This is a genomic window from Streptomyces sp. NPDC059696 (genome assembly GCF_042733745.1).
Lineage (GTDB): Bacteria > Actinomycetota > Actinomycetes > Streptomycetales > Streptomycetaceae > Streptomyces.
The window spans coordinates 1-57485 of record NZ_JBHWFG010000012.1 but is presented as its reverse complement, the minus strand read 5'-3'; the positions used below and the strand labels follow the sequence as shown (position 1 = coordinate 57485).

Genomic DNA, 57485 nt, shown 5'->3' with positions numbered 1-57485 from the left:
GGAACCAGCGCCGCGCCGTGGCGGTCGACCGCGTCGTCGGCGGGCAGCGCGCACAGCAGCCGCGCGGCCGAGGGCTCGGGCCGTCCGGCCCCGGCCAGGCGCCGTTCGGCGGTGCGCGCGTCGGCGTCCTCGCCGTACAGGCCCATCGTGGCCAGCAGCGCCGCGTCGGTCAGTTCCGGTGCGGGACGGTGCAGTACGGCCTTGCCGTCGGCCCGTTCGAGGTCGGTGAGCAGCCGGGACAGCGACCGCCCGGTGGGGGCGAGGCCCTCGCCGAGTGCCGTCGGCACGGCCAGCACGACCGGTGAGTAGGCGATCGGGTCGGCCTCCGCCTCCAGCCGGGCGAAGAGGCGGTCCTCCTCCGCCGCCGCCACGTTGACCCGGTCGAGGTCGGCGCGGGTGGAGGGGATCCACACGTCCGGCTGGGGGCCGATGTCCCGCTGCGGGTTGTCGTCCTCGCGCGGCTGCTGCCAGGCGTCGGTCCGCTTGCCGAGCGCGGTGACGACGGCCGCGGCACCCGCGCTGTTGACGGTGACGCCGCTGCGCCGGCAGCCGTCGCCGGTGGTGTTGGCGTCCGAGGTGACGTAGGCGTCCGCCGCCGCCCGCACCACGGGTTCCAGGTCGGGGTCGGTGAGGACGCGCAGTTCCAGGGGCGGTGCGCAGGGGGCGGAGTCACCGGTCAGGGCGAGGATGCCGTAGCCGCCGGCACCGGTGGCGAGCAGGGCGAGCAGCACCGCCGGCGTCCACCGGCCGGACCCGGCGACGGCCTTGCGGGCCCGGGCGAGCAGGACGCGCAGCCGGCGGAGCCAGGAGTCGTCCGGGGGCGGAGGCGGGAGCACCGCGGGGCCCGCTGCCAGCAGCACGTCCGACTCCGGGTCCCAAGGGGGAGCCAGGGCCTGCGGCCGCTGCGGATCGTCGTCCTCCGCCTTGTACCTCGCGGCGGCCATCCGCTCCTTCACCGCCGCGTACAGCCGGGACAGCCACACGTCGCCGCCCTCGTCGAGGACGCGCGTGAGTTCGCGGGTGAAGGGCGTCGCCGCGTCGGCGTCCCCGCCCAGGATGCAGCGGTTGGGCTGCACGCTCATCAGCAGCAGGATCTTGTGCTTCTTGCGCTTGGGATCGTCGAGGCGGTGCCAGATGCCGGCGGCGTTGCCCGCGTAGCAGCAGTCGAGGATCACCACGACCCGCTCGGCGTGGCTCTCGGCGAGTTCGCCCAGCACTTCGCTGAAGCTCACCGAGCCGGGCAGCCCGTGGCCCGTGAGCACCCGCGCGGTACGCATCTGCAGGTGCAGTTCGCTGCCGGAGGTGGAGGTGACGGCGTGCCCGGCGAAGTAGAGCAGCAGCAGCCCCCTGGCCTCGCGGCAGGCGCGGCGCAGCGCCCCGGTGAAGTCGTCCGGGGTCGGTGAGGCGAGCGTGCTCACCTCACCCGCGCCGAACACGCCGCCCCGGTGCAGCGCGTCCTGCAGTGAGGTCCGGTTGTGCCGCACGGCCGGGAGCTGCCCGTTCACGCCCTGGGGGTCCGGTGCCGTGTGGTCGTACTCGGACACACCGGCCAGCAGCGCCCGGTTCGCCTTGCCGCGCGGGTCGAAGCGGCTCACCGCCTACTCCCCGTCGGGGTCCAGCGGGCGGATCCGCGGCTCGGGGTCGCCGCCTTGCAGCCTGCGGCGGTTGTTCGTCCAGGTCTTCACCGCGCGGGCGGTGTACTCGGTGAGCGCCGCGACCGTGACGACGTCACCCAGGATCTCCAGCACCAGGTCGAGGCCGGGCCCGAGCCGTCCGGGGGGCCCGTCCGTGCCGGGCTTCGCGTCGATGCGCAGGTGCCGCCGGGAGACCAGGTCCTCCAGCGGTTCGTCGCGCTCCAGCCACGTCTTCAGCGCTCTGACGTCGTCCACGGTGGCGCCGGCGCCCAGCCGGACGCGCACGCCTAAGACAGCCACTTCGTCCCCCTCTGTCATGTCCGACATCATGACACCGGGTCAGGCTCCGGCGGCAGACCCGTGACGTGACCGGCGCGAGCGATTGCACGCCCCCTTCACGCCACGCGCACACGGCGCACGCGGCCGAGGGGTCCGTGCACGGTGGGTGTCCGGATGCCTCGTGGAGCCAGGCCTGTTCAGCCCTGGGTCTGCAACTGCCGCATCTGGCGCTGCACATGGTCCAGCGCCCCCTCGCGGCGCCCGGGCACCCGCTCGCGCAACGCGGCGAGCGCGGCGCCCAGTTCGCGGGCGGGGGCGGGGTCGCGGACCTGGCCCCACTGGTGGTGCCCCCGGTCGACGGCCGCCTCGACAGCGGGGGCGTCCGGCGCCTGCCCGGCGTTCAGCCGGGCGGTGGCGATGGCCAGCCAGGTGCGGCAGCTGCGGGCCGCGTCCCCGGCGAACATCGCCAGGTCGGCCCGTACCTCGGCCCAGTGCAGGGCCTCTTCGGACGCGGGCCCGTGCGCGGCGACGGCGGACTGCTCGTGCCGGGCGGCGAGCGCGTCGGCGTCGGCGTGCCGGCCGGACTGGACGGCGGCGGTGATGGCCGCGTGCGGATCCCCGCCCGTGGGACCGGGCGTGCTCAGCACCAGGTCGGTGCCCGCGCTCTCCGGCGCGATCCGGGTCAGGGCCTGCTGGTGCAACTGCTCGACCGGCGGCCGGAATCCGCTGCGCAGGATCGTCGCGACGGCCTTCATGTACGCCGGCTGCGCGACGCCGCGCCGGGACGGCGGGGGCGCGACGCGACCGTGCACGGCGTTGCCGCGCCCCGCGTCCAGCGGGGTGCCGCGCAGCAGTTGCCAGGTCTCGGTGTCGGCGTGCAGGTCGAGCAGGAGGGTGGTGGCACCGGCGGGTCTGAGGCGCAGCTCCTCCCGGAACCAGTGCCAGGGGAAGGCGGTGTAGCGGACGGTGGCGGGGGTGGTGCGGGCCAGTGCGAGGTGGGGCAGGCGCTGCCGGCGGTCGAGCTGGAGCTGCCCGGCGACGTACACGGTGAGGGGTCCGGGAGCCGCGGCGGCGGCGCGCAGCCGGGTCAGGACGGCCTGCGGTTCCAGCGGGTCGGCGAGTTCGACGACGTTCGCCGTGTCGGTGCCGGACAGCACGGCGGGCGCCACGGCGGCGAGGACAGGGAGCACGGAGGCGGCGTCCACCAGGCGCCCCCGGCCCACCGGCGACGCCGCCAGCAGCAGCACGGTTCCGGGCATGGCCCCACCCCCTGTGTCGATCACGTACGTCAGCACGGTAACCGCTGCGGCTGCAAAGGTGGGCCTCAGGACCGCAAACGTCCGCCTTCGGGGGCTTCGCGCTCCGTTCTCCTGCGGACGGCGAAGACGGTGGTGTCGTCGGCGAGGCTCCCGCCGCCGTGCCGCAGGGTGCCCTCCCGTACGAAGGCGGCCAGGCGGGCCGGTGCGGCGGTGGCCGGGTCCTCGGCGACGGCCCGGGCCACGTCGTCGGCGAGCGGGTAGAACGCCCCGGTGGCGTCCCGGGCCTCGGTCACCCCGTCGGTCACGAGCAGCAGTGTCTCGTCGGCGGCGACCCGCCACCGCCGCGGTCGCGGGGGCCCGGCCCCGAACTCGCCGAAGCCGAGCGGCAGTCCGGACCCGGCCGCCAGGGTGCGCACCCCGCCCGGCCCGACGGCGAGCGGCGGCTCGTGGCCGAACAGCAGCACGTCCACCGCCCCCTCCTCGTCGTCGGGGAAGGCGAGGAGCACGGCGGTGGCGAACCGGTCGCCGTCCGAGCGGCCCAGGGCGACGGTGTGCCCGCGGTGCCGGACCATCCGTGTCTCCAGCCGCTCGGCGACCGCCGCCAGCTCCGCCTCGTGGTACGCGGCCTCCCGGAACGTGCCGAGCAGCGCGGCCGCCGCCTCGACCGCGCCCAGGCCCTTGCCCTGCACGTCGCCGACCAGGACGCGGGTGCCGTGCGGGCCGGGCTGGATGTCGTAGAAGTCGCCGCCGACGCGGGCGTCGGCGTCGGCGGTGAGGTAGACACCGGCGTGATCGAGGCCGCCCCAGCCCGGCGGCAGCGGACGCAGCACGGTGCGGCGGACGGTCTCGGTGACGTCGCTGAGGTGCAGCGCGCGGTGCTCGTCGCGCACCCGGACCGCGCAGGCCAGGGTGGCGAGGATGCCGCCGAGGGCGACGAGGACGAAGTCGGCGCGTCCGGCCCGGTACTCGTGCGGCCAGGCACTGTCGGAGACGACGTACGTCACCAGGGAGAGGACCGCGAACAGGGCCGTGCCCCACACCCCGCAGATCGAGGCGGCGAGGGCCGGCACCAGCACGATCCAGGAGATCATGCGGAACTCGCCGATGGTGTGGTAGTCGGCCACCGCGAGGGCGACGAGCAGCAGCAGCGGCGGCACCCAGGCCACGCTGCGTCCCCGCACCCGCAGCAGCTCCTGCCGCCGCACGGCGTCGGGGCGCCCGGCCCGGGCGTGCCGGACGAGCGGGCCGGGCCGGACGCGTGGGCGGCTTCTCACGTGCGGGCCGTGCCCCCCGCGGTGGCGGCTCACGGCCCCAGCGAAACACGGTGCCGCACCGGCCGCATCCCGTTCGACGCGCCCGCCGACTTGCCAGGGGCCGCCCCCAGGTGTGCCCTGGATCCAGGGGCAGGGACAGAGAGGAGAGCTGTCATGGCTCATGCGGCACCCGCCTCACCCAGGATGACCGTGCCCGGCCGCAGGCCCGACGTGTTCGGCCCGCGGGTCCACCTCGCCGTGAAGGTCGGCCTGCCCCTGGTGCTCGGGCTCACCTACGGTTACTGGGCCGCGGCCATCCGGCGCGACGCCGGGCCCATCACCGGCTGGAACGTGCTGTTCGGATTCGTGACCGCGTTCGTGTTCGCGGTGGTGTTCGCCGCGGTGTGCGCGCTGGCCCCGCTGCTGCCCCGCGAGCTGCACGCCTTGTGCTGGTTCGTCTTCGCGGGCGGCGCGGCCGGTTTCCTGTACAGCCAGTCCGGTGCGTCCGTACTGAGCTCCAGCGGCTTGGGGCTGGTGGTGGGGGCGGGCGTCCTCGTGATGGTGTTCTACCGCTACTACACGCACGAGGACGCCCAGGGCCGGCGCATCGGCTGAGGGAAGCAGTGGGACACCCGTTCGGCGGAGCCCGGCGGCGGGCCCCCGGCAGCGGCTTGGCGCTGGTGGAGCGGGCCGCGGCACGGCGGCCGGGCGGCCGGACGGTGTCGCAGCGCTCGCGGGCCGGGCCCGGGGGCCGTTGCCTGGAAGGGTGTCCGAGCACGACCGGGCGCCCGGAGCCGCGAAGGCGCCCCTACGAGTGCGGAACGTCCTGTCGGCCGTTCTGCTGGTCCTCGCGTGTCTGCTCGTGCCGGTCGGGGCGCTGGCGTCCTGGGCCGCCCACCAGCTGACCGACACCGGCCGCTACGTGCGGACGATGGCTCCGCTCGCCGACGACCCGGACGTGCGGCGCGCGGTCGCGGACGCCGTCGGCGAGGGGGTGCTGCGGGAGGCCGGACACCGAACGGAGAACGGCCGGCTGCCCGCACAGGTCGAGCCGTTCGTGCACGACGCGGCCCGCTCCTTCACCCGCACCGAGACCTATCGCACGGCCTGGGACGCGGCGAACCGGGCCGTGCACGGGGCGGTGCTGCGCGCCCTGCGCGACGACGGCGCCCGCACGGCCCCGGTCACCGTCGACCCCGCCCCGGTCATCGCCCGCGTCAAGCGGCAACTCTCCGACGACCACGTGCCGTTCGCCCACCGCATCCCGGTCACGCACACGAGGATCCCGGTGCTCCCGGCCGACGACACCGACCGACTGCGCAAGGGGTACCACGTGCTCGACACCGCCGCCTTCTGGCTGCCGCTCGCCGCCGCCGTCCTCCCGGTCGCCGGGATCACCGTCGCCGCCTGCCGCCGCCGGGCGCTCACCGCCCTCGGCCTGGGCACGGCCCTGGGCGGCGCGCTGCTGGCCCTGGCCGTCGCGCTCGGCCGCCGCCTGACCCTGGCCGACCTGCCCGACACCCTGCACCGCCCGGCCGCGGGCGCCGTCTACGACGCCCTGACGGCCACGCTGCGCACGGTGTCCTGGCTGCTGTGCGCGCTGGGCCTGGCGGTGGCGGCCGGCGCCTGGGTCACGGGCCGGTACGGTCCCCGGATCGCCGCGCGGCGACATGCGCGAGGGTCCGCAGTGCCCGGCGCAGATCCGGTTCCGGTGCCGAGGCGAGCCCGAGCCTGACGGCGTCGGGCGTGTGCCCGGGGGCGACGGCGAAGGCGGGGCCGGGTGTGACGGCGATGCCGTGCGCCGCGGCGGCGGCCGTGAAGGTGTCCGCGCGCCAGGGGGCGGGCAGCTCCCACCAGGCGAAGCAGGACGCCGGGTCGGACCGTACGGCGAAGCCGGCGAGTTCCTCGGCGAGGATCCGCTGCCGCCGTGCCGCGTCCGCCCGCTTGGCCGCCACCAGCCGTGCCACCGTCCCCTCCGCGGCCCACCGCACGGCCGCCTCCAGCGCGAACCGCCCCGCGCTCCAGCCGCCCGAGCGCACGGCACCGGCCACGGCGGCGACCCGGTGCGGCGGCACGACGAGGAACCCGGCGGTGAGCCCCGGGGCGACCCGCTTGGAGAGTCCGTCGACGACGTGGGTGAGGGCCGGGGCGTGCACGGCGAGCGGATCCCCGGGCTCTGTGAGGAAGGCCCAGACGCGGTCCTCCACGACCGGCAGGTCCAGGTCGTGCACCAGCTGGGCGAGGTGCAGCAGCCGCGGCCGGCTCGTGGTCAGGGACGTCGGGTTGTGCAGGGTCGGCTGTACGTAGAGGGCGGACAGCGGCGCCGTGCGGTGCGCGGCGGCGACGGCCTCGGGGAGCAGCCCGGCAGAGTCCCCGGCCAGGGGGACCAGGGTGATGCCGAGCCGTGCCGCGATCTCCTTGACCAGCGGATACGTCAGCTGCTCCACCCCGACCCGGCCGCCCGGCCGGACCAGGGAGGCCAGGACGGCGGCGATGGCCTGCCGGGCGTTGCCGGTGAACAGCAGCCGCTCCGGGGCGGGCCGCCAAGCGGGGGTGGTGAGCAGTGCGGCCGCCGCCTCCCGTGCGGCCCGGGTGCCGGTGGCGGCTGCCGGTAACAGCGCCTCGGCCAGCACGTCGGGACGCAGCAGCGGCGCGAGGACGGGGGCGAGCAGCTCCGGCTGGCCGGGCGCGGCGGGGTAGTTGAGTTCGAGGTTGACGGGCGCGGCCCCGGGGGGCCGGGGTTCGACGAGCGCCTGTCCGGCCGGCCCGGCCGGTGCGGCCCGTACGAAGGTCCCGCGCCCCACCTCCCCGACGACCAGTCCGCGCCGTACGAGTTCGCCGTAGACCCGCCCGGCCGTGGACGGGGCGATGCCCCGCCGCCGGGCGAAGGCACGCTGCGGCGGCAGCCGTTGGCCCGGCCGCAGCCGTCCGGTGGCGATGTCGTCGGCGATGCGGTCGGCGATGCGCCGGTAGTCACTCATCGGGTCACTCATCGGGCCGGTCTCCCCTGTGGATTGCACCGAGAGCAAAGATCTTATTGCACTGAGTAGTTGGGCGGCCTAGGGTCGACGCCATGGCACCCTTCCTCGCATACGAGGACAAAGGCCCCGATACGCATCGGGTTCCGCTGGTCCTCGTCCACGGCCATCCCTTCGACCGCACGATGTGGGCACCCCAGCTCGACCGCTTCCCGGGTACCCGCCGAGTCGTCGCCCCCGACCTGCGCGGCTACGGCGCCTCCCCCACCGCCCCGGCCGTCCCGGACTTCTCGGCGTTCGCCCGGGACGTCGAGGCCCTGCTGGACGAGCTGAAGGTGGAGTCGTTCGTGCTCGCGGGCCTGTCGATGGGCGGGCAGATCGTCATGGACTGCTACCGCCTGTTCCCCGGGCGCGTGCGCGGCCTGGTCCTCGCGGACACCTTCCCGTCGGCGGAGACCCCCGAGGGCGTGCGCGACCGCGACGCCATGGCGGACCGCCTCCTCGCCGAGGGCATGGGCGGTTACGCGGACGAGGTCCTGGAGCGGATGGTCGCCCCGTACGCGTCCGCCGAGGTCAAGGCGCACGTCCACGGCATGATGACCGCGACCGCCCCCGAGGGCGCCGCCGCGGCCCTGCGCGCCCGGGCCCGCCGCCTGGACTACACCGTCCTGCTGCCGCGGGTGTCCGTCCCGGCCCTGGTCGTCGTGGGGGCCGACGACACCTTCACACCGGTCTCCGACGCCCGGGCGATGCACGCCGCGCTCCCGGACGCGGAACTGCGCGTCATCGAGGGGGCGGCACATCTGCCGAACCTGGAACGCCCGGAGGAGTTCGACCGGGCGCTGGAGGAGTTCCTGGCCCGGGTCGACGCCCGGCAACCCTCCGCCGCCCCGTCCCGTCTGTGAGGGAGGATGCGGGCACCCCATCCCGCGAACGGAAGGCCGGGCCTTGGACACCACCACTGCCGAGTGGACCGCCAGGGACGACGGACGGGAGCACCGCCCGCCGCGACGGCGGTTCGGCGCCGGATGCGCCGGCCTGCTGTTCGCCGCGGTGAGCGTGGTCGTCGGCTTCCGCATCGCCGACAGCGACGGCATGACCCCCGTCCCGCAGCTGCTCGCCTTCCTCCCCTGGCTGCTCGTCCCCACCGCCACGGGCCTGCTGCTCACCCTGCTGTCCCGCTGGTGGACCGGCACGGTCTGGGGCGTGCTCCTGCTCGGCCTGCTGGCCTGGTTCATCGAGCCGTACGGCAAGGTCGGCGACCCCGTCGGCCGCCCCGTCGCGGACCTGCGCGTCCTCACGTCCAACGTCGAGTTCGGCCAGGGCACCGGCTCCCTCGTCGCCGCCGTACGCCGGGAGGAACCGGACGTGGTCTTCGTGGAGGAGTGCGACCACGCGTGCGACGCCCTGCTGAAGCGGGACCTCTCCCGGGACTATCCGCACCGCCGGGCCGTGGAGGGCGGCGGCTCCGAGGGCTCGGTCATCCTCAGCCGCTTCCCGCTCCGGCCCACCGAGGGCGTGCCCGGCACGATGGGCATGCCCGGGGCGGTCGCCGACGTCGACGGGCACGCCGTACGGCTCCAGCTCGCCCACCCCATGCCGCCGCTGCCCGGGCAGGTGGACCTCTGGCGGCGGGAGCTGGGCGCGGTGCGCGAGGCGGCGGTCGCCGACCCGGGCACCCCGCTGATCCTGGCCGGCGACTTCAACGCCTCGCAGGACCACGCGGCCTTCCGCCGCATCCTCGACACCGGCCTGAGCGACGCCTCCCGCACCGGCGGCGCCGACCGTACCGTCACCTGGCCGGCCAGGACGGCACCCACGTTCGGCGCGCAGATCGACCACGTCCTCGTCTCGCGGGACTTCGGCGCGCGCCGCACCCGCGTCCTCGCCCTGACCGGCACCGACCACCGGGCGGTCGTCACGGACCTCACGCTGCACCGGCGCCGCTGACCCGCGCCCGGTCCGCCCGCCCCGCACGATCCGCACGGTCCGCACGATCCGCATGATCCGCACGATCCGCACGGTCCGCACGATCCGCCCATGCGGATACGGCCGCCCCTCGTGGCAGGGCGGCCGCATCCGCATGGGGGTCTCAACGAGCCGACTTCTCCAGGGCCTTGTCCATCGCCGCAGCGAAGCCGTTCGCCCAGAGCCGGTTGACCCGGGAACGCTCGGTCGCGTTCGGGACGGCGTTGGTGCAGGAGGGGCCGGGGCCGCCACCGGACATCAGCTCACTGCACGGGCCCGAGTAGTGGTCCGGCAGACCGAGGACGTGTCCGGTCTCGTGGGCGGTGACCCGCGTGGAGTCGTACTGCTGGTTCTGCCGGTAGTCCAGGAAGATGTAGCCGCTGCCGTGGCCGTCGGTGGACGCGTACGAGCCGCGGGAGTCGTTGCCCTCCCGGTAGCTGAAGTCGGCCGCCGACGCGGAGCCCGACTGGAGCCGCACGTTCGACACCGAGCTGTTCCATATCTGGGTGCTGCGCGCTATCTGGGCGCTGAACGTGGGCGCCCGGGAAGCGTCGTAGACGACGGTGACGGCCGCGGTGGCGCTCGGGTGCGCGGCGCGCTTCTCGGCGACGGACTTCAGGACCGCCTGGAAGAAGGCTCTGCTCGCGTCGGAGCCGTCTGCCCCGGCGGACCCGGCGGACCCCGCGGACCCGGCGGACTTCGCGACGAAGCCGGCGTGCGGCTCAGCGGCCGGGGACGCCGCGGCGGGGGCGGCCGTGCCGAGTCCGGCCATCGTGAGGCCGAGGCCGAGAACCGCCAGGGAGGACAGGGACTTTCGCATCGAGGACTCCTCGGGTGGGGGTTGAGTCTCACCGGTGAGTCTCGATGCCTGTGCGGCGCCTGTGATGATGGCAACCAGGGATAGGACGGGGCTATCGACGGCCCGATTCACCTGGTTTAGCGATGAATATGTGGCTGGTTAACGCCGCGATTCCGCCTTAGCCTCACGGAGCATGGAGCTCGAGGTGAGGCACCTCCGCGCACTGTGCGCCATAGCCGACACCGGCAGTCTGCACCGTGCCGCCCGGCAGCTGGGCGTCGCCCAGCCGTCGTTGAGCACACAGCTGCGCCGGATCGAGCAGGAGCTGGGCGGCCCGCTGTTCCTGCGCTCCCACACCGGCTGCCACCCCACCCCGCTGGGACGTCTGGTCCTCAGCCGCGCCCGCCCGCTCATGGCCGAACTGCACCTGCTGGTCACCGAGGCCAGGGCGGCCGCCACCGGCGGCACCGAGCTCCGCGTCGGCTCCACGGCGAGCAAGGCCCTGGCCGGCTGGCTGCGCCGGCTGCGCGCCCGTGGCCAGAACCCCAGCCTCCACATGAACGTCTCCCCCAACGCCCTGCTCCGCATGGTCGCCGACGGGCAGCTCGACGTCGCCTTCGTGCACGAGGTGGAGGGCTGCCCGCTGCGCATCCCCGCCGAACTGCGGCTGCGCGTCCTGGTGGAGCGCGAACCGCAGTGCGTGTCCCTGCCCGTCGACCATCCGGCGGCCGCCAAGCAGGAGGTCGAGCTGACCGACCTGGCCGGCGACCGCTGGATGATCGACCCGACCGTCGACGGCGAATGGGACGCGGTCCAGCGGATGTTCCGCGAGGCCGGCGTCAGCCCGCACGTCCTGCACGGCGACTACCACACGGCCGACGCCCTGGTCGCGACCGGCGAGGTCGTCACCGTCTGCCAGCCCACCCGCACCCCCGGCCCCGACATGGCCGTACGCCGCCTGAAGGACGATCCGCTCGGCGTACGGCTGCTCGCCGCGGCCCGCACGGAGACCGACCTGGACGGCGTCTACCCCGCGCTGGAGGAGGCGTACGGGGAGGTGGCCCGGCAGGCACCGGCCTACCGGGACTGGCACCAGCGGGACTGGCTGGAACCCGGCGGTCCCCTCAGACCCCCGAGCCCGGCACTTCCCTGACCCTCCCGAGGTCGCGCCGTTCGGCTCAGACGCCGATGTCGCGCCCGTCGGCACGCCAGACGGCCACCACGGCCGGCCGGACGTACGTCCCGGGCCCGTCGGGCCAGGTGCTCGCGGGCTTCTCCACGGACGCGCCGTCGACCTCCCCCGGGTGCTGCACGGACACCAGCACGCGCCGGTCCTGGACGATCGGACCGCAGGTCTCGGCCCCCTTCGGCACGGTCAGGAACTGCTTCAGCTCCCCGCGCCGCTCGCCCCGGGTCGCCACCCCGAACAGGCCGTCGTGCGAGCCGAGCTGGGAACCGTCGGTGGAGATCCACAGGTTGCCGTGCGGGTCGAAGGCGACGTTGTCCGGGCAGGAGATCTGGCTGACGGAGTCCTTCGGGAACCCGGCGAAGTAGGTCGCCGGGTCCTCCGGGTCACCGGCGACCAGGAACAGCGACCAGCCGAACCGGGTGCTCTCGGGCCGGTTCCACCGCTCGGTGAGCTCCAGCACGTGCCCGTGCTTGTTGGCGTTGCGCGGGTTGGCCTCGTCCGCCTTGGCGTTGGAGCCGACACCGCGGTTGGAGTTGTTGGTCAGCGCGACGTACACCTTGCCGGTCACCGGGTTGGGCTCGATGTCCTCGGGGCGGTCCATCTTCGTGGCGCCCACCTTGTCACCGGCGAGCCGCGTGAAGACGAACACCTCCTCGGCGCTCATGCCCTCCACGTGCGAGACGGCGCCCTTAGCGGTGGCGGTGGCCAGCGGGATCCACTCACCGCCCCCGTCGAACTCGCCGTCCTTCGGCAGCCTGCCCGTGCCGTCGATCTCCAGGGCGGGGGAGTCGCCGGTGAGCTTGGCGACGTACAGCGTGCCCTCGTCGAGCAGGGAGAGGTTGTGCTCGCGGACGGCGCGGCTGTGGCCGTGCTTCATCCGCTTGCTGCCGACGAACTTGTAGAAGTAGTCGAACCGCTCGTCGTCCCCGGAGTACACGACAGGCCGCCCGTCGTGCGTCAGCCGCACGGTCGCCGCCTCGTGCTTGAACCGTCCGAGCGCGGTGTGCTTGCGGGGCGTGGAGGTGGGGTCGTACGGATCGAACTCCACGACGTACCCGAACCGGTGCACCTCGTTCGGCTCCCGGGCGACGTCGAACCGCTTGTCGAACCGTTCCCACTTGCGCTCGCTGGCGCCGGTGCCGATCCCGTACCGCTTGTCGGTGGCGCGGCTGCTGTTGGCGAAGTACTGGTTGAAGTTCTCCTCGCCGTGCAGGGTCGTGCCCCAGGGGGTGACGCCGCCGGAGCAGTTGTTGAGGGTGCCGAGCACCTTGGTGCCGGTCGGGTCGGCGGAGGTCTTCACCAGCTCGGACCCGGCGACGGGGCCGGTCAGGCGGAACGCGGTCGTGGCGGTGACGCGCCGGTTCAGCTGGTGCCGGGGGACGGCGGTGAGCCTGCCGCTCCCGCGGTCCTCCTCCACCACCACGGCGGACAGCCCGTGCGCGGCCCAGGCGACCTCGACCTGCTCACGGGTGGGGTTCGCCGCGTCGTACCCGCGGAACATCAGCAGCTCGTCGGTGTACTCGTGGTTGGCGACGAGCAGGTGCCGACCGCGCTCCCCGGGCAGCGGCAGCAGGGCGAGGAAGTCGCAGTTGTACCCGAACTGCCCGGCCTGGGACGTGGCGGTCTGCTTCTCCGGGTCGAAGGCGGGCGCACCGCGCAGGATGGGCTCGCCCCAGCGGATGACGACGTTCTGCCGGTATCCCTCGGGCACCGTCACGGCGTCGGCGGTGTTGGGCGCGACCGGCGTGAAACGCAGCCCGCGCGCGCCCCTGCCCTTGCGCCCGGCCGCCTCGACGGCGGCAGCGGCGGCGGACGGGGCACCGGCGGCCGGGGCGGCGGAGGCCCGGGGGGCCTGGACGACACCGGCGGCACCCGCTCCCGCGGCGGCCACGGTCACCACGGCCGCGGCGCGCATCATCGACCGGCGGTTGATCGCACCGGCGATCACGTCACCGACGTACTCGTTGGAGCTGGTGTTGGGCACCTCGTGGAAGCAGGCGTCACCACAGCGGAAACGACAGGTCATGGCGGACCGGCCGCCGGGGTGCGAACCGGACGGTGTTCCGATCAACGGCAGCAGCTTGCGCACTTCAATCTCCCCATGGATGCCCTTGGTGTCTTCGTGACCGTAGGGGCACGTATGTGCGGTGATCGGGCGCCCGGGTGAACAACGAATGAACCCCCTGCTGCCGTACGGGTGTTGCGGCGATTCAGCCCCACGACACCTGCCCCGGCCGGATGTCCCCTTGACAGGGCAGGCCTGGCACAAGCAACCCTGCCCAAGATCACACAGGAGGGCCGCTAACCTTACGTGTCCGTCCTGGCCAGGGATTGACGGGCTTCAACTCACGCGAAGGGTTGCGCGCACATGGGCATTCTCACTCTCTTGCGGAACGCGTTCGGACGGTCACGCAAGTCACGGACCGCCGAGGCGGAGGGTGCGGCGCGTACGGCGACCGCCGGTGAGACCAGCGGGACCGAGGACCGGACCGCCGAGCACACCGGCCACGAGGAAGCCCTCACGCCGCCCGCCACGACACCGGCACCGGCGTCGGCACCGGCACCGGCCTCGGCCAAGGACCCGAAGGTCCCGTCCCCCTCCCCCGAGCCGAACCCCACACCGACGGCCAACGTCCCCGAGCCCCGCACGTCCTCCTCCGACGAGCACGACCTCGTCTCGGCGGCCTTCGACCACGTGACGGTCCCCAGGCCGACCCGCTCGACGGAGGACGAGGAGGGCGATACGGCCGACCGGGAGCGGACTGCGGCTGAGGAGCCGACCGCTGCCGAGGAGCCGGCGGCTGAAGAGAAGGCGGCTGAAGAGAAGGCGGCCGAGGAATCGGCGCCTGCTGAGGAGCCGGCGGTTGCCGAGAAGGCCGCCGCCGAGGAGCCGACGGCTGAGGCGGCTGAGGAGCCGGTGGTGGCGGCGGAGTCCGAGAAGGCCGCTGCTGAGGAGCCTGCGGCTGCCGAGGAGCCGGAGGAGCCCGTCGCCGCCCCGGCGCAGGAGACGCAGCCCGAGCCGGACACCGAAACCGCCGAGACCGCCGAGACCGCCGAGGCGACGGAGGAGCCGAAGCAGACGGCAGGCAAGGCAACCAGCGCCAGGAAGGCGAAGGGGTCGACGGCAAAGGCACCGAAGCCCGAGAAGGCCCCGTCCGCAGCCGCCGAGCCCGCGACCGCCGACACCGCAACGGCCGAACCCGCTGCCTCCGAAGCAGCCGCCGAGCCCGCGATCGCCGAACCCGCCACCCCCCGAGCCGCAGCCGCCGAACCCGCAGTCACCGAGTCCGCGGGCGACGATCCCGCCACCCCGGCCCCCGCAGCCGCCGAACCCGCAGCCCCGGCCCCCGCGGCTGCCGCTGCCGAACCCGCTGCCCCCGAAGCCGCGGCCGCCGAAGCCGCGGGCGACGAGCCCGCCACCCCCGAAGCCGCAGCGGAAGAACCCTCCACCCCCGAGCCCTCCACCTCCGAGCCCGCGGTCGCCGACGGCGAGAGCGCGCCGCAGGGGCCACCCGCACCCGGCGACGAAAGCCGCACGGGCGGTGCGGGTGGGAAGACGAAGCCGGCCGAAGCCGAAGGCGAGGACGGCCCCCCCCCCCCCCCGCCCCCCCCCAAAAAAAAACCCCCCCCCCCACCCCCCCCCCAAAAAGCCCCCCCCAACGCCCTGAAGAAGAACGACCTCACCGGCACCCGCGCCAAGGTCTACCTCGTCCTCGACCGCTCCGCCTCCATGCGCCCGTACTACAAGGACGGCTCCGCCCAGGCCCTCGCCGAGCAGACCCTCGCCCTCGCGGCCCACCTCGACCCCGAGGCCACCGTCCCGGTCGTCTTCTTCTCCACCGAACTCGACGGCACCGGCGAGATCACCCTCACCGAGCACGAGAACAAGATCGACGACCTGCACGCGGGCCTCGGCCGCATGGGCCGCACCAGCTACCACGCAGCCGTGGAAGCCGTCCTCGCCCACCACGACAAGACCGCGGCGGACCCCACCGCCCCCGCCCTCGTCGTCTTCCAGACCGACGGCGCCCCGGACGCGAAGACCCCCGCCACCCAGGCCCTCACCGACGCCGCCGGGAGCCACCCCGCCGTCTTCTTCTCCTTCGTCGCCTTCGGGGACCCGGAGAACAAGGCCTTCGACTACCTCCGCAAGCTCAAGACGCCCAACACGTCCCACTTCCTCGCCGGCGAAACCCCCCGCGAGCTCACGGACAAGGAGCTCTACGAGGGCGTACTGGCGAACTGGCGCCCGTAGCGATTCCACGCTCACGACGCCGCCCGCTTCCCACCCCGTAAAACGGGAGGCGGGCGGCGTACCCGTGTCAGCTACGATTTCAAGGTTCCGTAGACGACCGAGACCACGAGATCGTCACCCCACGTAGCGACTTGGGAGCAGCCCGCGATGGCTCGACACCTCATCACCAGCGCCCTTCCGTACATCAACGGGATCAAGCACCTGGGCAACATGGTGGGGTCCATGCTCCCGGCGGACGTCTACTCCCGTTATCTGCGCCAGCGGGGCCACGAGGTCCTCTACATCTGCGCCACGGACGAGCACGGCACCCCCGCGGAGCTCGCGGCCAAGGAGCAGGGCATCCCGGTGGACGCGTTCTGCGCCGAGGCGCACGACCAGCAGAAGGCGATCTACGACGGCTTCAGCCTGGCGTTCGACTACTTCGGCCGCAGCTCCTCCCCGCAGAACCACGAGATCACGCAGGAGATCGCCCGCGAGCTGAAGGCGAACGGCTTCATCGAGGAGCGTTCGATCCGCCAGGTGTACTCGAACGCCGACGGCCGCTTCCTGCCCGACCGGTACATCATCGGCACCTGCCCGCACTGCGGCTACGACAAGGCCCGCGGCGACCAGTGCGAGAACTGCACGCGCGTCCTGGACCCGACCGACCTGATCGACGCCCGCTCCGCGATCAGCGGCAGCAGCGACCTGGAGGTGCGCGAGACCAAGCACCTGTTCCTCCTGCAGTCGGTGCTGGCCGGCGAGGTCGAGGCGTGGGTCGACGAGCGCGCCGACGACTGGCCCGTCCTGGCCTCCTCCATCGCCCGCAAGTGGCTGACGGAGGGCCTGCACGACCGCGCGATCACCCGTGACCTGGACTGGGGTGTCCCGGTCCCGGCCGACACGTGGCCGGACCTGGCCGCGGAGGGCAAGGTCTTCTACGTCTGGTTCGACGCCCCGATCGAGTACATCGGTGCGACGAAGGAGTGGGCGGACCAGGACCCGGAGAACCGCGACTGGCGCTCCTGGTGGTGGGAGTCCGACGCGGACGTCCGCTACACGCAGTTCATGGGCAAGGACAACGTCCCCTTCCACAGCGTGATGTTCCCGGCGACCCTGCTGGGCACCCGCGCCCCCTGGAAGAAGGTCGACGTCATCAAGGCCTTCAACTGGCTGAACTACTACGGCGGCAAGTTCTCCACGTCGCAGCGCCGGGGCGTCTTCACGCACGACGCCCTCGACATCCTGCCGGCCGACTACTGGCGCTACTTCATGATGGCGAACGCCCCCGAGTCGGACGACTCGTCGTTCACCTGGGAGCACTTCACCGCCACGGTGAACAAGGACCTGGCCGACACCCTCGGCAACTTCGTCAACCGCGTGCTGTCCTTCTCCAAGAAGCGCTTCGGCGAGGAGGTCCCGGCCGGTGCCGAGCCCGGCGAGGCGGAGGCGAAGCTGGGCGAGGAGATCGCGCGCCTGCTCGCGGAGTACGAGTCCCAGATGGAGGCCATCCAGTTCCGCAAGGCGGCGGCCGCGCTGCGCGCCCTGTGGTCGGCGGGCAACTCCTACCTGGAGGAGAAGGCCCCCTGGCTGGAGATCAAGACCAACCCGGAGGGCGCCGCGCTCACCCTGCGCACGGCGATGAACCTGATCCACCTCTACGCGGTGGTCTCCGAGCCGTTCATCCCGACGTCGGCGCGGAAGATGCGCGAGGCGTTCTCCCTGGAGAACGACACGGCGACCTGGGTCACCCAGGAGGAGGCCAAGTCCCTCACCACCCTCCCCGCCGGCACCCCCTTCACCATCCCACCGGTCCTCTTCGCCAAGCTCACGGACGAGGACCTGGAGTCCTACAAGGAACGCTTCGGCGGCGAGTCCGCCTGACCTGCGCCGCACACGCCGCCCCTGGGAGGATCTCTTCCCGGGGGCGGTCCCGCTTCCCCAGCGGTCCCGTTCGCAGGCGGTCCGACGCGAGGAGCTGAAACGGATTGACGCGTACCGACGGGCACGGGCGGCCGACGGGCCCGGGCCGGAGGTTCCTCATCGCGATCGGCTGCTCGCGCTACGACGACGCCGGCACCGCCGATCTCCCCGGCGTCCCGGATGACGTCGGGCGGGTGTGTTCCCTGCTGGAACCCATGGGCTATGTACGGGTTCTGGCCGAGGCGTCGCTCGATCCGCCCGCCCATGAGGTGGCACGGGTGATCGACCGCTGGGCGAACCAGGCGGACTTGGGCGAGGACGACATCGTGGTGCTCTACTTCGCCGGGCACGGAGTCCGCGGTGAGGACCGCCACTACCTGCTGTGCGCGAACTCCGAACCGGGCCTGTGGAGCACCGCCCTGGCCACCGAGGATCTGGCCCGGCCCCTGGTCAACAGCGCGCTGGGGCATCTGCTCGTCATCCTGGACACCTGCTACGCCGGGGCAGGCATCGGAGAGATCGCCGTCCACGCGCACGAACTGTCCCGCATCCGCAGGGGGACGGCCGGCCGGTGCCTGCTGGCGGCCGCCCGAGGCAAGGAAACGGCTGCGGAGAACGTCTTCGTGGAGGCGCTGGCCGAGGCCCTCACCCGGCCCCGCGCGGGTGCCTACCAGGAGTTCATCGGCGTCCGGGAGACGACGGAACGCGTCAACGAGTACCTGCGCCTGCGCCAGGCACGCCAACACGCGCGGCACGCGGTCGTGGACAGCGACGGCCAGGACCCGTTCTTCCGCAACCCGGCGCACGTCCCGGGCCTCCCCGTCGACGAACTGGACGTGGCCACACTGGACCGGCTCCGCAGGAGCCAGCACGGTCATTTCGATCCCCGGGGCCGCGGGGTGGAGCACGCCGGCGAGAAGGGCGACCACTTCAAGGGCCGCGAACGAGCCCTGTCCGAACTGGTTCGTTTCCTCTCCGGCGGACGCCACGACCGCAAGGCCAGGGTGGTGACCGGTTCCCCCGGTTCCGGCAAATCCGCCCTCCTGGGGCGGTTATGGGCCCTGTCCGCGCCCGACCGTCCGGAACGCCCCACCGACGGCTCGCACCCCTGCCGCCCGGCACTTCAGGTCATCCCCCTGCACGCCCGCCGGGCCACGGCTCGGACGCTGGTCACCGACCTGTCCGGTGCGCTCGGTCTGGCCCACCCGGACCGCGATGACGTGCTCAGGGCCCTCGGCGAGCGTGAGCGGCCCATCGCCGTCCTGCTCGACGCCCTGGACGAGGCGGGCACCGCGGGCGATGCGACGGAGGGCGCGCGGATCGCCCGGGAACTGCTCCAGCCGCTCAGTGTCCTGCCCGCCGTACGGCTGGTCGTGGGGACCCGGCGCCCCCTGATCAGGGCTCTCGGACGGGCCGTCGAGGTGATCGACCTCGACCGGCCCGCATACATGGCACCCGACGACATCTCCGCCTACGCCCGCAGCCTGCTGCTGGACGAGCACGACCCGGAGAGCCTCTCGCCCTACCGCGGCCGGGAGGCACTGGCGACGACCGTGGCCGGGGGCATCGCCGCTCGTGCCGGCCGTTCCTATCTGGTGGCACGCATGACCGCGCGTGCCCTGGTGCACGGGCAGATCACCGTCGACCCGGCGCGGCCGGGGTGGCAGGACGCCCTGCCCAGTGACGCCGACCAGGCTTTCGCCGCCTACCTCGACCGGTTCGGCCCGCACCGGGTCAGGGTGGAACGGTTGCTGCGCCCCCTGGCGTACGCCCAGGGCGCCGGCCTGCCCTGGTCGACCGTGTGGGCCCCGGTGGCCGAAGCGCTCTCCGGCGTGCCCTGCCCGCAGGAGGACCTGCAGTGGCTCCACGAGCATGCGGGTGCCTACATCGTCGAAGCCGCGACGCCGGCCGGATCGGTCTTCCGGCTCTTCCACGAGACCATGGCCGAGTACCTGCGCCGCCCGGGCGGTGACGCGGACGCACACCGTGCCATCGGCAACGCCCTGAGCACGCTGGCGGGAGCGAGCGGGGCCCTTTCCGCGGAACCGGACTGGTCCGCCGCCCCCGACTACGTCCGGGAGCACCTCGCCACCCACGCCGCCGCGGGGGGCATGCTCGACGCCCTGCTCGACGACCCCGGCTTCCTGGTCCACGCCGCCCCCGCTCCGCTGCTGCGCGCGCTGGAATCCGTGACCACCGGCGAGGGGCATCGCATCGCCCGCATCTACCGGACCTCGGCGGCCGTCCACGCCCGCGCGGACGACCGTGCCCGGCGCCAGATCCTCTCCGTGGACGCGGCCCGGCACGAAGACCTGCGCCTGGCGGGCAGGTTGTCCGCCGACGATCCGTGGCAGGTGACGTGGGCGACGGGCGCCCTGGTCAGCTCCGCCCACCGGGCCACGCTGAAGGGGCACGAGGAACTCGTACAGCAGGTCTCGTGCATCGAGGCCGACGGCCGACCGGTCGCCGTCTCGGTGGGACATGACGGGGTCGTGGTGAAGTGGGACCTCCTGGACCGGCAGGAGACGGACAGGACGCACCTGGAGAGCGACTGGCTGTCGTCCGTGCACTGTGTACGGTTCGACGGCCGCCCGCACGCCTTCGTCGGCACCGCGCACCACACGGTGGAGATCCTTTCTCTGGACGACCTGAGCGTGAGAGGCACGCTGCTCGGCCACGAAGGCTTCGTCACGGAGATCGCTCATTACGAACACCGAGGCGCGCTCCGTCTGGTGACGGCGTCGCGAGACGGCAGCGTGCGCGTCTGGGACCCTCTGCGCCGTGAGGAAGTCGCCGTGCTCGACGGGCACGGCCATCACGTCAGCGCCGTCAGATGTCTGTCCTACGACCGCACGCCCCACGCGCTCACCGGCTCATGGGACGGCACCGTGAGGCTGTGGAACCTGGTGGATCTCAGTGTCACGGCCGCCTTCGAACTCGACGACCCCGTCAACGCGGTGGACTACTGCTACGTGGACGGTCGGTTGAAGGTGCTGGTGGCACCGGGCGAGTGGGGAACGGTCGAGATGTGGGATCCGTTCTCGGGGCAACGCACCACGGCATTGTTCGGATCCGAGGCCGGGGAGAGCGACTCCCTGGCGCACTGCGCCATCGGAGGAGTGCCGTACGTCATCGTCGGAGGCGGTGACGGCGTCATGCGGCTGCTCGACCTGACCGGACGGGCCGAGGCGGCCGAAGTCACCGGTCACACCTATGCGGTGACGTCCATCGCCTGCGTCGACCTCGACGATCGCCCGCACGCAGTGACGGCGTCGAGTGACGACACGGTCAGGATCTGGGACCTGGCCGAGGCACTCACCACCGAACGACGCGGCGGGCACACCGACTGGGTCGACAACGTCAGACTCGTCGAGTCCGAGGAGGGACGGCTGCAGGCGCTGAGCGCTTCACGTGACCACACGGTGCGTACCTGGGACACCGACAGCGGTGCCGAGACAGGCCGCCTGCCCAACAGGATCGGCTGGCCGCACTCGATCACCCTTCTCACCGTCGGGGGCCGTACGCACGTCGGCATCGGTCATACGGACGGGGCTCTTCTCTGGGACCTGCGCGACGGGACCGACAGCGTCGCCTTCCGGCCGACCGAGGTGGGGCAGGCGGGATACCTCGAAGTGCGCGGGAATCACTACGCGGTGCTGTCCACCGCCTCGGGGGCCGCCGAGATCTGGGATGTCTCGAAGCGCGAGAAGCTGTGGGTGGCGTCGACGGCGACCAGCTGGACCTGCACTGCGGTGATCGACAGTGCCGGGCCGAGGCCCCTGCTCCTGATCGGGACGAGGACGGGACGCGTGGAGGTCTGGGACTTCGACGCGAGGACTCCGCTGGCGACGCTCGAAGGCCACGAGGACCACATCTCCAGTCTGGTCGTCGCACCGGTGCACGGCCGCCCGCACCTGCTGACCGGCTCGTGGGACGGCACGATCGGCGTGTGGGACCTGCCCGGCCTCACGCTCCGTACCTTCCTGCGCGACCACGATGAACGGGTCACCACCATCTCGGCGTTCACGGCACACGGCCGGTCCTACGCCGTCACGGGTGGATGGGACCGCACCCTTCTGACGTGGGACCTCGAGACGCTCCGCGTGGCCGACCGGCTCCGTCTGCCCTTGGAGGTGGAGTCCTCGGACGTGCGGGACGGCCTGCTGCTCGTGGGCGCGAAGAACGAACTCATCGCCCTCCGGGGCCCCCTGTTCATAAAATGACCCAGGGACACAGCCAACCAAACGGGGGGACACCATGGCACTGTTCGGCAACGCGCACACCGTGAATCCGCAGTCGGCCCAGCAGGACTACGCCCGCCTCCTCGGTCACGGCGAGCAGGTCCACGCCGCGTTCCTGCTGATCCGCGACACGATCCTCTTCACCGACCGCCGCCTGATCCTGATCGACAAGCAGGGCATCACCGGCAAGAAGGTCGAGTACCACTCGGTCCCCTACCGGAGCATCACCCACTTCTCGGTGGAAACAGCCGGCACCTTCGACCTGGACGCCGAACTGAAGATCTGGATCTCCGGCACCCCGACCCCCATCGAGAAAACCTTCACCAAGGGCGTCGACATCTACGAAGTCCAGGCAATCCTGACCCAGTTCGTGGCGAGGTAGCGGGGCCGGGGGGAACGTTCCTCCCCATCTCGAAAGAGTGAACGCAGCGTCATCTGCTGCATATGCCAGAGCCGCGGGCCTAGCTTGCGCACATGGTCACATCAACCCATGAGACCTCACACCGGATCTTCCAGGACCATCCGGAGGTTCTCACCCCCGTCTTCGAGGCCTTGGGTCTGCCCCCACCCGCGAAGGCGATCATCGAAGCGCTCACACCCGACGCGACGGAGATCAAACCCCTGGAGCGTCGGGTGGACACGGTGCTCAAGGTCGAGCCGTCCGAGGGGGACGGCTTTCTCATCGCGCTCGAGGCGCAGACCGCTCGGACCCCCGGCAAGGGGTGCAGCTGGTCCTACTACGTGGCGTACCTGCACGCGAAGTTCGGCATGCCCGTGCTACTCGTCGCGGTATGCAGGGACCGGCCGACCGCGTCCTGGGCAGCGGGTCCCTTCGAGTGCCGCGTCGGTACCTGGACGACACAGAGCACCCGCCCTTTCGTACTGGGCCCCGCCAACGTCCCGGAGATCACCGACGAGACCGCCGTGGCCCGGGAGCCGGCCCTGGCCACCCTCTCGGCCATCGTGCATAGCGACAGCCCGAATGCCCCCGCCATACTGGGCATGGTGGCCCGCGGCATGCGGGCGTTGGACAAGGCAACCGCGAAATACTGGTGCGAATGGCTTGAAGTCGGCCTGGAGAACACTCCGGTCCGGGAGACATGGAGAGAGCTGGAGAAAATGGTCGCCACATACTTCCCTGGCAGGGGAACCCTCTTCGAGGAGACGTACCTCGAGGGCAAGGCGGAAGGTAAAGCAGAAGGCAAGGCAGAGGGCAAGGCGGAGGGCAAGGCGGAAGGCAAGACCGAGGCCATTCTCCGGGTGCTGGAAAAGCGCGCCGTTCCCGTATCCGAAGCCACCCGCGACCGCATCACCGCCTGCACCGACCTCGACACCCTCACCCTCTGGTTCGACCGCTCCCTGACGGCCACCACGGCAGAGGACCTGTTCGTCGAGAAGTAGGCGACCCAAGGGCCCCTCGGCACCCGCACAGGGTGCCGAGACCTCTACGTCGCCAGCAGCGCCGCCAGCCGGGTAGCGGTCCGCTCGCCCGCCCTCTGGCGAATCAGGCCTTCTTTGGCAGCAGCGCGCAGCCTCACCTTCGAAACAGGTGCCCCGCCCCTGGTGACTCGTGCGGTGACGACCACCGGGTTCATGCCGCCGGTGCCGCCGCCTGCAACGACACGTATCGTCCGCTGGTCCTCACCGGATCGCGGCACCGGGCCGACCGTGCGCCCCGCTCCTTCGAGCACAGAGGCAACGCGCTCGACGGCCTCTTCGAACGGCAGGGCGACGGCCAGGTCGATCTCGTGAACGTTCTTCCTCATCAGCTTGGCCACGCAGCGCGTCAAGCCACCCCAAGCCCCGACAGAGGCAGCCAGCGCGGCAAGCTCGTCGGCCAGGATCTGGTCCTCGTGGTCGTCCACACGCCCCCCGTACTCGTTCGGACGACCACGCTTACCACAAGCCCTTCACCCCACCTACGGCACAGCTGTCTTCCCCGGAGCCGCCGCACCGCGCCGACGCCGAAGACGACACCTACGCGCCCGGCTGGACCGCGTCCCCCGTGCCGTCGTGGGTCGCCTCGGGGTCGACGCCCAGGGTGAGCGTGGCGACGACCCCCTTGGCGATGGCGCCCTTCTTGTACTTCAGCTTCAGCAGCCCGCCCTCGGTGCCGTTGCCCGGGTAGATGGTGTCGTCGTCGAGGGTCGTGCGGGTCACGGTGTTGGTGGAGTACGGCGCGACCTCGGCCGTGGCCAGCACGGACGCCTCGTCGAAGAAGAGCTGCCCGGTGTGGCAGGTCGTGCCGCCCTCGTAGCCCGCGTCGGTCCAGGTGCCGTTCACATGGACCTTGGTGTGGATGTGAACGCAGCGGCCCTGGTACCAGCCCGGGAACACCGTACGGAAGACGACCTCGCCCTTCCGGTCCGTCCGCCACGTGCCGCGCAGATAGCGCTCGTCGTCGGTGGGCTCCTCGTGGCCCCCGCCGCCCCCGCCGCCCCCGCCGCCACCGCCGCCCGGGGGCGGGCCCGTGGGACTGCCGGTGGGGGTCCCGGTGGGGGTCCCGGTGGGCGGCGTACCGCCGCCGCCTCCCCCACCGCCCCCGCTGCCCATCGACTCGTACCCGCTGTACACGCCCAGCGCGTTGCAGTGCCAGATGTCGACGGCGGCGTTCGCCAGCGGCTTGCAGGTGTCGGCGTCGATCACTTTCAGGCGCAGGGCGAGCGGGATGCCCTCCTGGTCCTCGGTGATGTCCCGGCGGAGCTTGTCCGCGTCGATGTAGTAGGGGCCCTCGGTCGTCTCGGAGGTCAGCTTGTAGCAGGCCTCCGCGGAGGTCCCGGCCGTGCGGCCCCGGGCGGCCGTCGTCTCCTCGCCAGCGAACGCGCCCGCCGCGAACGAACCGCCGACCCCCGCCGCCACCACCGCGCCGGCGCCCGCGACGATGACCTTACGGCGCGTCAGATCCCGCTTGTGTTTCGGCCCTTGGGCCATCTCCTGTCCCGTCATGGAAGGGAAGCTAGGGACCACGGCTGTCAGGAGCCTGAGGGAGAGCTGGGTGAAAGCTCTGGATACGGAAGTGGCTCGGAACCGGTGCGGGTTCCGAGCCACTCACGGGCGTTCAGGAGGACGCGATCCCTACTTCGGCTGCGGCTTGCGCACCGACAGGTGCAGTTCCTTCAGCCGGGCCTCCTCCAGCTCCGTCGGCGCGCCCATCATCAGGTCCTGGGCGTTGCCGTTGAGCGGGAAGGCGATGGTCTCGCGGATGTTGGGCTCGTCGGCGAGCAGCATGACGATGCGGTCGACGCCCGGGGCGATGCCGCCGTGCGGCGGGGCACCGAAGCGGAAGGCGCGCAGCATGCCCGCGAACTTCTCCTCGACCGTCTCCCGGTCGTAGCCGGCGATCTCGAAGGCCTTGAGCATGATCTCCGGCTCGTGGTTCCGGATCGCGCCCGAGGACAGCTCGACGCCGTTGCAGACGATGTCGTACTGCCAGCCGAGGATGTCCAGCGGGTCCTGGGTCCGCAGGGCCTCCAGGCCGCCCTGCGGCATGGAGAACGGGTTGTGCGAGAAGTCGATCGCGCCCGTCTCCTCGTCCTTCTCGTACATCGGGAAGTCGACGATCCAGCAGAACCGGAAGACACCCTCCTCGAAGTGCCCGGCACGCTTGGCGGCCTCGACCCGCACCGCGCCCATGATCTTGGAGACCTCGTCGAACTCGCCCGCGCCGAAGAACACGGCGTGGCCGGCGGCCAGCGAGAGCCGCTTGGTGAGTTCCGCGACGTTGTCCTCCGTCAGGAACTTCGCGATCGGGCCGGACAGCGAGCCGTCCTCGCCGACCCGGACCCAGGCCAGGCCCTTGGCGCCCTGCGAGACGGCGTAGTCGCCGAGCTGGTCGAAGAACTTGCGCGGCTGGCCGGAGACGTCCGGCACGGGCAGGGCGCGCACGTGCTTGCCGGCGAAGGCCTTGAACTCCGAGCCCTCGAAGATGTCGGTGATGTCGACGAGTTCGAGCTGGGCACGCAGGTCGGGCTTGTCGGAGCCGTACTTCAGCATCGCCTCGCGGAACGGGATCCGCGGGAACGGCGAGGTGACGTGGCGGCCGCCGCCGAACTCCTCGAACAGCTCGGTCATGAGCTTCTCGACGGGCTGGAAGACGTCCTCCTGCTCGACGAAGCTCATCTCGATGTCGAGCTGGTAGAACTCGCCCGGCGAGCGGTCGGCGCGCGCGTCCTCGTCACGGAAGCAGGGCGCGATCTGGAAGTACCGGTCGAAGCCGGAGATCATCAGCAGCTGCTTGAACTGCTGCGGCGCCTGCGGCAGGGCGTAGAACTTGCCCGGGTGCAGGCGGGAGGGGACGACGAAGTCGCGGGCGCCCTCGGGGGACGTCGCGGACAGGATCGGCGTCGCCATCTCGTTGAATCCGAGCGCGACCATCTTCGAGCGGATCGAGGCGATCACCGCCGACCGCAGCATGATGTTCTTGTGCATGCGCTCGCGGCGCAGGTCCAGGAAGCGGTACTCCAGGCGCCGCTCCTCGTTGACCCCGTCCTCGGTGTTGATCGTGAACGGCAGCGGGGCGGCGGCGCCGAGCAGCTCGACCTCACCGACCTCGACCTCGACCTCACCGGTCGGCAGCTCGGGGTTGATGTTCTCCGCGCCCCGGGAGACGACCTTGCCGTCGACGCGGACGGTCGACTCCTTGGAGAGCTTGTCGAGGGCCTCGTAGGCGGGGGTGCCGGGACGGGCCACGAGCTGCGTGATGCCGTAGTGATCGCGCAGATCGATGAAGAGGATGCCGCCCAGGTCGCGCCGATTGTGCAGCCAGCCACTCAGCCGGACGTCGCTGCCGACGTCAGAGGAGCGGAGCTCGCCGCAGGTGTGGGACCTGTACCGATGCATCGTCGTTCATCCAGTCTTCGCTGATCGGGGTCTGTGTTTCACGTGAAACGCCTCCCCAGCGTACCGGGCAGGCGAAGATCGGCTCTCCACAGTGAGGGATCGAGTACGCGATCACCGCCGTGCGGGCAGACGTCCGGTATCGGTGGCAGTGTTCGAGCGCGTGTTCTTAAAGTAGGGCAATGCGCACTGGCGAGCCTCTGCCCGCCGTGGGGGAGGCCCTCGCCGCCCTCGCGACCGGCCTGTGGCACTGGGACACCGCCACCGGGCTGGTCACGGTCGATGCCGAGGCCGCCCGGTTGCTCGGGCTGCCCGCCGAGCAGGTCAGCCTCACGGAGGCCCAGGCCCGGGCCCGGCTGCACCCGGTCGACTGGAACGAGATCACCGGCGTGATCCAGCTGGCCGTGGCGGAGGGCACCCTCGCCGAGGTCCGGATCCGGATCATGGACGAGCTGGGCCGGGTCGTCCGGGTCGTCCGCAGCCGTTCCAAGCCGTCCTTCGACCGGGCCCGCAAGGCGTACCGGCTGATCGGCACCCTCCAGGAGGTCACCGAGCCGACGCCGGGCACCCCGGCCGGGCGCAGCGCGGTGACCGGGGACTGGCGGCGCTCCCGGGAGGCGTTCCTGCTGGACGCGGGCCGGGCCCTGGCCGAGGCCCGCTCCACCCAGGAGGTCCTGCGGGTCACGGCGAATCTGTCCATGCCCGGCTTCTCACCCGACGGGCTGGCGGTGTTCGGCGTCTCGGGCGACCGCCTCACGGTCGTCGGCCACCACGGGCAGCAGCGGGGCACCGAGAGCCCCTTCTCGGACATGCCGCTGGACACGGACTACCCGGCTGCCGAGGTGGTGCGGACCGGCCGGGCCGTCTACCTGTCGTCCGCCGAGCAGTACAAGGCCCGCTATCCGCTGACCTGGCCGCTCGCCGAGCGCTTCGGCCGCCGTTCCTGGGCGTTCCTGCCGCTGACGGTGGCCGGTCGCACGATGGGCGCGTGGATGGCGGCGTTCACCTACCCGGTGGCGTTCACCCCGGACGAGCGGTCGGTGCTGGCGACGGTGGCGCGCATGCTGGCGCAGGCCCTGACGCGGGCGGGTGTGGCCGAGAGCGAGCGGGCCCTGACCGACGGGCTCCAGCGCACGATGCTGCCCAGGCTCGGCCCGCAGCGCATCCCCGGCATGAGCGTCGCGGCCCGCTACGTCCCCACCGGCGGCGGCCTCCAGGTCGGCGGCGACTGGTACGACGTGATCCCGCTGCCCAGCGGACGGTTCGCGCTGGTCATCGGTGATGTGCAAGGCCATGACGTACGGGCGGCGGGGCTGATGGGCCAGCTGCGGATCGCCCTGCGGGCCTACGCCTCGGAGGGCCACCGCCCGGACGCGGTGCTCTCGCGCGCCTCCCGCTTCCTGCACGGCATCAGCGACGAGGACCCGAACGACCCGCGCTTCGCGACCTGCGTGTACGTCGAGGTCGACCCGGCGTCGGGGGTGCTGGACATCGCCCGTGCCGGGCACCCGGACCCGGCGATCCGGATGGCCGACGGCACGGTGCTGACCCGGCCGACCTCGGGGGGTCTGCCGCTGGGCATCGACCCGGACGCCGACTACCCCACCACCCGGCTCACGCTGGAGCCCGGCGAGACCATGCTGATCTGCACGGACGGCCTGCTCGAAACCGGCGGCCACGACCTGGAGACCGGGTGGCGGCGGCTGCGCGTGATCCTCGAGGAGCACAAGGGCGATCTGGAGGAACTCGCCGACACCCTGGTGCAGGCGGTGCACGGGCCCTCCTCGCACCACACCACCGGCCCACTGGCGGACCGCCGTGAGGACGACATAGCGATGCTGCTGCTGTGCCGGGAGGGCGGGGGCTGCGGCTGCGGTGACGCGATGACCGTGCGTCCTCCGGTGCGGCGCTCGGTGCTGACCGTGGCGCAGGCCGAGCCCGAGCGGGTCGCGATCGCCCGGCAGCAACTGCGCGAGCTGCTGCACGACTGGGCCTCGCGCGACCAGGTCGACTCGGCGGTGCTGCTGCTGTCCGAGCTGCTGACGAACGTCCTCGTGCACACCGATTCCGACGCGCTGCTGGTCGCCGAGATGACGGGCGAGGTGGGCGGGCGGCGGCTGCGGATCGAGGTCACGGACGCCGGTGACGATCTGCCGCACCGGCGCAGGCCCGGGGAGCTGGCATCCTCCGGCCGTGGTCTGGTGCTGATCGAACTGCTGGCGCACGCCTGGGGGGTGGAGCCGCGCGGCGAGGGCAAGAGCATCTGGTTCGAGCTCCACGAGTCCCTGGACGGCTCGGGCGACGGGTCCTGGTCGCTGTAGCGCTCACGCCGCACGAGGCGACGACGGCTCCTGGCATCCGGAACCCATCACGGTTCCCGTGCCGACGACGGCTCCTGACAGCCGGGTCCGGTCACGATTCCTGTGCCGGCGACGGCTCCTGACAGCCGGAACCCATCACGATTCCTGTGCCGGCGACGGCTCCTGACAGCCGGAACCCATCACGATTCCTGTGCCGGCGACGGCTCCTGGCATCCGGAACCCATCACGGTTCCTGTGCCGACGACGGCTCCTGGTCGCCGTAGCGGGTGCGCAGTTCCTGGACGACGCCGAAGGCGGCGGCGGTGAGCGGGACGGCGAGCAGCATGCCGAGGACCCCGGCGACGGACGCCCCGGCCGTGATCGTCACCATCACCACGGCCGGGTGCATCTGCACGGTCCGGCTCTGGATCATCGGCTGGAGCACGTGCCCCTCCAGCACCTGCACGGCGAGGACCACACCGAGCACCCACAACGCGATGACGAACCCCCGGTCGGCGAGCGCGACCAGCACGGCCAGGGCTCCGGAGATGAATGCGCCGAGGTAGGGGATGTAGGCGCCGACGAAGACCAGCGCGCCCAGCCCGGGCGCACCGGGCACGTCCAGGACGAGCAGTCCGACGGTGATGCACAGCGCGTCGATGAGGGCGATGAGGGTGGTGCCGCGCATGAACCCCTCGACGGCCCTCAGGGCGCGGCGCGCCATGGCTTCCAGAGTGTCGGCCGCCCCGCGGGGCGACAGGGAGCGCAGCGTCCCGGCGGCCTTGTCGGAGTCGCGCAGGAAGAAGAAGACGAGCAGCAGCGCGAGGACGGCCATGGCGATGGACTCGCCGACCACGCTGACGCCGCTGATCACGCCGGAGGCGGCCGTGCCGCCGAACTTGCCCAGCAGCTCGCGGGCGTTGGAGGCGAGGTCGTCCAGCGAGGTGCCGGCCGCCCCGAAGTGCTCGGAGACGCCCCGGGCGGCCTCCTTGAGCGAGGCGACGATCTCGTCGCCGGTGTCGATGAGCGCGGCGACCACGATGTACACGGCTCCGCCGACCACGGCGACCACCGCGACACAGGTGAGTCCGGCCGCGACCGACCGGTGCACCCCGGCCTTCACCAGCCGCCGGTGCAGCGGCCCGAGCAGCGCCGTCCCGAGCAGGGCGAGCAGCACGGGCACGACGGCGGTGCGGAACTCCGCGACCAGCCGGATCCCGACGTAGACGACGCCGGCGCCGAGCAGCAGCACGGCGCACCAGGCGGCGAAGCGCCGGACGGCTTCGGGGAGCAGCGGGGTGGAGGCCTGCACATGCCCACCCGACCACGCCCCGGCCGGGCCGTCCCGTCGGGGAGGCCCGCCAGGGTGACGGGGCGTCAGCCGCCCCGTGCACGAAGGCCGGCGGTGGGGATCCCACCGCCGGCCTTCCGCACTACCGGTTGCGTCAGTCCTGCGGACCGCCCGCGGTCATGCCGTGCACCGCCGGGATCGTGCCCAGGCGGCCCTTCTGGAAGTCCTCGAAGGCCTGCATGAGCTCGTCCTTGGTGTTCATGACGAACGGGCCGTAGTGGGCCATGGGCTCACGGATGGGCTGTCCGCCGAGCAGGACGACCTCGAGGTCGGGCGTGTGCGCGTCCTGCTTCTCGTCCGCGCGGACGGTCAGCGAGGAACCCGCGCCGAAGACCGCGGTCTGGCCCATGTGGATCGGGCGCCGCTCGGCACCGACCGAGCCCTTGCCCGCCAGGACGTACGCCAGTCCGTTGAAGTCCTCGCGCCACGGCAGGGTGACCTCCGCGCCCGGCGCGACGGTCGCGTGGACCATCGTGATCGGGGTGTGCGTGATGCCCGGGCCCGCGTGGCCGTCCAGCTCACCGGCGATGACCCGCAGCAGCGCGCCGCCGTCGGGGGTGCTGAGCAGCTGGACCGTGCCGCCGCGGATGTCCTGGTAGCGCGGGGCCATCATCTTGTCCTTGGCCGGGAGGTTCACCCACAGCTGCAGACCGTGGAAGAGCCCGCCGGAGACGACGAGGTGCTCGGGTGGGGCCTCGATGTGCAGCAGGCCCGAGCCCGCGGTCATCCACTGGGTGTCGCCGTTGGTGATGGTGCCGCCACCGCCGTTGGAGTCCTGGTGGTCGAAGATGCCGTCGATGATGTAGGTGACGGTCTCGAAGCCGCGGTGCGGGTGCCAGGGCGTGCCCTTGGGCTCGCCCGGCGCGTACTCCACCTCGCCCATCTGGTCCATCATGATGAACGGGTCGAGGTGGCGGTAGTTGATCCCCGCGAACGCCCGGCGCACCGGGAAGCCCTCGCCCTCGAAACCGCTCGGAGCGGTCGTGACGGCGAGCACGGGACGTGCCACGGCGTCGGCAGGCGTGGTCACGCGGGGCAGCGTCAACGGGTTCTCGACGGTCACTGCAGGCATGTCGGTTCCTCCTCGTGTACGCCCAGTTTAGTTGAGCGTTGAACTTTCTGCCACCCCCAACAGAGAAAACCGGGAGGGCATTCCCCGACCCGGGGGACGGCGCAGCGAACCACGGGAGACCGGCACGGCGAAAGGTCGTCACCCCGTTGCGGGGTGACGGCCGTCCGGTTTCCGCGTCAGGCGGCCGGCTCGAGCTCCTCGCTCGCGGCGGCGGCCGGAACGGGCGCGCCGCGGTCCCGCATGACCAGCGTGGCGACGACCGCGGCGGCCAGGACCCCGAACGCGCTGATCGTGAAGGTCGTCGACATCGAGGCGGTGAAGGCCTCCCGGGCCGCCCGCACCAGAGCCACGTCACCGCCCGCCACCGTCAGCGCCCCGCCGATGGACTCCCGGGCCTGCTCAGGCGCGCCCGCCGGCATCCGGCCGGTGTAGCCGGAGGTGAGCAGGGAGCCGAGGATCGCGATGCCGAGGGCGGTGCCGGACTGCTGGATGGTGTCGTTCAGGGCGGAGCCGACGCCCGCCTTGTCCTCCGGGATGGTGCCCATCAGCGCGGCCACCGCGGCGGGCATCGCCAGACCGGCGCCCAGGCCCAGGATCCCCAGCGCCACCGCGGGGACGGTGAACCCGCTGTCGGCGGTGAGCGTGGTCAGCAGCCCGAAGGAGGCGGCCATCAGCAGCATCCCGCCGAGGATGACGAACCGGTTGCCGCACTTCACGGCGAGCTGCGCCCCGGCCGCGTTGCCGGCCAGCGCGGCGACGGCCAAGGGCAGGAAGGCGAGGCCGGCCTTGACGGCGGACCAGCCGAGGACGAACTGGAGGTACTGGGTCAGCACCAGCAGCAGGCCGGCGTTGCCGATCTGGACGAGCGCCAGGGAGAGCGAACCGCCGCTGAAGTTGCGGTGCTTGAACAGGACCAGCGGGACCATCGGCGCGGGGGTCACGTTCTGCCAGGTCACAAAGCCGGCCAGGGCGAGCACCGCGACGGCCAGGACGACGAGGGAGCGGCCTTCGAACGCGCCGTGCTGCGGGATCTCGATGATCCACCACACCAGGGCCGTCATGCCCACCGCCGACAGCAGCGCGCCCAGCGGGTCGGGCTTCTGCCACGGCGCCTTCGACTCCGGCATCAGCAGCACACCGGCCAGCAGCGCGAGCCCGACGATCGGGACGTTGATCAGGAAGATCGCCTGCCAGGCGAAGTGGTCGATCAGCACGCCGCCCAGCACCGGGCTGCCGACCAGCCCGAGCATCGACACCGAGCCCCACGCGGCCATCGCCTTGGGACGCTCGTCCTCGTCGAAGACGGTGATCAGGATCGACAGGGTCGACGGCATGATCAGCGCCCCGCCGACGCCCATCGCGATCCGCACCGCGATCAGCTCACCCGGAGTGGAGCTGAACACCGCCCCCAGCGAGGCCGCCCCGAACAGCAGCAGGCCGATCAGCATCACCCTCCGGCGCCCGAACCGGTCGCCCAGACTGCCGGAGGTCAGCAGCAGCCCGGCGAAGACCAGGGTGTAGGAGTCGAGGATCCACTGCATGGCCTGGGCGCTCGCGCCGAGGTCCTCGGTCAGGGCGGGCACCGCGACCGTCAGCGCCATGTTGTCGACGACCAGGACCAGCGTGCTGAGGCACAGCACGATCAGGATCCACCAGCGCCGTGGATTGCGAGCGTCCATTTCCTCTTCCCCTCCTGCGGAACACCGTTGGGTGCGAACACCGTTCCTTCGATGCGAACACTGTACGCATGGCGGAACAGTGTGCGCAACCCTTGAGTTCTGTACGCTGATTGCGCACGCTGTTCGCACGCAGAGGTTCACCAGGAGGGCCCGATGAGCAGGACGAAGGACAAGAACCCCATCCCGTCCGTATGGACCCGCGAGCAGCGCCGTAGCGACCAGCCCGCGCTCAGCCGGGAAGCGATCGTGCGCGAGGCGATCGCCATGCTCGACGCCGAGGGGATCGAGGCGCTCAGCATGCGCAAACTCGGTGCCCGGCTGAACGCCGGCGCGACCTCGCTCTACCGGCACGTCGCCACGAAGGACGAGCTGATGGAGCTCGCGGTGGACGAGGTGGCCGCCGAGATCCGGGTCCCGGAGGCCGGCGGCCCCGACTGGCGCGCGGCGGTGACCGAGGCGGCCGGGTCCTTCCGCACGACGGCGCTACGGCACCCCTGGCTGACCCTGGTCCTCGGGCAGGCCGGGCTCGCCTACCTCGGCCCGAACTACATGAACTTCTCGGAGCGGCTGGCGGCCCTGTTCACCGCCGCGGGCTTCCCGGAGCCGAGCCGGGCGATCGACGCCGTCTTCTCGTACGTCATCGGCATGAGCACGACCGAAGCCGCGTGGCTCACCACGGTCGCCCGCTCCGGCGAGAGCGAGTCGGAGTTCGTCGCCCGGCTGCTGCCCGCGGCCCGGCAGGCCTCGGCCGGCTACGACCACCTGGCGGCAGCCGAACCGGAGACCAGCGCACAGGCCGGCGATCCGGCGAAGCTGCGCGACGACAAGTTCGCCTACGGCCTGGAGGTCGTCCTGGACGGCCTGGCACTGCGCCTGCCGAAGTGACCGAGGGCCACGTCAGCCGCCGTCTGCGGGGCGACGGCGGCTAGCCGTACATCCGGCGCATCGCGAACTCGACCATCTGCTCCACGGCCTTCGCGTCGAACACCATGCGGTGCTCGCCCTCCATGTCGAGGACGAAGCCGTAGCCGGTCGGCAGCAGGTCCAGCACCTCGGCGCCGGTGATCACGAAGTACTTGGACTCCTTGCCCGCGTACCGGCGCAGTTCCTTGAGCGTGCTGAACATCGGGATCACGGGCTGCTGCGTGTTGTGCAGGGCCAGGAAGCCGGGGTTGTCGCCGCGCGGGCAGTAGACCTTCGACGTGGCGAAGACCTGCTGGAAGTCCTCGGCGGCCATCTGCCCGGTGGTGAAGGCGCGCACCGCGTCCGTGAGGGAGGGCGGGGACGGCTCGGGGTACAGCGGCGGCTGCTGCCCGTACCCGCCGGACATCGGCTGCTGCGGAGGGGCGTACTGCCCTTGCGGGCCCGCTGTCTGGTCGTAGCCGTACATGAGCGCAAGCGTACCGAGAGCACGCCCCCGGCCTGCCCGCGACGGCGGTATGAGCCACGCGTCACAGATGACCGGTTCGGGGTTGCTTCTTATTACCGACGGGTAGCATCATCGTAGCTACTTGTTGGTACGTGAACTAGCGCGAGGATCCAGTGCCTCGCCGATCTCTCTACGGAGCCGGGAGCCGTCGCCATGGGGCACTACAAGTCGAATCTCCGCGACATCGAGTTCAACCTCTTCGAGGTACTCGGGCGGGACAAGGTGTACGGCACCGGTCCGTTCGAGGAGATGGACGTCGAGACCGCGAAGAGCATCCTGGAGGAGCTGACCCGCCTCTCGGAGAACGAGCTGGCCGAGTCCTTCATCGACGCCGACCGCAACCCGCCGGTCTTCGACCCGGAGACCAACACCGCGCCGGTCCCCGCCTCCTTCAAGAAGAGCTACCAGGCCTTCATGGACTCCGAGTACTGGCGCCTGGGCCTGCCCGAGGAGATCGGCGGCACCACCGCGCCCCGCTCCCTGATCTGGGCCTACGCCGAGCTGATCCTGGGCGCCAACCCGGCCGTGTGGATGTACTCCTCGGGCCCGGCCTTCGCCGGCATCCTCTTCGAGGAGGGCAACGAGGTCCAGAAGCACATAGCCAAGGTCGCCACGGAGAAGCAGTGGGGCTCCACGATGGTCCTCACCGAGCCCGACGCGGGCTCCGACGTGGGCGCCGGCCGCACCAAGGCCGTGCAGCAGGAGGACGGCTCCTGGCACATCGAGGGCGTGAAGCGCTTCATCACCTCCGGTGAGCACGACATGTCGGAGAACATCCTCCACTACGTGCTGGCCCGCCCCGAGGGCGCCGGCCCCGGCACCAAGGGCCTGTCCCTCTTCCTCGTGCCGAAGTACCTCTTCGACTTCGAGACCGGCGAGCTGGGCGAGCGCAACGGCGTCTACGCCACCAACGTCGAGCACAAGATGGGCCTGAAGGCCTCCAACACCTGCGAGATGACCTTCGGCGACCAGCACCCCGCCAAGGGCTGGCTGATCGGCGACAAGCACGACGGCATCCGCCAGATGTTCCGCATCATCGAGTTCGCCCGCATGATGGTCGGCACGAAGGCGATCTCCACCCTCTCCACCGGCTACCTCAACGCCCTGGAGTACGCCAAGGAGCGCGTCCAGGGCCCCGACCTGGCGAACTTCATGGACAAGACCGCCCCCAAGGTCACCATCACGCACCACCCGGACGTGCGCCGCTCGCTCATGACGCAGAAGGCGTACGCGGAGGGCATGCGCGCCCTGGTGCTGCACACGGCCGCCGTCCAGGACGAGATCCAGGTCAAGGAGGCCGCCGGCGAGGACGTCTCCGCCCTGGAGGCCCTGAACGACCTGCTCCTGCCCATCGTCAAGGGCTACGGCTCCGAGAAGGGCTACGAGCAGCTCGCCCAGTCGCTGCAGACCTTCGGCGGCTCCGGCTTCCTCCAGGAGTACCCGATCGAGCAGTACATCCGGGACTCCAAGATCGACACCCTCTACGAGGGCACCACGGCCATCCAGGGCCAGGACTTCTTCTTCCGGAAGATCGTCCGCAACCAGGGCGCCGCGCTGAACTCCCTCGCCGAGGACATCAAGAAGTTCCTCGCCCTCGGCACGGGCGGCGAGGAGCTGGCCGGTGCCCGCGAGCACCTCGCGAAGGCCGCCGTCGAGCTGGAGGCCATCGTCGGCCTGATGCTCACCGACCTCGCCGCCACCGAGCAGGACGTCAAGAACATCTACAAGGTCGGCCTCAACAGCACCCGCCTGCTGATGGCCTCCGGTGACGTCGTCGTCGGCTACCTGCTGCTCAAGGGTGCCGCGGTCGCCGCCGAGAAGCTGGAGACGGCCTCCGCCAAGGACAAGGCCTTCTACACCGGCAAGATCGCCGCCGCCAAGTTCTTCGCCGCCACGGTCCTGCCGGGCGTCACCCTGGCCCGCAAGGTCGCCGAGGGCGTCGAGCTGGACCTGATGGAGCTGGACGAGGCCGCGTTCTGATCCTTCACGTCCTCTGTACGAGGGCCCGTTCCCTCACCCGGGGAACGGGCCCTCGTCCGTCGTTAAAGTGAACCCATGACCGAACGAGCCCGCTTCGACCGCGGCCACACCGACGACCTCATGACCTTCCTGGCGGCGAGCCCCTCGCCGTACCATGCCGTGGCCACGGCCGCCGAGCGGCTGGAGAAGGCGGGCTTCAGGCAGGTCGCCGAGACGGACGCCTGGGACGGGACGCACGGCGGCAGGTACGTGCTGCGCGGCGGCGCGATCGTCGCCTGGTACGTGCCGAAGGGCGCCGCACCCCACACACCGTTCAGGATCGTCGGCGCCCACACCGACTCCCCCAACCTGCGCGTCAAGCCGCTCCCCGACAGCGGGGCGCACGGCTGGCGCCAGGTCGCCGTGGAGATCTACGGCGGGCCGCTGCTCAACTCCTGGCTGGACCGCGATCTCGGCCTCGCCGGCCGGCTGACCCTGCGCGACGGCTCGACGCGCCTGGTCAACGTCGACCGGCCGCTGCTGCGCGTCCCGCAGCTCGCCATCCACCTGGACCGCTCGGTCACCGCCGACGGCCTCAAGCTCGACAAGCAGCGGCACATGCAGCCGGTGTGGGGCCTCGGCCGCGACGTGCGCGACGGCGACCTGATCGCCTTCCTGGAGGAGACGGCCGGCATCCCGGCGGGCGAGGTCACCGGCTGGGACCTGATGACGCACTCCGTGGAACCGCCCGCCTACCTGGGCCGCGACCGCGAGCTGCTGGCCGGCCCGCGCATGGACAACCTCCTGTCGGTGCACGCCGGTACCGCCGCGCTCGCGGCCGTCGCCTCCTCCTCGTCGCAGCCGGCGTCCATCCCGGTCCTGGCCGCCTTCGACCACGAGGAGAACGGCTCCCAGTCGGACACCGGCGCGGACGGACCGCTGCTCGGCACCGTGCTGGAACGCTCGGTCTACGCCCGCGGCGGCACCTACGAGGACCGCGCCCGCGCCTTCGCCGGCACGGTCTGCCTGTCCTCCGACACGGGCCACGCGGTCCACCCCAACTACGCGGAGCGGCACGACCCGACGCACCACCCGCGCGTCAACGGCGGTCCGATCCTCAAGGTCAACGTCAACAACCGCTACGCCACGGACGGTTCGGGCCGCGCGGAGTTCACGGCGGCCTGCGAGGCGGCCGACGTGCCCTTCCAGTCCTTCGTCTCCAACAACTCCATGCCCTGCGGCACCACGATCGGCCCGATCACCGCCGCCCGGCACGGCATCCGGACGGTCGACATCGGCGTGGCCATCCTGTCGATGCACAGCGCCCGCGAACTGTGCGGCGCCGACGACCCGTTCCTCCTGGCCAACGCCCTGACCGCGTTCCTGGAGAGGTAGAACGAGGCACCACCGCATGGGTGTTCGCCTCGGGGGTACCCGGTGTTCCGGGACCGGAACGACCGGACCGTACAGGGAGGCGACACACATGGGCCTCGGCGGATGCATCATCCTCATCGCCGTGGGAGCCATCCTCACGTTCGCGACCGACTGGGACATGCAGGGGGTCAACCTCGACCTGGTCGGCATCATTCTGATGATCGTCGGACTGATCGGCGTCACCACGTTCAGCAGCATCGCCAGGCGCCGGCGCGTGGTGGTGCCCCCGACGACACCCGGCGTCGTCGAGGACCCGGCGGTCCACCACCGCCGCGACGGCTACAGCGACGGATACGGGGTCTGACGCGGCAGGCTCTCCGACCGCCGTCACGAAGAGGCGGCACACCCCGCGGGGCGGGCGGCGCACCGGCGCCCTCGCCGCTGTCCGCCGAGTGCGCCGGCCTCCGGCCGGGCGGGCGTCGGCTGCGATGAGCGGCCGGGGTCAGCCCGTCGGCCCATCGGCGGCGTTGCGCCGGCGGCCGGGGTCGGCCCGTCGGCCCATCGGCGGCGTTGCGCCGGCGGCCGGGGTCAGCCCGTCGGCCTATCGGCGGCGTTGCGCCGGCGGCCGCGGGGAAGCCCTCGTCTCATGAGATTCCTCGTGTACGACCGGCTCCTCGGCTTCGGTGACGACTACTGGATCGAGGACGACCGCGGCAGCAAGGTGTTCCTCGTCGACGGCAAGGCCCTGCGGCTGCGGGACACCTGGGAGTTGAAGGACACCCAGGGGCGCGTCCTCGTCGACATCCACCAGAAGATGCTCGCCCTGCGCGACACCATGGTGCTCCAGCGGAGCGGGGAGCCGCTGGCGACGATCCGCCGCAAGCGCCTGTCCCTGCTGCGCAACCACTACCGGGTGTCCCTGGCCGACGGCAACGAGCTGGACGTCAGCGGCAAGATCCTCGACCGGGAGTTCGCCGTCGAGTACGACGGGGAGCTGCTGGCGGTGATCTCCCGGCGGTGGCTGACCGTGCGGGACACCTACGGCGTGGACGTCGTCCGCGAGGACGCCGACCCGGCGCTGCTGATCGCGGTGGCCGTGTGTGTCATCCACCTCGCGGAGAAGGAACGGGAGGACTGAGAGCGCCGGTCAGGGCCTGCGCGGCGGCTGGAGTCCCAGCATCCGGTCCTTGAGCGCCGGGAACTGCTCCCGGGTCGCCGCGACCTTCCCCGGGTCGAACTCCACGGTGAGGACCTCCTCGCCGGCACCGGCCTGCGCCAGCACCTCGCCCCACGGGTCGACCACGATCGAGTGACCGGCCTGGGGAACTCCGGCGTGCGTCCCGGCCGTTGCGCAGGCGAGGAGGAACGACTGGTTCTCGACCGCCCGCGCCTGGGCCAGCAGCGTCCAGTGGGAGCGGCGGCGCTCCGGCCAGCCCGCCGACACCACGAGCGTCTCGGCGCCGGCGTCGACCAGGCCGCGGTAGAGCTCGGGGAAGCGGAGGTCGTAGCAGGTGGACAGGCCCAGGGTCGTCTCCGGCAGACGCACCGTCACCAGCTCGCCGCCCGCCCCCATCAGCACGGCCTCGCCCTTGTCGAAGCCGAAGCGGTGGATCTTGCGGTAGGCGGCGGCGAGGTCGCCGGAGGGGGAGAAGACGAGGGAGGTGTTGTAGAGCGGTCCGTCCGGGTCCCGCTCCGGGATGGAACCGGCGTGCAGCCACACACCCGCGTCGCTCGCGGCCTTCGCCATCGCCTCGTACGTCGGCCCTTCGAGCGGCTCGGCCTCGCGCCCGAACTCCTCGTAGGCGAAGGCACCCGTGGTCCACAGCTCCGGCAGGACGACGAGATCGGCTCCGGCCTGCTCCCGGACCAGCGCCGCCACGCGCCGACGGCGCGCTTCGACCGATTCGTCCTCGTTCACGGCGATCTGGATCACAGAGGCGCGCACACTACCACCGTCCTGGCATTCGAGCCGTCCACACGGGCCTACGATCGTCACACGAAAGCACTGCCGGGGTGCCTCACAGCAGCGTAACTTAGCTCGCAAGACGCCCGCCGACAGCCGCCACCTCCCACTGGCAACGCCGCCACCACCTGCCCGTGACCGAACCGCCGAGGGGTCCCGTTCCGTGAGTCTGCATCCCACCCTCCAGCCCTACGCCGATGCCTGGACCCACTCCGTCGAAGCGATATCCGAGCTGCTCCAGCCGCTCGCGGAGGCCGAGTGGAACCGGCGGACGCCGTGCCCCGGGTGGTCGGTGCGGGACGTGGTCTCCCACGTGATCGGGCTGGACTGCGAGATGCTCGGCGACCCGCGCCCCATCCACAGCCTGCCGCGCGACCTCTTCCACGTCACCAACGAGCACCAGCGCTACATGGAGATGCAGGTCGACGTCCGCCGCCACCACACGGCGCCGGAGATGACCTCCGAGCTGGAGTACGTGATCATCCGCCGCAACCGGCAGCTGCGGAACGAGTCGCGTGATCCGGGCACGAAGGTGCGGGGGCCGCTCGGCAGCGAGCTCACCCTGGAGGAGTCGATGCGCCGGCACGCGTTCGACGTGTGGGTGCACGAACAGGACCTGCGCACGGCCCTCGGCCGTCCGGGCAACCTCGACTCCCCCGGCGCGCTGATCGCCCGCGACGTGCTCCTCGGCGAACTCCCGCGCGTGGTCGCCGAGGACGCGCAGGCGCCGCGCAGCTCGGCGGTCGTCCTCGACGTGCACGGGCCCGTGGAGTTCCTGCGCACGATCCGCGTCGACATCCAGGGCCGCGGCACCCTGGAAACGGCCCCGGCGCTCGGCCCCGCCGCCACCCTCACCCTCGACTGGGAGACCTACGTCCGCCTGGCCTGCGGCCGCGTGAGCGTGGAGTCGGTGTCCGACCGGCTGAAGACCGAGGGCGACCCGGACCTGACGGCGGCGATCCTGCGCAACTTCACGGTGACGCGGTAAGAGCCGGCCGCGACCGCTGCGGGCATGCGTGCCGCCCGGCTGCGGGCATGCGTGCCGCCCGGCTGCGGGCATGCGTGCCGCCCGGCTGCGGGCATGCGTGCCGCCCGGCTGCGGGCATGCGTGCCGCCCAGGGCGGCACGGGTGGGCGCGGCGGCACCCCGTTCCGCCGGGCCGCGGACCCACCCGGCCCCGGCGCCGACGCCCCGGGCCCGAAAACCCCATGACGCCGTCCCACCCCGGCCCCTACCGTCCCCGACCATGACCACCCCACCCCACCGCACCCGCCTCACCTTCCACGGCCCCCTGTCCGAGTCGAGGGCGGACGCCCTCGTACGGCGCCTCACCCGCCACCACCCCACCAGCGTCCTGGACATCGGCTGCGGCTCCGGCGAACTCATGCTCCGCATGCTGGCCGCCGCCCCGGAGGCGACCGGCACCGGCATCGACCTGGACACCGACGACCTGGCGCGAGCACGCGAGGCCGCCACGGACCGCGGCCTCGCGTCCCGGGTCCGGTTCCTGGCGGAGTCCGCCACCGGAACCACCCGCGGCCCCGCCGACCTCGTCCTGTGCGTGGGATCGAGCCAGGCCCTCGGCGACCGGCTCCCCGAGGCCCTGGCCGAGCTCCGCCGCCTGGTCACCGGCCACGGCCGCGTCCTGCTCGGCGAGGGCTTCTGGGAGCGCACCCCGACCCCGGGCGAACTGTCCCGCATGTGGCCGGACGCCGCCGCGACGGACCACCCCGACCTCGCGACCCTCATCGGGATGACCGTCGACGCGGGATTCCGGCCCGAGTGGACCGAGACGGCGAGCCTCGACGAATGGGAGGCGTTCGAGTCGGGGTACCTCGCGGACACCGAGGTGTGGCTCGCCGAGCACCCCCGTCACCCCCTGGCGGAGGAGACCCGGCAGCGCGTCGACCGGCACCGCGCCCGGTGGCTCACCTATCGCGGCGTCCTCGGTCTCGCGTACCTCACCCTCGTACCGGCCGCCTGACGCCCGTCACGCCGGCACGTGCACCGTCTCCACCCGGCTGGCCACCAGCCGCTCCCGCTCCCGCCGTTGCGCCCGCCCGCGCAGCCGCAGGATCTGGGAGACCCCGAGCGCCTGCAGCACGAACACCGCCGAGAAGGCCAGCGACCAGTCGTCGCCGGTGGCGTCCAGCAGCACGCCGATCGCGAACAGGGTCGTCATGGAGGCGACGAAGCCGCCCATGTTGGTGATGCCGGAGGCGGTGCCCTGCCGTTCGGGCGGGTTGGCCGGGCGGGCGAAGTCGAAACCGATCATCGATGCCGGGCCGCACGCCCCGAGCACCGTGCACAGCACGATCAGCAGCCACATCGGGGCGTGAGCGGCGGGGTAGGCGAGCGTCGCCGCCCACAGGGCCGCTGTCAGGCCGACCGTGCCGAGCGCGAGCGGCAGCCGGGCCCCGTGGTGCCGGGCGACGATCTGCCCGTAGACCAGGCCGACCACCATGTTCGACAGGACGACGAGGGTGAGGAGTTCACCGGCGTCCGCCCGGGACAGCCCCTGGGCCTCCACGAGGAACGGCAGGCCCCACAGCAGCAGGAACACCATCGCCGGGAACTGGGTGGTGAAGTGCACCCAGAGGCCGAGCCGGGTCCCGGGCTCCCGCCAGGAGGCGGCGATCTGCCGCCGCACGTAGGCCGCGCCCTGGTGCGGGAGCGGCTCGGGCTCGTGTCCCTCCGGGTGGTCCTTGAGGAAGAGCAGCACCAGGACGAGCACCACGGCCCCGGCCGCCGCGCTGCCCGCGAACGCCGCCGTCCAGCCGACGCCGTGCAGCAGCCGGGCCAGGACGAGCGTGGAGACGAGGTTGCCCGCCATCCCGATCAGTCCCGCGAACTGGGCGACCAGCGGCCCGCGCCGGGCCGGGAACCAGCGGCTGCCCAGGCGCAGCACACTGATGAACGTCAGCGCGTCACCGCAGCCGAGGAGCGCCCGGGAGGCGAGCGCCATGCCGTACGAGGGGGAGAAGGCGAAGCCGAGCTGCCCGGCGGTGAACAGCACGGCGCCGAGCGCCAGGACCTTCTTGGTGCCGAGCCGGTCGACGAGCAGGCCCACGGGGATCTGCATGCCCGCGTAGACCAGCAGCTGGAGGATGGAGAAGGTGGACAGGGCCGAGGCGTTGACGTGGAAGCGGTCGGCGGCGTCGAGGCCGGCCACGCCCAGGGAGGTGCGGAAGACGACCGCGACGAAGTAGACCGAGACGCCCGTGCCCCAGACGGCCAGGGCCCGGCGGCCGCCCGGGGGTGCCCCCTCCGGGGGAGGGTCGCCGGGTATCGCGACGGCGCTCATCGGACCTCCCCCCGGGCCAGGTGCGAGAACCAGCCGATGTGCCGGTGGACGAGGCCGACGGCCGTCTCCGCGTCACCGGAGCGCAGCGCGTCGAGGATCTCCTCGTGCTCGGCGAGGGTCTTGGCGATGCGGTCGGGGTGGGAGTGCATGACGGCCACGCCCATGCGCAGCTGACGGTCGCGCAGCTGGTCGTAGAGGCGGGAGAGGATCTCGTTGCCGCCGCTGCGGACGATCTCGGCGTGGAAGCAGCGGTCGGTGACGGCGGCCCCGGCCAGGTCCCCGGCGGCGGCCTGCTTCTTCTGCCGGGCCAGCAGCTCCTCCAGCCGCTCGATGAGCCCGGCCGGGGCGGGTACGGCCTTGCGCGCCGCGTGCTCCTCGACGAGCAGCCGTGTCTCGACGACATCGGCGATCTCCTGCGCGGAGACGGGCAGGACGAGGGCGCCCTTCTTCGGGTAGAGCCGGATCAGCCCCTCGACCTCCAGCCGGAGCAGCGCCTCACGGACCGGTGTGCGGGAGACGCCCACGGCTTCGGCGAGTTCGCCCTCGGTGAGGAGGGTGCCGCCCTCGTAGCGGCGCTCCAGGACGCCCTGTTTGACGTGGGCGTAGACGCGGTCGGTGGCGGGCGGTTGCTTCACGGCCAGGGTCATGCGGACAGCATAGATACAACAGGTACGCATGGAGAGATACGTCCAGTATGCGGACTTGTATGTCACACATCTGTGGCAAAGCCGGGGTCCCCCTCGGCAACAGCACAACCACGTGTGCTAGTTACGAGTCAGACACATGCGGCCCCCTTCCCCTCGTCCTCAACTCGGCCGCATCGTTGGGGCATTCGATGCAATCGGGGTACTTGACTTGATAACCGGCATTCAGGGCACTCGTCTCCGCAGAGCCGCGGCCGTCGCCGTGACCACCGGCGCCATGCTCGCGACCGGTGCCCTCACCGTCGCGCCGGCGCAGGCCGCCTCGGCGCCCTCCATCGCCGCCAAGGGCGGCTACGTGATGAACAACGCGACCGGCGCGTCGCTCTACACCAAGGCGGCCGACACCCGCCGCTCGACCGGCTCGACCACCAAGATCATGACGGCCCTGGTGGTGCTGAAGCAGTCGAACCTGAACATGGACAGCAAGGTCACGATCCAGAAGGCGTACAGCGACTACATCGTCGACAACAACTACGCGTCCAACGCGAAGCTGATCGTCGGCGACAAGGTCACCGTCCGCCAGCTGCTGTACGGGCTGATGCTGCCGTCCGGCTGCGACGCGGCGTACGCGCTCGCCGACAAGTTCGGCTCGGGCTCGACCCGCTCGGCGCGCGTGAAGTCGTTCATCGGCAAGATGAACACCACCGCCAAGGGCCTGGGTCTGAAGAACACCCACTTCGACTCGTTCGACGGCATCGGCCACGGCGCCAACTACTCCACGCCGCGCGACCTGACCAAGCTCGCCAGCGCGGCGATGAAGAACGCCAACTTCCGCACGGTCGTCAAGACGAAGAAGTACACGGCGAAGACGACCACCAAGTCCGGCGGTACGCGGACGATGGCGCCGTGGGAGAACACCAACCCGCTGCTCGGCAGCTACTCCGGCGCGATCGGCGTGAAGACCGGTTCCGGCCCGGAGGCGAAGTACTGCCTGGTCTTCGCCGCCACCCGCAGCGGCAAGACCGTCATCGGCACCGTCCTCGCCTCGACCGGCCTGGACGCCCGCAAGGCGGACGCCACGAAGCTGCTCAACTACGGCTTCACCAAGTAGGACCACGCCGAGGGGGCCCCGCCGCACACCGCGTCGGGGCCCCCTCGGCCGTGTCCGTCACAGGACGGTGCGCCGACGGCGCCGCACGCCCGGTCGGGCCGGCCCCCGGGACCGCCGGAAAACGCCGGCGGCCCCCCGCCCGCAAGGGGCAGGAGGCCGCCGCAGTCGGCTCACGCCCAGGTGATCAGGCGCTTCGGCTGCTCCAGGATCGCCGCCACGTCGGCCAGCACCTTCGAGCCCAGCTCGCCGTCGACCAGGCGGTGGTCGAAGGACAGGGCCAGGGTGGTGACCTGACGGGGTTTCACCTTGCCCTTGTGGACCCACGGCTGGAGCTTGATCGCACCGACCGCGAGGATCGCGGACTCGCCCGGGTTGAGGATCGGCGTGCCCGTGTCGACGCCGAAGACGCCGACGTTGGTGATCGTCACCGTGCCGCCCTGCATCGCCGCCGGGGACGTCTTGCCGTCCCGGGCCGTCGACACCAGCTCGCCCAGCGACTCGGCCAGCTGCGGCAGCGTCTTGGCGTGCGCGTCCTTGATGTTCGGCACGATCAGACCGCGCGGGGTGGCGGCCGCGATGCCCAGGTTCACGTAGTGCTTGACCACGATCTCCTGGGCGGCCTCGTCCCACGACGCGTTGACGTCCGGGTTGCGCTTGATGGCGACCAGCAGTGCCTTGGCGATCAGTAGCAGCGGGTTCACCCGGAGGCCGGCGAAGTCCTTGTCCGCCTTCAGCTCCTCGACCAGCTTCATCGTGCGCGTCACGTCGACCGTCACGAACTCCGTGACGTGCGGCGCGGTGAACGCCGAGCCGACCATCGCCGCCGCCGTCGCCTTGCGGACGCCCTTGACCGGGATGCGGGTCTCCCGCGCGGTGTCGTACGACACCGCGGCCTCGGCCGCGGGGGCCGGGGCGGGCGCGGCCTGCGGCTCGGTCGCCGCCGGTGCGGCCACGGCGACCGCCGCGTGCACGTCCTCGCGGGTGATGATGCCGTCCGGGCCGGTCGGGACCACCGTCGTCAGATCGACGCCCAGGTCCTTGGCGAGCTTGCGGACCGGCGGCTTGGCCAGCGGGCGCTCCCCGCCGGCCGGGACGGCCGGAGCCGCCGGGGCGGGGGCGCTCGCCGCCGGGGCCGCCGGCGCGTGGCCGTTCAGCTCCGTCTGGATCGCCGTCGAGGCCTGCTGGACCGGGACCTCCGGGCCCTTGCGGGGGCGGCGGCGGGTGGACGAGGTCGCCACCCCGTAGCCCACCAGGACCGGCTGGCGGCCCGAGCCCGCGGCCTTCGCCTCCTCGGCGGGCGCGGCCTGTGCGGCCGCCGCGGGCCGGGCGGCGGCGGGCTGCTCGGCGGCGGGCTCGGGCACGGCACCGCCGCCGCCGACGTCCACCGAGATGATCGCCGTGCCCACGTCGACCGTGGTGCCCTCCGGGAAGCGCAGGTCCCGGACCACGCCGTCGTACGGGATGGGCAGCTCGACGGCCGCCTTCGCCGTCTCGACCTCGCAGACCACCTGCCCGTCGGTGACCGTGTCACCGGGCTGGACGTACCACTTGAGGATCTCGGCCTCGGTGAGTCCCTCGCCCACGTCGGGCATCTTGAACTCGCGCACGGACGCTTCCGTCATCGTCGTCACGACCCTCTCCTCAGTACGCCAGCGAGCGGTCGACGGCGTCCAGTACCCGGTCCAGGTTCGGCAGGTACTCCTCCTCCAGGCGGGCCGGCGGGTACGGCGCGTGGTAGCCGCCGACCCGGAGCACCGGGGCCTCCAGGTGGTAGAAGCAGCGCTCCGTGATCCGCGCGGCGATCTCCGCGCCGGAGCCGAAGAACACCGGGGCCTCGTGGACCACGACCAGGCGGCGGGTCTTCTCCACCGACGCCTGGATCGAGTCGAAGTCGAGCGGGGAGACCGAGCGCAGGTCCAGGACCTCCAGGCTCTTGCCCTCCTCGGCGGCCGCGTCGGCGACCTCCTGGCAGAGCTTCACCATCGGGCCGTAGGCGGCCAGGGTGAGGTCGGTGCCCTCGCGGACCACCTGGGCCTTGTGCAGCGGGCCCGGGATCGCCTCCGTGTTGACCTCGCCCTTGTCCCAGTAGCGGCGCTTGGGCTCGAAGAAGATCACCGGGTCGTCGCTCTGGATGGCCTGCTGCATCATCCAGTACGCGTCCGACGCGTTCGACGGGCTGACGATCTTCAGACCGGCGACGTGCGCGAAGAGCGCCTCGGGCGACTCGGAGTGGTGCTCCACCGCGCCGATGCCGCCGCCGTAGGGGATGCGGACGACGACCGGGAGCTTGACCTTGCCCAGCGAGCGGGCGTGCATCTTCGCGAGCTGCGTGACGATCTGGTCGTACGCGGGGAAGACGAAGCCGTCGAACTGGATCTCCACCACCGGGCGGTAGCCGCGCAGGGCCAGGCCGATCGCCGTGCCGACGATGCCCGACTCGGCGAGCGGGGTGTCGATGACGCGGCTCTCGCCGAAGTCCTTCTGCAGGCCGTCCGTCACCCGGAAGACGCCGCCGAGCTTGCCGACGTCCTCACCCATGATCAGGACTTTGGGGTCGGACTCCAGGGCGCGGCGCAGCGACTCGTTGATCGCCTTCGCGAGTGCCATCTTGTCGGCCATCTCAGTTACCCCCCTCATCGGCGAACGACGCCTGGTACGCGGCGAACTGGGCGCGCTCCTCGTCGACGAGCGCGTGCCCGTCGGCGTAGGCGTTCTCGAAGATGGCGAAGTGGTCCGGGTCCGGCATGGCGCGGACCGCCTCGCGCACTCGTTTGCCCAACGCCTCGGACTCGGTCTCCAGTTCCGCGAAGAATCCCTCGTCCGCGTGGTTCGAGGCCTCCAGATAGCGGCGCAGGCGCAGGATCGGGTCCTTGGCCTCCCAGGCCTGGCGCTCCTCGTCGCCCCGGTAGCGGGTCGGGTCGTCGGAGGTGGTGTGGGCGCCCATGCGGTAGGTGAACGCCTCGACGAGGGTCGGGCCCTCGCCGCTGCGGGCCCGCTCCAGGGCCCACCGGGTGACCGCGAGGACGCCGAGCACGTCGTTGCCGTCGACCCGCACGCCCGGGAAGCCGAAGCCCTGGGCGCGCTGATAGATCGGCACGCGGGACTGCTTCTCGGTGGGCTCGGAGATGGCCCACTGGTTGTTCTGGCAGAAGAACACGACCGGGGCGTTGTAGACCGCGGAGAAGGTGAAGGACTCGGCCACGTCGCCCTGGCTGGAGGCGCCGTCGCCGAAGTACGCGATCACCGCGCTGTCGGCGCCGTCCTTGGCGACGCCCATCGCGTAGCCGGTGGCGTGCAGCGTCTGGGAGCCGATGACGATCGTGTACAGCTGGAAGTTGTTGCTGTTGGGGTCCCAGCCGCCGTTGTTCACCCCGCGGAACATCCCGAGCAGGTTGGCCGGGTCGACCCCGCGGCACCAGGCGACGCCGTGCTCGCGGTAGGTCGGGAAGACGTAGTCGTCCTCGCGGGTGGCGCGGCCGGATCCGATCTGGGCGGCCTCCTGGCCGAGCAGCGACGCCCACAGGCCCAGCTCGCCCTGGCGCTGCAGGGAGGTGGCCTCGGCGTCGAAGCGGCGGGTGAGCACCATGTCGCGGTAGAGGCCGCGGAGCTCTTCCGGGGTGATGCCGGCGACGTACTTGTCGTACTCGGCGTTCTTGACGCGCTTGCCCTCGGGCGTCAGCAGCTGTACGAGCTGGGGCTCGGTGCCGGCGTCCTTCTTGGCGGTGGTGCGGGTGCGCTTGGTGCCGGTGGTGCCGGCCTTGCTTCCGGCGCTGCGTCGCGGTGTGCGCGCGGCAGTGCTCTCCACGGTCACGTGTGCTCCTCCGTCGGTCCGGGCCACGGGGTTGCCGGTAGGCCTGGGGGTCCCCCCTTGCTCTTTTGAGCTCGGGGGAGCGGCTCACCTGTTCTCGACCACGGGGCACGGGGTGGGTGCCGCTCGACCGGGAACGGGCGTGACAGGTGCCCCGGCGAGCGCCCTGCAGAAAGCACGTTACCCAGTGCGCCACATTTCTGTGAAACCCCACCTGACCTGCGATTTTGCTTGGATATCCAAGTAAATCGGAAAGGCGTGGAAGGGCCCTGGTCACAGCCTTGCAGGAGGCCGGAGCTACCGCACGTTAACCCGGTGACCCAGGTCACGGGAAGAGTCCTCTTTTCGGCGTACCCGAAACGGCACGCGCGCGTGGGTCCCGTTACCGGGGCCCCCGCGCGCGTGGATCATGCCTGTGAGCTGCGAGGCAGGGGTGCGGGGTCAGTTCTCGCCGCCGCCCACGCCGCCTACCACGCCTTCCGTGGTTCCGCCGTCGGCGCCACCCGTATCGTCCGGCGGCGTCTGCGGGTCCGTGGGCTCCTCCGTCGGCTCCTCGGTCGGCGCCTCGGTCGTCGGCTCGTTCGACGGCTCGCCCGTGGGTGACTGGGGAGCGCTCTGCGACGGCGTGTAGGACGGCTTGTAGGACGGCGTCCAGTTGCCGTTGCCCGAGCCGGTGCCGGTGCCGTCGTCCGTGGTGGTGTCCGTCGGCTGTCCGGTGTCCTCGTCGCTCGGGGTCTCGCTGGGCGTCTTCTTCTCGGTCGTCTGCGAGGTGGTCGGCTTCTGTTCCTTGCTCGGGCCGTCCTTGCCGCCGCCGGTGTTCTGCAGCGCCAGCGCGACGCCCGCGGCGACGGCGATCACCGCGAGCACGGCCAGGATCCACAGCTTGCCGCGGCCGCTGCCCTTGTTGCCGTGGCCCTCGAAGCCGCCGTCGTCCCCGCCGCCGTAGCCGCCGGGCAGGATCGGCGAGGGGATCTGCGTGGTGCCGGAGACGTCGCCGGGGTGTCCCATGACGGCCGTCGCACCGGCGAAGCCGCCCGACGGGGTGTTGCGGCCCTCGTGCATGTCGACCGGGCCGGTGTTCCAGGTGCCGGTGTGGCCGCCCTGGTCGTAGAGCATCTGCAGCGCGTACTGGACCAGCCCGCGCATCTCCTCCGCCGTCTGGAACCGGTCGTCGGGCTCCTTGGCGAGGGAGCGCATGACCAGGCCGTCCAGCTCCGGCGGGCAGGCGTCGGAGGCCTCGGACGGCGGCGTCGGGATGTCCTGGACGTGCTGGTAGACCACGGACAGCGGGGTCTCGCCGGTGAACGGCGGGCGCAGCGCGAGGAGTTCGTAGAGCAGGCAGCCCGTCGCGTACAGGTCGGAGCGGTGGTCGACGGCCTTGCCGAGCGCCTGCTCGGGGGAGAGGTACTGCGGGGTGCCCATGACCATGCCGGTCTGCGTCATCGTCGTGGACGCGCCGTGCAGGGCGCGGGCGATGCCGAAGTCCATCACCTTCACCGCGCCGTTGTGCGTGATGATGACGTTGGCGGGCTTGATGTCGCGGTGCACGATGCCGTGCTGGTGCGAGTAGGCGAGCGCCTCCAGGACGCCCGAGACGATGATCAGCGCCTGTTCGGGGCCGGGCGCCTCCGCGTTCAGCAGGAGGTCGCGGATGGTGCGGCCCTCGACGATCTCCATGACGATGTACGGCACGGACTGGCCGCCGACGAAGTCCTCGCCGGAGTCGTACACGGCGACGATCGCGTGGTGGTTGAGACCGGCCACCGACTGGGCCTCGCGCGTGAAGCGCGCCTTGGACACCGGGTCCTCGGCGAGGTCGGAGCGGAGCAGCTTGACCGCGACGGTGCGTCCGAGACGGACGTCCTCGGCTGCGAACACCTCGGCCATGCCGCCCCGGCCGAGTCTGCGGGTCAGCCGGTACCGGCCGTCCCCGACCAGTCCGCCGTTCCCCCAGGACTCCGGCGCCTCCGACATGCCGCCGCCAGTCGCCTCGGGGTCGGACGGGCCCTGAGCGCGCTGCTGCTGTGCCATCAGTCCTCGCCGTCGTTTCTGCCCGCGGTGCGCGCGGTGTTGTTACGGTCTCCGTCGGCCACGCTACAGCCTCCGCGCAAGCCTCCGGCCCGAGAAGGGGCACCGGGACCGGCACGAGACGGACCGGCCATGAAACCTTCACTCCTTACTGTCGTGCAAATTCCGTGTCCCGGCCGTACGCCCCCGGTAACGCTTCCGCGACGCTTCTTTCGCGTACGGTCACGGAACGGGCACCGAGCTTGACGTGTCAGTGCCCTGGGGCAGACTTGGCCGGGAATGGCGGTTTGGATCAACGACGGATCCGGCGGCGGATCCGCGCAAGTCGGCGGCGCCTCAAGGGCTACGGGGGAAACGGAACATGAGCCAGGACGGCGCACAGGGCCAGTACGCGGGGCGGGCGCTCGCCGGCGGCCGCTATCAACTGCGTGACCTCCTCGGCCAGGGCGGCATGGCCTCGGTGCACCTCGCGTACGACAGCGTGCTCGACCGGCAGGTCGCCATCAAGACGCTTCACACGGATCTCGGACGGGAACAGGCCTTCCGCGAGCGGTTCCGCCGCGAGGCCCAGTCCGTGGCCAAGCTCACGCACACCAACATCGTCTCGGTCTTCGACACCGGCGAGGACACCCTCGACGGCTTGACGACGCCGTACATCGTCATGGAGTACGTCGAGGGCCGCCCGCTCGGCTCGGTCCTCGACGAGGACGTGCGGCAGCAGGGCGCGATGCCCGCGGACAAGGCACTGAAGATCACCGCGGACGTGCTGGCCGCACTGGAGATCAGCCACGAGATGGGCCTGGTCCACCGCGACATCAAGCCGGGCAACGTGATGATGACCAAGCGCGGCGTGGTCAAGGTGATGGACTTCGGCATCGCCCGCGCCATGCAGTCCGGTGTGACGTCGATGACGCAGACCGGCATGGTGGTCGGCACCCCCCAGTACCTCTCGCCCGAACAGGCCCTGGGCCGTGGGGTGGACGCCCGCTCCGACCTGTACTCGGTCGGCATCATGCTGTTCCAGCTGGTGACCGGGCGGCTGCCGTTCGAGGCGGACTCGCCGCTGGCGATCGCGTACGCGCACGTGCAGGAGGAGCCGCCGGTTCCGTCCTCGGTCAACCGCGCGCTGCCCCCGGCCGTGGACGCGTTGGTCGCCCGCGCGCTGAAGAAGAACCCGAACGAGCGCTTCCCCAGCGCCGAGGCCATGCGGGACGAGTGCCTGCGGGTGGCGGCGTCCTTCCAGGCCGCGCCGCCGAGCATCGTCCCGGGCACCCCGGCCCCGAGCGGCGCGGGCGTCGGCTCGGCCGTGTTCCCGCCGGTCGACCAGGCGACCCCCGCGCCCTCGGGCCAGGTCCAGACGCCGTACCAGCCGACCCCGCCCCCGAACCCGTACGGCACGCCCGCCCCGACGGGACCGACCCCGGCGTACGGATACCCCCAGGCGGGCGGCTACCAGACGCCGACCCCGGCGGGGTACTCCCCGCAGCCGGGCCCGTCGACGCCGCCCCCGTACAACCTGTCGCCCCAGGCCCCGGCGGCCTCCTCCGGCGGCAGGAACAAGCCGGTGATCATCGGCTCGGTCATCGTGTCCGTCGTCGCGGTCGGCGGCCTCGTCACGGCGCTGCTGCTGAACGGCGGCGGCGAGGACGACAAGGGCGGCGGCGGCAGCAGCCCGAGCGCCTCGGCCTCCGCGGAGAAGAAGCCCGGCTACCGCGGCCCGGACACCACGAAGACGATCGACACCGAGGAGTGCACGGAGCCGCAGGAGTCGTACAACGACCCCGACAAGATCCAGATCCCGGACTTCAAGTTCAAGAACATCAAGTCGGTCAAGGCCTGTCTGCAGGCGGCCGGCTGGGAACTGAACGAGAAGGAGGTCGACGAGAACACCTACGGCGACGGCACGGTGATGAACCAGTTCCCGTCAGCCGACACCGACGTCGACCCCGAGGACATGCCCGAGATCGAGCTGAGCGTCTCCACGGGCAACCCGCCCTCCTGAGGTCCCCCGACGCGCACCAGGGCCCGGCGGCTTCGGCCGCCGGGCCCTTCGTCCACTCCGCCGGGCCCGGGGCCCTCTACAGGTAGGGGCCGCCGGACCGGCCGCCGGGGTGCTGCTCGTCGCCGCCGTCGCCGACCCCGGGCGGGAGGGCGCGGCGCATGGACTCCAGCTGGGCGCGGGCCGCCATCTGCTGCGCGAACAGCGTCGTCTGGATCCCGTGGAAGAGCCCCTCCAGCCATCCGACCAGCTGGGCCTGCGCGATGCGCAGCTCCGAGTCGCTGGGGGTCGCCTCGTCCGTGAAGGGCAGGGAGAGCCGCTCCAGTTCCTCCACCAGCTCGGGCGCGAGGCCGTCCTCCAGCTCCTTCACGGAGCTGGCGTGGATGTCCTTCAGCCGCACCCGGCTGGCCTCGTCCAGGGGAGCCGCGCGCACTTCCTCCAGCAGCTGCTTGATCATGCTGCCGATCCGCATGACCTTCGCGGGCTGCTCCACCTGCTCCGTGACCGGGGTCTCGCGGGAGTCATCGTCTGAGCCGCCGCCACCGAGCGCCATGCCGTCCTGGCCCACGACCAGGATCTGCGGGTTCTCCGACGACCGTTCGTTCCTCGGCATCTCCATGTCGCCATTCTGTCGCACGCCTGCACCTCACCTCCGTGGTGCCCCCACAGGGGACTGATCCACCGTGCTGGAGGAGACGAGTCGCTCACGCTCCGGGTTGCTCCGGCGGGACCGGCTCCTGACCGCGGGTGAACCGGAGCAGGCGGCCCAGCGTCGTGGAGACCTGCCCGATGTCCAAGGGCCAGGTCCCGCCGGTGGGGGCCTCGAAGTCGGGCGCAGCGGGAGCCGTAGCGGGGCCGGTTCGCCGGCAGGGCCGGCAGGACCGGCAGGACCGGCAGGACCGGCAGGACCGGCAGCCCGTGACGTATCGGCACCACCGGATCGTGCGCGGTTCCGTCCGTCGGCCGAACCCGGAGTGCCGGGCGGGCGGGACGGTGTGAGGCTGATGGCCTGACATGACCGAACTTGCCGTTTCCGCCCCGGCGGGCACGGCGGGAGGGGGTCACCCCCGTGACTCCATGGCTACGCGCGCTGCGGGCGGCAGGACTGCTGCTCGCCCTGGGGGCCGGCGCGGTCGTCTCACCCTTCGCATCCGCCCCGTCGTACGGGGCCGTCCTCACGTATGACGAGGAGAGGGACCCGCAGGAGGCGGAGGGGGCACACTCCGGGCCGCTCACCGCCCGGTCCCCGAGGCCCACCGCATCGGCCTCGCCGGCGAGGCCGCACGGAGAGGCCGGGCACGCCCGGCCGTCCGCCTCGCCCCGGGCGGCTTCACCGTCCCGGTCCGGCCCGTCACCCCTGGCGGCTCCGTCGGCCCGGGCCGCCGCGTCGGCCCGGGCGGCTTCACCGGCGGCGTCCGTGGCCGCGCCCTCCGCCGCCGGTGAGCCGTCCCGGGCCGGGAGCAGGGCCGGAGAGGGCCGGGCGCGGCCGGGACGGCCGGAAGAGGCGGCGCAGCGGCCGGACCTCCCCGACGCCACGGCCCTCCCCGAGGAGCCACCGGAGACCGCCCCGGTGCCCTCCGCCCCGGCGGAGCAGCCCGTACGCGAGGCCGCCACCGCGCAACGCCCCGTGGGCCCCGTCCTGCGGATCCTGCCCCTGGGCAGCGGCCTGGTCCTGATCGGCCTGGGCCTGGCCCTGGCGTTCGTCGCACTGCGACTGCGCCGGGCCTAGCGGCCGGGTGAGCTCAGGACTGCGTGTTGATCAGCAGGACCTTTCCGATGTGGCCGCTCTCCTCCACCACGCGGTGCGCGGCGGCGGCGTCCCGCATGGGGAGTTCACGGTCGACGATCGGGCGCAGGTGTCCCCCCGCGAGCAGGGGCCAGACGTGTTCGCGTACGGCCGCGACGATGGCGGCCTTCTCCTCCCGGGGCCTGGCCCGCAGGGACGTCGCGCTGATGGCGGCGCGCTTGGCCAGCAGGGCGCCGATGTTCAGCTCGCCCTTGACGCCGCCCTGCATGCCGATGATCGCGAGCCGGCCGTTGACGGCGAGGGCCTTGACGTTGCGCTCCAGGTACTTGGCGCCCATGTTGTCGAGGATCACGTCCGCTCCGGCGCCGTCCGTCGCCTTCCTGACCTCCTCGACGAAGTCCTGCTCGCGGTAGTTGACCAGGATGTCGGCGCCCAGCTCGGCGCACCGCTCGAGCTTCTCCTTCGTCCCGGCCGTCACGGCCACCCGCGCGCCGACGGCCTTGCCCAGCTGGATGGCCATCGTGCCGATGCCGCTGGAGCCGCCGTGCACCAGGAGCGTCTCGCCGGGCCGCAGGTGGGCGATCATGAAGACGTTCGACCAGACCGTGCAGGCCACCTCGGGCAGCGCCGCCGCCTGCGTCAGGCCGACGCCCTCGGGCACGGGCAGCAGCTGTCCGGCCGGGACGGCCACCTTCTCGGCGTAACCGCCGCCGGACAGCAGCGCGCACACCTCGTCGCCGACCTGCCAGCCGGAGACGCCGGTGCCGATCGCGGCGATCCGGCCGGAGCACTCCAGGCCGGGGTAGGGGGACGCGCCGGGCGGCGGTTCGTAGAAGCCCTGCCGCTGCAGGATGTCGGCCCGGTTGACGGCACCCGCCGCCACCTCGACCAGGACCTCGCCCTCGCCGGGCACCGGGTCGGGCACCTCGTCCCAGACCAGCGCCTCGGGCCCACCAGGTTCGGGAATCGTGATCGCATGCATGCAAGGGACCGTACCCGCCGGTCCCCGGACCGAGTCCGCTCCGTCCCGAGGTCCTCCCCGCTCACGCCGTTCGACCTGTCCCGCCGAAAACCCGTGTGCGTCACCGATGAGTTTGCGCGACGGTAAAGGTCTCCCCATGCGGAGACCAAGCACGCGGAAGGACCCGAAGGATGAGCACGCAGTTGTCCGGCCTGGCGATCGAGACCGCGGGCCTGGTGAAAACGTTCGGCGAGACGAGGGCCGTCGACGGAGTGGACCTGTCCGTGCCCGCGGGCACGGTCTACGGCGTCCTCGGCCCGAACGGCGCCGGCAAGACCACCACCGTGAAGATGCTCGCCACGCTCCTGCGGCCGGACGGCGGCGAGGCGCACGTCTTCGGCCACGACATCGTCCGCGAGGCGGACGAGGTGCGCGGCCGGGTGAGCCTCACCGGCCAGTACGCCTCGGTCGACGAGGACCTCACCGGCACGGAGAACCTGGTCCTGCTGGGCCGGCTGCTCGGCCACCACAAGAAGGCCGCCCGGGAGCGCGCCGCCCAGCTCCTGGAGGCCTTCGGGCTCACGGACGCGGCGGCGAAGCAGGTCAAGCACTACTCGGGCGGCATGCGGCGCCGCATCGACATCGCCGCGTCCATCCTCAACACCCCCGACCTGCTGTTCCTCGACGAGCCGACGACCGGCCTCGACCCGCGCAGCCGCAACCAGGTCTGGGAGATCGTGCGGGCCGTCGTCGCCCAGGGCACCACCGTGCTGCTGACCACGCAGTACCTGGACGAGGCCGACCAGCTGGCGTCCCGGATCGCCGTCATCGACCGGGGCAAGGTGATCGCCGAGGGCACCAAGGGCGAGCTGAAGTCGTCCGTCGGGGCCGGGTCCGTCCATCTGCGGCTGCGCGACGCCGACCAGCGTGACCTCGCGGCCGAGCTGCTGCGCCGCGCTCTCGACGCGCGGGTGCAGCCCGAGCCCGACCCGGTGGCCCTCACCGCCCGCCTCGGCACGGCGGCGAGTGACGACTCCGCCGCCGAGCAGGCCGCCCGCGCGCTGAACGAGCTGGCCCGGGCCGGCATCACCGTCGACAACTTCTCCCTGGGCCAGCCCAGCCTGGACGAGGTGTTCCTCGCCCTCACCGGGCACGACACGCACGACTCGTCCGACCGCTCCGACGACCCGAAGGACGAGGTGGCGGCATGAGCACCGCGACGACGACCGAGACCAAGGACCTCGCCCCGGTCAGCGCGGAGTCCCTCGCCGCGCTGCTCGTCTCCAAGGAGCGGCCGCCGCGGCCCAGCGCGTGGTCGGCCTCGATGACCTTCGGCTGGCGGGCGATCCTCAAGATCAAACACGTGCCGGAGCAGCTGTTCGACGTCACGGCGTTCCCGATCATGATGGTGCTGATGTACACGTACCTGTTCGGCGGGGCGCTGGCCGGCTCGCCGAAGGAGTACATCCAGTTCCTGCTGCCGGGCATCCTCGTGATGTCGGTCGTGATGATCACGATGTACACGGGTGTCTCCGTGAACACCGACATCGAGAAGGGCGTCTTCGACCGGTTCCGCAGCCTGCCGATCTGGCGGCCGTCGACGATGGTCGGTTATCTGCTCGGTGACGCCCTGCGGTACACGATCGCCTCGGTCGTGATGCTCACCGTCGGCATCATCCTCGGCTACCGGCCGGACGGCGGGGTCGCCGGTGTGCTCGCCGGAATCGCCCTGCTGGTGGCCTTCTCGTTCGCCTTCTCGTGGATCTGGACGATGTTCGGGCTGATGCTGCGCACCGAGAAGTCGGTGATGGGCGTCAGCATGATGGTGATCTTCCCGCTCACCTTCCTGTCCAACGTGTTCGTCGATCCGAAGACGATGCCGGGCTGGCTGCAGGCGTTCGTGAACAACAGCCCCATCACGCATCTGGCGTCGGCGGTACGCGGCCTGATGGGCGGCGACTGGCCGGCTGACGAGGTCGCCTGGTCGCTGGGCTGGGCGGGACTCTTCGTGCTGGTCTTCGGGCCCGTCACGATGCGGCTGTACAACCGGAAGTAACCCTGGATCGCCGCGTTTCCGGCCGGCCGCCCCGCCCCCGACGGGTGCGGGGGGGCCGGCCGGTAGCTGTGCCCCGCACGTGTCGCGGGGGCGCGGGGGGCAAGGGC

46 protein-coding genes (1 of these 46 running past the window's edge) are annotated in these 57485 nt (G+C 71.9%); 23 read left to right on the top strand and 23 right to left on the bottom strand.

Features of this window, described 5'->3' with window-relative positions:
- The 4 genes from ACFV20_RS15610 to ACFV20_RS15595 form a co-directional block, all read right to left on the bottom strand.
- Window positions 1–1595 carry the 5' portion of a caspase family protein gene (locus ACFV20_RS15610; protein WP_385656562.1) on the bottom strand. Its footprint begins 931 nt before the window's first position, so the window shows 1595 of its 2526 coding nt (coding positions 1–1595); its start codon is at window positions 1593–1595; the stop codon falls past the left edge of the window.
- A 3-nt stretch (window positions 1596–1598) separates the two neighbouring features.
- A complete protein-coding gene (locus ACFV20_RS15605; protein WP_385656559.1) occupies window positions 1599–1934 on the bottom strand; it encodes a hypothetical protein in 336 nt (111 codons plus the stop codon).
- Window positions 1935–2110: 176 nt separating this feature from the next.
- A complete protein-coding gene (locus tag ACFV20_RS15600) occupies window positions 2111–3172 on the bottom strand; it encodes a hypothetical protein (RefSeq protein WP_385656556.1) in 1062 nt (353 codons plus the stop codon).
- 65 nt (window positions 3173–3237) lie between these two features.
- Window positions 3238–4446, bottom strand: coding sequence for a PP2C family protein-serine/threonine phosphatase (locus tag ACFV20_RS15595; RefSeq protein WP_385656553.1), 1209 nt, complete (start codon window positions 4444–4446; stop codon window positions 3238–3240).
- Window positions 4447–4599: 153 nt separating this feature from the next.
- Here ACFV20_RS15595 and ACFV20_RS15590 point away from each other — a divergent pair, with 153 nt between their 5' ends.
- Window positions 4600–5040 carry a hypothetical protein gene (locus tag ACFV20_RS15590; RefSeq protein ID WP_385656550.1) on the top strand — a complete coding sequence of 147 codons (441 nt, stop codon included), beginning with the start codon at window positions 4600–4602 and terminating at the stop codon, window positions 5038–5040.
- Between the two features lie 151 nt (window positions 5041–5191).
- Window positions 5192–6160, top strand: coding sequence for a hypothetical protein (locus ACFV20_RS15585; RefSeq protein WP_385656548.1), 969 nt, complete (start codon window positions 5192–5194; stop codon window positions 6158–6160).
- On the opposite strand, the gene ACFV20_RS15580 is transcribed toward ACFV20_RS15585, so the two are convergent.
- Window positions 6057–7406 (bottom strand): PLP-dependent aminotransferase family protein, encoded by a 1350-nt coding sequence (locus ACFV20_RS15580; protein WP_385656875.1) that lies wholly within the window; start codon window positions 7404–7406, stop codon window positions 6057–6059. The two genes, ACFV20_RS15585 and ACFV20_RS15580, sit on opposite strands and share 104 nt — an antisense overlap.
- Window positions 7407–7498: 92 nt before the next feature.
- On the opposite strand from ACFV20_RS15580, the gene ACFV20_RS15575 reads away from it, so the two are divergent.
- A complete protein-coding gene (locus ACFV20_RS15575; protein ID WP_385656545.1) occupies window positions 7499–8308 on the top strand; it encodes an alpha/beta fold hydrolase in 810 nt (269 codons plus the stop codon).
- A 43-nt stretch (window positions 8309–8351) separates the two neighbouring features.
- Window positions 8352–9353, top strand: a complete 1002-nt coding sequence (locus ACFV20_RS15570) for an endonuclease/exonuclease/phosphatase family protein (RefSeq protein ID WP_385656542.1) — start codon at window positions 8352–8354, stop codon at window positions 9351–9353.
- A gap of 142 nt (window positions 9354–9495) precedes the next feature.
- Here ACFV20_RS15570 and snpA read toward each other — a convergent pair whose 3' ends face one another.
- Complete coding sequence (snpA, locus tag ACFV20_RS15565; protein ID WP_385656538.1) at window positions 9496–10191, bottom strand: snapalysin; 696 nt, start codon at window positions 10189–10191, stop codon at window positions 9496–9498.
- 172 nt (window positions 10192–10363) lie between these two features.
- Between snpA and ACFV20_RS15560 the strand changes: the two genes are divergently transcribed.
- Window positions 10364–11323 (top strand): LysR substrate-binding domain-containing protein, encoded by a 960-nt coding sequence (locus ACFV20_RS15560; RefSeq protein WP_385656534.1) that lies wholly within the window; start codon window positions 10364–10366, stop codon window positions 11321–11323.
- Window positions 11324–11348: 25 nt separating this feature from the next.
- Here ACFV20_RS15560 and ACFV20_RS15555 read toward each other — a convergent pair whose 3' ends face one another.
- Complete coding sequence (locus ACFV20_RS15555; protein WP_385656531.1) at window positions 11349–13448, bottom strand: PhoX family protein; 2100 nt, start codon at window positions 13446–13448, stop codon at window positions 11349–11351.
- A gap of 297 nt (window positions 13449–13745) precedes the next feature.
- Here ACFV20_RS15555 and ACFV20_RS15550 point away from each other — a divergent pair, with 297 nt between their 5' ends.
- The 5 genes from ACFV20_RS15550 to ACFV20_RS15530 all read left to right on the top strand — a co-directional run bounded on the left by ACFV20_RS15550 (window position 13746) and on the right by ACFV20_RS15530 (window position 23158).
- Window positions 13746–15614: a VWA domain-containing protein gene (locus ACFV20_RS15550; RefSeq protein ID WP_385656528.1), complete on the top strand. Its 1869-nt coding sequence runs from the start codon at window positions 13746–13748 to the stop codon at window positions 15612–15614.
- A 147-nt stretch (window positions 15615–15761) separates the two neighbouring features.
- Window positions 15762–17477 (top strand): methionine--tRNA ligase, encoded by a 1716-nt coding sequence (gene metG, locus ACFV20_RS15545; RefSeq protein WP_385656525.1) that lies wholly within the window; start codon window positions 15762–15764, stop codon window positions 17475–17477.
- A 104-nt stretch (window positions 17478–17581) separates the two neighbouring features.
- A complete protein-coding gene (locus tag ACFV20_RS15540; RefSeq protein WP_385656522.1) occupies window positions 17582–21739 on the top strand; it encodes a caspase family protein in 4158 nt (1385 codons plus the stop codon).
- Between the two features lie 34 nt (window positions 21740–21773).
- Window positions 21774–22139: a PH domain-containing protein gene (locus tag ACFV20_RS15535; protein WP_104779215.1), complete on the top strand. Its 366-nt coding sequence runs from the start codon at window positions 21774–21776 to the stop codon at window positions 22137–22139.
- A 92-nt stretch (window positions 22140–22231) separates the two neighbouring features.
- Window positions 22232–23158 (top strand): hypothetical protein, encoded by a 927-nt coding sequence (locus ACFV20_RS15530; protein WP_385656518.1) that lies wholly within the window; start codon window positions 22232–22234, stop codon window positions 23156–23158.
- Window positions 23159–23202: 44 nt separating this feature from the next.
- On the opposite strand, the gene ACFV20_RS15525 is transcribed toward ACFV20_RS15530, so the two are convergent.
- The 3 genes from ACFV20_RS15525 to aspS form a co-directional block, all read right to left on the bottom strand.
- Window positions 23203–23622: a hypothetical protein gene (locus ACFV20_RS15525; protein ID WP_385656515.1), complete on the bottom strand. Its 420-nt coding sequence runs from the start codon at window positions 23620–23622 to the stop codon at window positions 23203–23205.
- 112 nt (window positions 23623–23734) lie between these two features.
- Window positions 23735–24703 carry an intradiol ring-cleavage dioxygenase gene (locus ACFV20_RS15520; protein ID WP_385656513.1) on the bottom strand — a complete coding sequence of 323 codons (969 nt, stop codon included), beginning with the start codon at window positions 24701–24703 and terminating at the stop codon, window positions 23735–23737.
- A 129-nt stretch (window positions 24704–24832) separates the two neighbouring features.
- Window positions 24833–26596: an aspartate--tRNA ligase gene (aspS, locus tag ACFV20_RS15515; protein WP_385656510.1), complete on the bottom strand. Its 1764-nt coding sequence runs from the start codon at window positions 26594–26596 to the stop codon at window positions 24833–24835.
- 179 nt (window positions 26597–26775) lie between these two features.
- Here aspS and ACFV20_RS15510 point away from each other — a divergent pair, with 179 nt between their 5' ends.
- A complete protein-coding gene (locus ACFV20_RS15510; protein WP_385656507.1) occupies window positions 26776–28914 on the top strand; it encodes a SpoIIE family protein phosphatase in 2139 nt (712 codons plus the stop codon).
- A 223-nt stretch (window positions 28915–29137) separates the two neighbouring features.
- On the opposite strand, the gene ACFV20_RS15505 is transcribed toward ACFV20_RS15510, so the two are convergent.
- The 3 genes from ACFV20_RS15505 to ACFV20_RS15495 all read right to left on the bottom strand — a co-directional run bounded on the left by ACFV20_RS15505 (window position 29138) and on the right by ACFV20_RS15495 (window position 32995).
- Window positions 29138–30205 (bottom strand): AI-2E family transporter, encoded by a 1068-nt coding sequence (locus tag ACFV20_RS15505; protein ID WP_385656505.1) that lies wholly within the window; start codon window positions 30203–30205, stop codon window positions 29138–29140.
- Window positions 30206–30338: 133 nt separating this feature from the next.
- A complete protein-coding gene (locus ACFV20_RS15500) occupies window positions 30339–31316 on the bottom strand; it encodes a pirin family protein (RefSeq protein ID WP_385656503.1) in 978 nt (325 codons plus the stop codon).
- Window positions 31317–31492: 176 nt separating this feature from the next.
- Window positions 31493–32995, bottom strand: coding sequence for an MFS transporter (locus ACFV20_RS15495; protein WP_385656501.1), 1503 nt, complete (start codon window positions 32993–32995; stop codon window positions 31493–31495).
- A 153-nt stretch (window positions 32996–33148) separates the two neighbouring features.
- Between ACFV20_RS15495 and ACFV20_RS15490 the strand changes: the two genes are divergently transcribed.
- Window positions 33149–33880 carry a TetR/AcrR family transcriptional regulator C-terminal domain-containing protein gene (locus ACFV20_RS15490; protein WP_385656499.1) on the top strand — a complete coding sequence of 244 codons (732 nt, stop codon included), beginning with the start codon at window positions 33149–33151 and terminating at the stop codon, window positions 33878–33880.
- A gap of 40 nt (window positions 33881–33920) precedes the next feature.
- Here the strand turns inward: ACFV20_RS15490 and ACFV20_RS15485 are convergent, their stop codons facing one another.
- Window positions 33921–34385, bottom strand: a complete 465-nt coding sequence (locus ACFV20_RS15485) for an SseB family protein (protein ID WP_030846788.1) — start codon at window positions 34383–34385, stop codon at window positions 33921–33923.
- A 192-nt stretch (window positions 34386–34577) separates the two neighbouring features.
- On the opposite strand from ACFV20_RS15485, the gene ACFV20_RS15480 reads away from it, so the two are divergent.
- The 4 genes from ACFV20_RS15480 (at window position 34578) to ACFV20_RS15465 (ending at window position 38895) form a co-directional block, all read left to right on the top strand.
- Window positions 34578–36404, top strand: a complete 1827-nt coding sequence (locus ACFV20_RS15480) for an acyl-CoA dehydrogenase (protein ID WP_385656496.1) — start codon at window positions 34578–34580, stop codon at window positions 36402–36404.
- A gap of 75 nt (window positions 36405–36479) precedes the next feature.
- Complete coding sequence (locus ACFV20_RS15475) at window positions 36480–37778, top strand: M18 family aminopeptidase (RefSeq protein ID WP_385656493.1); 1299 nt, start codon at window positions 36480–36482, stop codon at window positions 37776–37778.
- Window positions 37779–37866: 88 nt separating this feature from the next.
- Window positions 37867–38121 (top strand): DUF6458 family protein, encoded by a 255-nt coding sequence (locus ACFV20_RS15470; protein WP_030846811.1) that lies wholly within the window; start codon window positions 37867–37869, stop codon window positions 38119–38121.
- 282 nt (window positions 38122–38403) lie between these two features.
- A complete protein-coding gene (locus ACFV20_RS15465; RefSeq protein WP_031104342.1) occupies window positions 38404–38895 on the top strand; it encodes an LURP-one-related/scramblase family protein in 492 nt (163 codons plus the stop codon).
- A 9-nt stretch (window positions 38896–38904) separates the two neighbouring features.
- On the opposite strand, the gene ACFV20_RS15460 is transcribed toward ACFV20_RS15465, so the two are convergent.
- Window positions 38905–39702, bottom strand: a complete 798-nt coding sequence (locus tag ACFV20_RS15460; protein WP_385656491.1) for a carbon-nitrogen family hydrolase — start codon at window positions 39700–39702, stop codon at window positions 38905–38907.
- A gap of 181 nt (window positions 39703–39883) precedes the next feature.
- Here ACFV20_RS15460 and ACFV20_RS15455 point away from each other — a divergent pair, with 181 nt between their 5' ends.
- Both ACFV20_RS15455 and ACFV20_RS15450 read left to right on the top strand, forming a co-directional pair.
- Window positions 39884–40708 carry a maleylpyruvate isomerase family mycothiol-dependent enzyme gene (locus ACFV20_RS15455; protein ID WP_385656489.1) on the top strand — a complete coding sequence of 275 codons (825 nt, stop codon included), beginning with the start codon at window positions 39884–39886 and terminating at the stop codon, window positions 40706–40708.
- Window positions 40709–40966: 258 nt separating this feature from the next.
- Entirely contained in the window at window positions 40967–41704 is a 738-nt protein-coding gene (locus tag ACFV20_RS15450) for an SAM-dependent methyltransferase (RefSeq protein ID WP_385656487.1), read from the top strand.
- Window positions 41705–41710: 6 nt separating this feature from the next.
- Here the strand turns inward: ACFV20_RS15450 and ACFV20_RS15445 are convergent, their stop codons facing one another.
- Window positions 41711–43024 carry a nitrate/nitrite transporter gene (locus ACFV20_RS15445; RefSeq protein ID WP_385656485.1) on the bottom strand — a complete coding sequence of 438 codons (1314 nt, stop codon included), beginning with the start codon at window positions 43022–43024 and terminating at the stop codon, window positions 41711–41713.
- Entirely contained in the window at window positions 43021–43671 is a 651-nt protein-coding gene (locus tag ACFV20_RS15440; RefSeq protein ID WP_385656483.1) for a GntR family transcriptional regulator, read from the bottom strand. Before ACFV20_RS15440 ends, ACFV20_RS15445 begins: the two co-directional genes overlap by 4 nt.
- A gap of 208 nt (window positions 43672–43879) precedes the next feature.
- On the opposite strand from ACFV20_RS15440, the gene ACFV20_RS15435 reads away from it, so the two are divergent.
- Complete coding sequence (locus ACFV20_RS15435) at window positions 43880–44779, top strand: D-alanyl-D-alanine carboxypeptidase family protein (RefSeq protein WP_385656480.1); 900 nt, start codon at window positions 43880–43882, stop codon at window positions 44777–44779.
- Window positions 44780–44949: 170 nt separating this feature from the next.
- On the opposite strand, the gene ACFV20_RS15430 is transcribed toward ACFV20_RS15435, so the two are convergent.
- The 4 genes from ACFV20_RS15430 to ACFV20_RS15415 form a co-directional block, all read right to left on the bottom strand.
- Window positions 44950–46410: a dihydrolipoamide acetyltransferase family protein gene (locus ACFV20_RS15430; protein WP_385656478.1), complete on the bottom strand. Its 1461-nt coding sequence runs from the start codon at window positions 46408–46410 to the stop codon at window positions 44950–44952.
- Between the two features lie 10 nt (window positions 46411–46420).
- Complete coding sequence (locus tag ACFV20_RS15425; RefSeq protein ID WP_234847374.1) at window positions 46421–47398, bottom strand: alpha-ketoacid dehydrogenase subunit beta; 978 nt, start codon at window positions 47396–47398, stop codon at window positions 46421–46423.
- 1 nt (window position 47399) lies between these two features.
- Entirely contained in the window at window positions 47400–48590 is a 1191-nt protein-coding gene (gene pdhA / locus ACFV20_RS15420) for a pyruvate dehydrogenase (acetyl-transferring) E1 component subunit alpha (protein WP_366716949.1), read from the bottom strand.
- Window positions 48591–49028: 438 nt separating this feature from the next.
- Complete coding sequence (locus tag ACFV20_RS15415; protein WP_385656476.1) at window positions 49029–50618, bottom strand: protein kinase; 1590 nt, start codon at window positions 50616–50618, stop codon at window positions 49029–49031.
- Between the two features lie 358 nt (window positions 50619–50976).
- Between ACFV20_RS15415 and ACFV20_RS15410 the strand changes: the two genes are divergently transcribed.
- Window positions 50977–52617: a protein kinase gene (locus ACFV20_RS15410; RefSeq protein ID WP_385656473.1), complete on the top strand. Its 1641-nt coding sequence runs from the start codon at window positions 50977–50979 to the stop codon at window positions 52615–52617.
- 76 nt (window positions 52618–52693) lie between these two features.
- Here the strand turns inward: ACFV20_RS15410 and ACFV20_RS15405 are convergent, their stop codons facing one another.
- Entirely contained in the window at window positions 52694–53233 is a 540-nt protein-coding gene (locus tag ACFV20_RS15405; protein ID WP_385656872.1) for a bacterial proteasome activator family protein, read from the bottom strand.
- Between the two features lie 450 nt (window positions 53234–53683).
- Between ACFV20_RS15405 and ACFV20_RS15400 the strand changes: the two genes are divergently transcribed.
- Window positions 53684–54343 carry a hypothetical protein gene (locus ACFV20_RS15400; RefSeq protein ID WP_385656471.1) on the top strand — a complete coding sequence of 220 codons (660 nt, stop codon included), beginning with the start codon at window positions 53684–53686 and terminating at the stop codon, window positions 54341–54343.
- A 13-nt stretch (window positions 54344–54356) separates the two neighbouring features.
- On the opposite strand, the gene ACFV20_RS15395 is transcribed toward ACFV20_RS15400, so the two are convergent.
- Window positions 54357–55343: an NAD(P)H-quinone oxidoreductase gene (locus tag ACFV20_RS15395; RefSeq protein ID WP_385656469.1), complete on the bottom strand. Its 987-nt coding sequence runs from the start codon at window positions 55341–55343 to the stop codon at window positions 54357–54359.
- Window positions 55344–55513: 170 nt separating this feature from the next.
- On the opposite strand from ACFV20_RS15395, the gene ACFV20_RS15390 reads away from it, so the two are divergent.
- Together ACFV20_RS15390 and ACFV20_RS15385 are read left to right on the top strand one after the other, a co-directional pair.
- Window positions 55514–56533 carry an ATP-binding cassette domain-containing protein gene (locus ACFV20_RS15390; protein ID WP_385656467.1) on the top strand — a complete coding sequence of 340 codons (1020 nt, stop codon included), beginning with the start codon at window positions 55514–55516 and terminating at the stop codon, window positions 56531–56533.
- Window positions 56530–57378, top strand: a complete 849-nt coding sequence (locus ACFV20_RS15385; RefSeq protein ID WP_385656465.1) for an ABC transporter permease — start codon at window positions 56530–56532, stop codon at window positions 57376–57378. Before ACFV20_RS15390 ends, ACFV20_RS15385 begins: the two co-directional genes overlap by 4 nt.
- Window positions 57379–57485 lie beyond the last annotated feature (107 nt).

Excerpts from the sequence above, each read along its gene's own strand:
- ACFV20_RS15600 (WP_385656556.1), bottom strand. The coding sequence starts at position 3,172 with ATGCCCGGAACCGTGCTGCTGCTGGCGGCGTCGCCGGTGGGCCGGGGG.
- ACFV20_RS15590 (WP_385656550.1), top strand. The coding sequence starts at position 4,600 with ATGGCTCATGCGGCACCCGCCTCACCCAGGATGACCGTGCCCGGCCGC.
- ACFV20_RS15580 (WP_385656875.1), bottom strand. The coding sequence starts at position 7,406 with ATGAGTGACTACCGGCGCATCGCCGACCGCATCGCCGACGACATCGCC.
- ACFV20_RS15575 (WP_385656545.1), top strand. The coding sequence starts at position 7,499 with ATGGCACCCTTCCTCGCATACGAGGACAAAGGCCCCGATACGCATCGG.
- snpA (WP_385656538.1), bottom strand. The coding sequence starts at position 10,191 with ATGCGAAAGTCCCTGTCCTCCCTGGCGGTTCTCGGCCTCGGCCTCACG.
- ACFV20_RS15560 (WP_385656534.1), top strand. The coding sequence starts at position 10,364 with ATGGAGCTCGAGGTGAGGCACCTCCGCGCACTGTGCGCCATAGCCGAC.
- metG (WP_385656525.1), top strand. The coding sequence starts at position 15,762 with ATGGCTCGACACCTCATCACCAGCGCCCTTCCGTACATCAACGGGATC.
- ACFV20_RS15535 (WP_104779215.1), top strand. The coding sequence starts at position 21,774 with ATGGCACTGTTCGGCAACGCGCACACCGTGAATCCGCAGTCGGCCCAG.
- ACFV20_RS15530 (WP_385656518.1), top strand. The coding sequence starts at position 22,232 with ATGGTCACATCAACCCATGAGACCTCACACCGGATCTTCCAGGACCAT.
- ACFV20_RS15520 (WP_385656513.1), bottom strand. The coding sequence starts at position 24,703 with ATGACGGGACAGGAGATGGCCCAAGGGCCGAAACACAAGCGGGATCTG.
- aspS (WP_385656510.1), bottom strand. The coding sequence starts at position 26,596 with ATGCATCGGTACAGGTCCCACACCTGCGGCGAGCTCCGCTCCTCTGAC.
- ACFV20_RS15510 (WP_385656507.1), top strand. The coding sequence starts at position 26,776 with ATGCGCACTGGCGAGCCTCTGCCCGCCGTGGGGGAGGCCCTCGCCGCC.
- ACFV20_RS15500 (WP_385656503.1), bottom strand. The coding sequence starts at position 31,316 with ATGCCTGCAGTGACCGTCGAGAACCCGTTGACGCTGCCCCGCGTGACC.
- ACFV20_RS15495 (WP_385656501.1), bottom strand. The coding sequence starts at position 32,995 with ATGGACGCTCGCAATCCACGGCGCTGGTGGATCCTGATCGTGCTGTGC.
- ACFV20_RS15490 (WP_385656499.1), top strand. The coding sequence starts at position 33,149 with ATGAGCAGGACGAAGGACAAGAACCCCATCCCGTCCGTATGGACCCGC.
- ACFV20_RS15485 (WP_030846788.1), bottom strand. The coding sequence starts at position 34,385 with ATGTACGGCTACGACCAGACAGCGGGCCCGCAAGGGCAGTACGCCCCT.
- ACFV20_RS15480 (WP_385656496.1), top strand. The coding sequence starts at position 34,578 with ATGGGGCACTACAAGTCGAATCTCCGCGACATCGAGTTCAACCTCTTC.
- ACFV20_RS15475 (WP_385656493.1), top strand. The coding sequence starts at position 36,480 with ATGACCGAACGAGCCCGCTTCGACCGCGGCCACACCGACGACCTCATG.
- ACFV20_RS15470 (WP_030846811.1), top strand. The coding sequence starts at position 37,867 with ATGGGCCTCGGCGGATGCATCATCCTCATCGCCGTGGGAGCCATCCTC.
- ACFV20_RS15465 (WP_031104342.1), top strand. The coding sequence starts at position 38,404 with ATGAGATTCCTCGTGTACGACCGGCTCCTCGGCTTCGGTGACGACTAC.
- ACFV20_RS15450 (WP_385656487.1), top strand. The coding sequence starts at position 40,967 with ATGACCACCCCACCCCACCGCACCCGCCTCACCTTCCACGGCCCCCTG.
- ACFV20_RS15445 (WP_385656485.1), bottom strand. The coding sequence starts at position 43,024 with ATGAGCGCCGTCGCGATACCCGGCGACCCTCCCCCGGAGGGGGCACCC.
- ACFV20_RS15440 (WP_385656483.1), bottom strand. The coding sequence starts at position 43,671 with ATGACCCTGGCCGTGAAGCAACCGCCCGCCACCGACCGCGTCTACGCC.
- ACFV20_RS15425 (WP_234847374.1), bottom strand. The coding sequence starts at position 47,398 with ATGGCCGACAAGATGGCACTCGCGAAGGCGATCAACGAGTCGCTGCGC.
- ACFV20_RS15415 (WP_385656476.1), bottom strand. The coding sequence starts at position 50,618 with ATGGCACAGCAGCAGCGCGCTCAGGGCCCGTCCGACCCCGAGGCGACT.
- ACFV20_RS15410 (WP_385656473.1), top strand. The coding sequence starts at position 50,977 with ATGAGCCAGGACGGCGCACAGGGCCAGTACGCGGGGCGGGCGCTCGCC.
- ACFV20_RS15405 (WP_385656872.1), bottom strand. The coding sequence starts at position 53,233 with ATGGAGATGCCGAGGAACGAACGGTCGTCGGAGAACCCGCAGATCCTG.
- ACFV20_RS15395 (WP_385656469.1), bottom strand. The coding sequence starts at position 55,343 with ATGCATGCGATCACGATTCCCGAACCTGGTGGGCCCGAGGCGCTGGTC.
- ACFV20_RS15390 (WP_385656467.1), top strand. The coding sequence starts at position 55,514 with ATGAGCACGCAGTTGTCCGGCCTGGCGATCGAGACCGCGGGCCTGGTG.
- ACFV20_RS15385 (WP_385656465.1), top strand. The coding sequence starts at position 56,530 with ATGAGCACCGCGACGACGACCGAGACCAAGGACCTCGCCCCGGTCAGC.